This window comes from Okeania sp. SIO2C2, from assembly GCF_010692625.1.
Classification (GTDB): domain Bacteria; phylum Cyanobacteriota; class Cyanobacteriia; order Cyanobacteriales; family Microcoleaceae; genus Okeania; species Okeania hirsuta.
In genome coordinates this window covers 1-57,671 of the sequence record NZ_JAAHGM010000012.1, presented here as the reverse complement: position 1 = coordinate 57,671, position 57,671 = coordinate 1, and the positions used below count along the sequence as shown (strand labels likewise).

General features: G+C 42.1%; 41 protein-coding genes and 2 pseudogenes (1 of these 43 running past the window's edge). 21 read left to right on the top strand and 22 right to left on the bottom strand.

Features of this window, described 5'->3' with window-relative positions; genetic code table 11:
- On the bottom strand, positions 1-7 hold the start of the coding sequence (locus F6K18_RS13060; RefSeq protein ID WP_287521355.1) for an NAD(P)-binding domain-containing protein. 1,115 nt of this gene lie to the left of the window's left edge; 7 of the gene's 1,122 nt are visible here — the first part of the coding sequence; the start codon lies at positions 5-7; its stop codon lies off the left edge, out of view.
- Between the two features lie 403 nt (positions 8-410).
- Positions 411-2,387 (bottom strand): peptidase domain-containing ABC transporter, encoded by a 1,977-nt coding sequence (locus F6K18_RS13055; RefSeq protein WP_287521353.1) that lies wholly within the window; start codon positions 2,385-2,387, stop codon positions 411-413.
- Between the two features lie 46 nt (positions 2,388-2,433).
- Between F6K18_RS13055 and F6K18_RS13050 the strand changes: the two genes are divergently transcribed.
- Complete coding sequence (locus F6K18_RS13050; protein ID WP_287521352.1) at positions 2,434-3,402, top strand: hypothetical protein; 969 nt, start codon at positions 2,434-2,436, stop codon at positions 3,400-3,402.
- A 59-nt stretch (positions 3,403-3,461) separates the two neighbouring features.
- A pseudogene (locus F6K18_RS13045) lies at positions 3,462-4,656 on the top strand (RNA-guided endonuclease InsQ/TnpB family protein).
- A 554-nt stretch (positions 4,657-5,210) separates the two neighbouring features.
- On the opposite strand, the gene F6K18_RS13040 reads toward F6K18_RS13045, so the two are convergent.
- Positions 5,211-13,373, bottom strand: coding sequence for a LamG-like jellyroll fold domain-containing protein (locus tag F6K18_RS13040; RefSeq protein WP_287521350.1), 8,163 nt, complete (start codon positions 13,371-13,373; stop codon positions 5,211-5,213).
- A 698-nt stretch (positions 13,374-14,071) separates the two neighbouring features.
- Entirely contained in the window at positions 14,072-14,794 is a 723-nt protein-coding gene (locus F6K18_RS13035) for a metallophosphatase (RefSeq protein ID WP_287521348.1), read from the bottom strand.
- 43 nt (positions 14,795-14,837) lie between these two features.
- Between F6K18_RS13035 and F6K18_RS13030 the strand changes: the two genes are divergently transcribed.
- The 4 genes from F6K18_RS13030 (at position 14,838) to F6K18_RS13015 (ending at position 20,240) form a co-directional block, all read left to right on the top strand.
- Positions 14,838-15,044, top strand: coding sequence for a hypothetical protein (locus F6K18_RS13030; RefSeq protein ID WP_287521346.1), 207 nt, complete (start codon positions 14,838-14,840; stop codon positions 15,042-15,044).
- Between the two features lie 186 nt (positions 15,045-15,230).
- Positions 15,231-16,751 carry a DUF1254 domain-containing protein gene (locus tag F6K18_RS13025; protein ID WP_287521345.1) on the top strand — a complete coding sequence of 507 codons (1,521 nt, stop codon included), beginning with the start codon at positions 15,231-15,233 and terminating at the stop codon, positions 16,749-16,751.
- Between the two features lie 282 nt (positions 16,752-17,033).
- Complete coding sequence (locus F6K18_RS13020) at positions 17,034-18,578, top strand: DUF1254 domain-containing protein (protein ID WP_287521362.1); 1,545 nt, start codon at positions 17,034-17,036, stop codon at positions 18,576-18,578.
- Positions 18,579-18,608: 30 nt separating this feature from the next.
- Positions 18,609-20,240, top strand: coding sequence for a DUF1254 domain-containing protein (locus tag F6K18_RS13015; RefSeq protein ID WP_287521343.1), 1,632 nt, complete (start codon positions 18,609-18,611; stop codon positions 20,238-20,240).
- A 293-nt stretch (positions 20,241-20,533) separates the two neighbouring features.
- On the opposite strand, the gene F6K18_RS13010 is transcribed toward F6K18_RS13015, so the two are convergent.
- From F6K18_RS13010 to F6K18_RS12995, 4 genes are all read right to left on the bottom strand, one after another.
- Positions 20,534-21,349 (bottom strand): metallophosphoesterase family protein, encoded by an 816-nt coding sequence (locus tag F6K18_RS13010; protein WP_287521341.1) that lies wholly within the window; start codon positions 21,347-21,349, stop codon positions 20,534-20,536.
- Between the two features lie 489 nt (positions 21,350-21,838).
- Positions 21,839-22,600 carry a GTP-binding protein gene (locus tag F6K18_RS13005; RefSeq protein WP_287521339.1) on the bottom strand — a complete coding sequence of 254 codons (762 nt, stop codon included), beginning with the start codon at positions 22,598-22,600 and terminating at the stop codon, positions 21,839-21,841.
- A gap of 118 nt (positions 22,601-22,718) precedes the next feature.
- Complete coding sequence (locus tag F6K18_RS13000) at positions 22,719-22,871, bottom strand: hypothetical protein (RefSeq protein WP_287521337.1); 153 nt, start codon at positions 22,869-22,871, stop codon at positions 22,719-22,721.
- Between the two features lie 14 nt (positions 22,872-22,885).
- Positions 22,886-24,079: an FAD/NAD(P)-binding protein gene (locus tag F6K18_RS12995; protein ID WP_287521336.1), complete on the bottom strand. Its 1,194-nt coding sequence runs from the start codon at positions 24,077-24,079 to the stop codon at positions 22,886-22,888.
- Positions 24,080-24,928: 849 nt separating this feature from the next.
- Between F6K18_RS12995 and F6K18_RS12990 the strand changes: the two genes are divergently transcribed.
- Positions 24,929-25,321 carry a hypothetical protein gene (locus tag F6K18_RS12990; RefSeq protein ID WP_287521334.1) on the top strand — a complete coding sequence of 131 codons (393 nt, stop codon included), beginning with the start codon at positions 24,929-24,931 and terminating at the stop codon, positions 25,319-25,321.
- Positions 25,322-25,594: 273 nt separating this feature from the next.
- Here the strand turns inward: F6K18_RS12990 and F6K18_RS12985 are convergent, their stop codons facing one another.
- Together F6K18_RS12985 and F6K18_RS12980 are read right to left on the bottom strand one after the other, a co-directional pair.
- On the bottom strand, positions 25,595-25,936 hold the full coding sequence (locus tag F6K18_RS12985) for an RNA-guided endonuclease TnpB family protein (protein ID WP_287521333.1): 342 nt from the start codon (positions 25,934-25,936) through the stop codon (positions 25,595-25,597).
- Complete coding sequence (locus tag F6K18_RS12980; protein ID WP_287521331.1) at positions 25,929-26,672, bottom strand: transposase; 744 nt, start codon at positions 26,670-26,672, stop codon at positions 25,929-25,931. Before F6K18_RS12980 ends, F6K18_RS12985 begins: the two co-directional genes overlap by 8 nt.
- Positions 26,673-26,893: 221 nt before the next feature.
- Between F6K18_RS12980 and F6K18_RS12975 the strand changes: the two genes are divergently transcribed.
- A complete protein-coding gene (locus F6K18_RS12975) occupies positions 26,894-27,151 on the top strand; it encodes a hypothetical protein (protein WP_287521329.1) in 258 nt (85 codons plus the stop codon).
- Positions 27,152-27,527: 376 nt separating this feature from the next.
- Here the strand turns inward: F6K18_RS12975 and F6K18_RS12970 are convergent, their stop codons facing one another.
- Complete coding sequence (locus F6K18_RS12970) at positions 27,528-29,123, bottom strand: amidase (RefSeq protein ID WP_287521327.1); 1,596 nt, start codon at positions 29,121-29,123, stop codon at positions 27,528-27,530.
- 625 nt (positions 29,124-29,748) lie between these two features.
- Between F6K18_RS12970 and F6K18_RS12965 the strand changes: the two genes are divergently transcribed.
- Positions 29,749-29,925 (top strand): hypothetical protein, encoded by a 177-nt coding sequence (locus F6K18_RS12965; protein WP_287521325.1) that lies wholly within the window; start codon positions 29,749-29,751, stop codon positions 29,923-29,925.
- A gap of 603 nt (positions 29,926-30,528) precedes the next feature.
- Here the strand turns inward: F6K18_RS12965 and F6K18_RS12960 are convergent.
- Entirely contained in the window at positions 30,529-32,559 is a 2,031-nt protein-coding gene (locus F6K18_RS12960) for a S41 family peptidase (protein WP_287521323.1), read from the bottom strand.
- A 1,064-nt stretch (positions 32,560-33,623) separates the two neighbouring features.
- On the opposite strand from F6K18_RS12960, the gene metH reads away from it, so the two are divergent.
- The 4 genes from metH (at position 33,624) to F6K18_RS12940 (ending at position 39,534) form a co-directional block, all read left to right on the top strand.
- Positions 33,624-37,286 (top strand): methionine synthase, encoded by a 3,663-nt coding sequence (metH, locus tag F6K18_RS12955; RefSeq protein WP_287521322.1) that lies wholly within the window; start codon positions 33,624-33,626, stop codon positions 37,284-37,286.
- Between the two features lie 394 nt (positions 37,287-37,680).
- Positions 37,681-38,154 carry a hypothetical protein gene (locus F6K18_RS12950; RefSeq protein ID WP_287521321.1) on the top strand — a complete coding sequence of 158 codons (474 nt, stop codon included), beginning with the start codon at positions 37,681-37,683 and terminating at the stop codon, positions 38,152-38,154.
- Between the two features lie 316 nt (positions 38,155-38,470).
- Positions 38,471-38,938 carry a hypothetical protein gene (locus F6K18_RS12945; protein ID WP_287521319.1) on the top strand — a complete coding sequence of 156 codons (468 nt, stop codon included), beginning with the start codon at positions 38,471-38,473 and terminating at the stop codon, positions 38,936-38,938.
- A gap of 158 nt (positions 38,939-39,096) precedes the next feature.
- Positions 39,097-39,534, top strand: coding sequence for a hypothetical protein (locus tag F6K18_RS12940; RefSeq protein WP_287521318.1), 438 nt, complete (start codon positions 39,097-39,099; stop codon positions 39,532-39,534).
- A 70-nt stretch (positions 39,535-39,604) separates the two neighbouring features.
- On the opposite strand, the gene F6K18_RS12935 is transcribed toward F6K18_RS12940, so the two are convergent.
- Together F6K18_RS12935 and F6K18_RS12930 are read right to left on the bottom strand one after the other, a co-directional pair.
- Entirely contained in the window at positions 39,605-40,198 is a 594-nt protein-coding gene (locus F6K18_RS12935; RefSeq protein WP_287521316.1) for a hypothetical protein, read from the bottom strand.
- A 519-nt stretch (positions 40,199-40,717) separates the two neighbouring features.
- Entirely contained in the window at positions 40,718-41,875 is a 1,158-nt protein-coding gene (locus F6K18_RS12930; RefSeq protein WP_287521314.1) for a sigma-70 family RNA polymerase sigma factor, read from the bottom strand.
- Positions 41,876-42,454: 579 nt separating this feature from the next.
- Here F6K18_RS12930 and F6K18_RS12925 point away from each other — a divergent pair.
- From F6K18_RS12925 to hisI, 3 genes are all read left to right on the top strand, one after another.
- Entirely contained in the window at positions 42,455-43,612 is a 1,158-nt protein-coding gene (locus tag F6K18_RS12925) for an alpha-hydroxy acid oxidase (RefSeq protein WP_287521313.1), read from the top strand.
- Between the two features lie 295 nt (positions 43,613-43,907).
- Positions 43,908-44,228, top strand: coding sequence for a hypothetical protein (locus F6K18_RS12920; protein WP_287521311.1), 321 nt, complete (start codon positions 43,908-43,910; stop codon positions 44,226-44,228).
- 162 nt (positions 44,229-44,390) lie between these two features.
- Complete coding sequence (gene hisI / locus F6K18_RS12915) at positions 44,391-44,876, top strand: phosphoribosyl-AMP cyclohydrolase (protein WP_071107395.1); 486 nt, start codon at positions 44,391-44,393, stop codon at positions 44,874-44,876.
- 296 nt (positions 44,877-45,172) lie between these two features.
- Here hisI and F6K18_RS12910 read toward each other — a convergent pair whose 3' ends face one another.
- Both F6K18_RS12910 and F6K18_RS12905 read right to left on the bottom strand, forming a co-directional pair.
- The gene (locus F6K18_RS12910) at positions 45,173-45,568 is read right to left on the bottom strand and encodes a heme-binding protein (protein WP_124147642.1); all 396 of its coding nucleotides are present in this window, start codon (positions 45,566-45,568) and stop codon (positions 45,173-45,175) included.
- 166 nt (positions 45,569-45,734) lie between these two features.
- Positions 45,735-46,220: a cytochrome b gene (locus F6K18_RS12905; protein ID WP_287521308.1), complete on the bottom strand. Its 486-nt coding sequence runs from the start codon at positions 46,218-46,220 to the stop codon at positions 45,735-45,737.
- 819 nt (positions 46,221-47,039) lie between these two features.
- On the opposite strand from F6K18_RS12905, the gene F6K18_RS12900 reads away from it, so the two are divergent.
- Positions 47,040-48,368, top strand: a complete 1,329-nt coding sequence (locus tag F6K18_RS12900; RefSeq protein ID WP_287521307.1) for a hypothetical protein — start codon at positions 47,040-47,042, stop codon at positions 48,366-48,368.
- Between the two features lie 299 nt (positions 48,369-48,667).
- Here F6K18_RS12900 and F6K18_RS12895 read toward each other — a convergent pair whose 3' ends face one another.
- Positions 48,668-49,477: an endonuclease I family protein gene (locus F6K18_RS12895; RefSeq protein WP_287521306.1), complete on the bottom strand. Its 810-nt coding sequence runs from the start codon at positions 49,475-49,477 to the stop codon at positions 48,668-48,670.
- 212 nt (positions 49,478-49,689) lie between these two features.
- Here F6K18_RS12895 and F6K18_RS12890 point away from each other — a divergent pair, with 212 nt between their 5' ends.
- Positions 49,690-49,818 carry a hypothetical protein gene (locus F6K18_RS12890; protein ID WP_287521304.1) on the top strand — a complete coding sequence of 43 codons (129 nt, stop codon included), beginning with the start codon at positions 49,690-49,692 and terminating at the stop codon, positions 49,816-49,818.
- A gap of 98 nt (positions 49,819-49,916) precedes the next feature.
- On the opposite strand, the gene moaB is transcribed toward F6K18_RS12890, so the two are convergent.
- From moaB to F6K18_RS12875, 3 genes are all read right to left on the bottom strand, one after another.
- Positions 49,917-50,435, bottom strand: coding sequence for a molybdenum cofactor biosynthesis protein B (moaB, locus tag F6K18_RS12885; RefSeq protein WP_287521302.1), 519 nt, complete (start codon positions 50,433-50,435; stop codon positions 49,917-49,919).
- 324 nt (positions 50,436-50,759) lie between these two features.
- The gene (locus F6K18_RS12880; RefSeq protein WP_287521300.1) at positions 50,760-51,842 is read right to left on the bottom strand and encodes an RNA-guided endonuclease TnpB family protein; all 1,083 of its coding nucleotides are present in this window, start codon (positions 51,840-51,842) and stop codon (positions 50,760-50,762) included.
- Between the two features lie 139 nt (positions 51,843-51,981).
- Positions 51,982-52,137, bottom strand: coding sequence for a hypothetical protein (locus F6K18_RS12875; RefSeq protein WP_287521298.1), 156 nt, complete (start codon positions 52,135-52,137; stop codon positions 51,982-51,984).
- A gap of 763 nt (positions 52,138-52,900) precedes the next feature.
- Between F6K18_RS12875 and F6K18_RS36595 the strand changes: the two are divergent.
- Positions 52,901-53,194 (top strand): annotated as a pseudogene (locus tag F6K18_RS36595) (FAD-dependent oxidoreductase); the annotation flags it as partial.
- Between the two features lie 9 nt (positions 53,195-53,203).
- Entirely contained in the window at positions 53,204-54,124 is a 921-nt protein-coding gene (locus tag F6K18_RS12870) for an FAD-dependent oxidoreductase (protein ID WP_287521296.1), read from the top strand.
- A 7-nt stretch (positions 54,125-54,131) separates the two neighbouring features.
- Here the strand turns inward: F6K18_RS12870 and F6K18_RS12865 are convergent, their stop codons facing one another.
- Positions 54,132-55,622, bottom strand: coding sequence for a pentapeptide repeat-containing protein (locus tag F6K18_RS12865; protein ID WP_287521294.1), 1,491 nt, complete (start codon positions 55,620-55,622; stop codon positions 54,132-54,134).
- Positions 55,623-56,043: 421 nt separating this feature from the next.
- On the opposite strand from F6K18_RS12865, the gene hemB reads away from it, so the two are divergent.
- Positions 56,044-57,048, top strand: coding sequence for a porphobilinogen synthase (gene hemB, locus F6K18_RS12860; protein WP_287521292.1), 1,005 nt, complete (start codon positions 56,044-56,046; stop codon positions 57,046-57,048).
- A gap of 320 nt (positions 57,049-57,368) precedes the next feature.
- On the opposite strand, the gene F6K18_RS12855 is transcribed toward hemB, so the two are convergent.
- Entirely contained in the window at positions 57,369-57,566 is a 198-nt protein-coding gene (locus F6K18_RS12855) for a DUF938 domain-containing protein (RefSeq protein WP_287521290.1), read from the bottom strand.
- Positions 57,567-57,671 lie beyond the last annotated feature (105 nt).

The window sequence follows — 57,671 nt, the reverse complement described above, 5'->3', positions numbered from 1 at the left end:
TGTTCATAAGCAGACAACCTCCAATAGATACTTTATGATAATGATAATTATTCTATAAAAAAAAGCTAGCTTTCTAACAAAAAATATTGGTGAGGCAGTGGTAAACCATGATTGACCAAAAAATAAGGTCTCAAGCATCCACTTTTAAGGGGATGAAAAAGCGGTCGTTTCAGCTCAGAGCCGACATGAATGCTCCGCATTCCGTTAGGATGGAATGCTGAGGAAACCTCGCCATATCCAATCGACCAAGAGAAATATTTGGTTCAATAGACATCTCCAGAAAATAAACTTGCCCTTTATTTACCATAAAATAGAGTTGTAAAATTTCCTGATAAAATCATTTTCTGTACATTTTTACTGAAAATATCTTCCCTTTTCCCTGTTCCCTATTCCCTGTTCCCTTCTATAAACTATGGAATCAGAAAATCTAAATGCTCTCCAGACTTAGAGCGCAAATCTTCAAGAGTACCTTCCAACTTCAATTTACCGTTTTCCAAAAACACAATCCAATCCGCCCGACTAATCACTTTCGGGCGATGACTAATCAAAATCGTAGTTTTACCCCGCCGATGAGACAACAATCTGTCTAATACCTGCGCTTCACTCACCGGATCTAAATTAGCAGTAGATTCATCCAAAATCAAAATCGGTGGGTCGCTAACAATTCCTCTAGCAATAGCCAATCTTTGCTGCTGACCGCCAGAAAGATTAGCACCAAACTCTCCCAATATGGTTTGATACTTATTAGGCAACCTGGTAATAAACTCGTCTGCTTTAGCAACCTGACAAGCTTTAACAATCTCCTCAAATGTTGCCTCCGGATAAGCAAGACGGAAATTAGCTATAATCGTGCGACTCCAAAAATGAGCATTTTGGGGAACTAATACTACTTGTTGTCGCCAACAACTGAGATCAATATCATCTATATTATAAATACCTATACGAATATTACCCCCATCCACCCGATACAATCCGGCAATTAGTTTTGCGAGAGTGCTTTTACCACAACCAGATTCACCTATCAAGGCAATAACTTTTCCACCAGGAAGCGTCAGAGAAAAATTTTTGAGTAACTCAACTCTACCTGGGTGGTGAAAATTGAGATTCGTACAAACAATATCTGCATTATCAACAATTTTAGCAACCGGTAATTGATGCTCATTCTGACTTTCTGGTGTAGATTCGATAACTTCCACAAGTCGCCTTGTTGCTAGTTGAGCGCGAGTGAAAGGACTGATAAAGCTCAATAAAGTAATAATTAAACTCAAGAAATTTGCGCTCATGCCGTTGAATGCTAGCAGTTGCCCAATAGTTAATTCTTGATCGATGACGAGAGTGCTGCCAAACCACAGTAAGAGTATTCCCCCATTCCGAGAAAAGAAATATGTGAATGTATTGCTAAAAATCGTTGTCTGAGTAGCGCGGTAGCTAACACGAGCTTGTTGGCCATAGCGACCTTGGAATTCCTCCCAGAAGTAGGGGGAAGAATTAGTGCTTTTCAGGACCAAAGCTCCTTTGAATGTTTCTACTAAGACCCCTTGATTTTCTGCTGCTAAGACTAAGAAATTCCGAATTTTTTGACGGATGGTGGGTAATAATGCTAGGACTGTTATCGTCATTATGGCAGCGATCGCCACGGGAACTACAGTCAGTTTCCAACTATAGAATACCATGAATCCTAGGGAAATAACTCCCACAAAAAATTGGCTTGGTAAAATAATCCCAACTAGAGAAATGAGTTGGTTGATTTCTTGGATATCCCTCAATCGACTGGCAATTTCCCCACTACGACGCACTTCGTAATATGATAGGGGCAGTTGGAGCATGACTCGGCAAAATTCTAGGATGATATCTAACTCCAAGCGTTGGGCAAAGTGAGCAATGAGCATTGATTGAATAAATCTAAGACTAACGGCAATGGTATTCATTACCAAGACAGCGATCGCTACTCCCGTCAACATATTCCTATCCCCACGAATCAGTACGTCATCTGTCAGGATTTGTATTAAAAATGGAGAAGCTAAAGAAAGCAGACCGATAAACAGGTTTAACAGTAAAGCTTCAGCAATAGTAGCGCGATAGCTCCAGATACGCCCTAGTAAATGCCACAAACCTGTAACTTTATCCCTATCCTCTGGGTTTTGATAAAAATCTGGGCGCGGTTCCACTAACAGCATTGCCCAATTAGTCCAGCTTGAAATCAGCTCATCTCTTGTTAAAAATCGAATCCCCACAGATGGGTCTGCAACAACGAATTTTTTGCCTCGTCTTCCATACAAAACAACCCAGTGATTGCCCTTCCAGTAAATAATTCCTGGTAGAGGAATGCTATTTTTATCAACTAATTCCAGGGTAACTTGCACTCCCCTGGCGTTAAAACCAAGCACTTTGGGCGACCAGTACCTTCGCAGAGGATATGAATAATGGGGGGGGGTGATTATTGGCAGTTACAGCGACCAAGAAGGTAATATTATTGGGTTCCGTGCAGTAGAAACTGGAGCCGAAATTGAAATTTTAGATGGGGATACAAAGATTATCGATGTCACTTTTGACAGTACGAGAGTGGGGACTCCCACAAGCAAGACTTTGACTATAGCTAATACTGGCGATCGCCCTCTGATTCTGACGGACTTAAATTTGCCCGATGGTTTTAGCCTAATTGAGCCACTGCCAAATAACTTCAATCTCGCACCAGAAAACACGGTGGAATTAGCAGTGCAACTAGATGCAGAAACAGGTGGTGGTTTTAATGGCACTTTAGAATTGATTGCCTGTGACAGCGAAGAAAACCTGTTTGGCTTTACATCTACTATTTATGGAGCGGTTAATGGCAGTGGGGAAGATGACACCTTGGTGGGGAGTGCAGTTGTAGATACTCTAGTTGGAGGTGGTGGCAATGACCGGATTTTTGGTAAGGGAGGAGACGATAATCTTCAAGGCCACCCTGGTAACGACCATTTATTTGGTGGTAGTGGGGACGACATTCTGATTGGTGGTATTGGTCGCGATCGCTTAAATGGTGGCGAGGGGAACGACACCCTCACAGGTGGAGCAAGCATAGACCGCTTCATCTTTGCTACAAATCAGGAATTTGCCCTAGAGGATATTGGTGTGGATACCATAACTGATTTCGATCTAGTGCGAGATTTAATTCTTTTTGATAGGGAGACTTTTACTGCCATTGAAAGTGAGGCCAGTATTGATGAGGTGTTTGCAACCGTGACAACCAATGCTGTTGCAATAATTTCTGAGGCAGCGATCGTCTATAACTCTAACAACGGTAATTTGTTCTATAACGCCAATGGTAGTGATTCTGGTTTTGGCAGGGGCGGTCAATTTGCGATTCTCTCAAACCAGCCTGAACTGAGTGGGGAGAATTTCTTTATTAGAGCATTGACTTAATCAGAGAATAACAATATAATACCTATTTAAGCATACCATTATACTGCCAATACCCATAGATGAAATCCATCAGAACTAAGCTCAAACTGAATAACAAGCAGAAAACCATGATGGCTCAACACGCAGGTTATTCCAGGTGGTGTTACAACTGGGGTTTAAGTTTGTGGAAGGCAGCATATAAAGATGGCTATAAACCTAATGCCCGTAAATTGAGAGAAGTTTTTACCAACCACACAAAACCTCTTTCTCCTTGGATGAAAAACTTGTCCTCTAGGGTTGATCAATACGCTTTTCCTACGGAATGCTGCGCAAACATTAACTTAGGTGAAGCATTTAAAAGATTCTTTTCCTGCGGAATGCTTCCCTACGGGATGCTACGCAAACGCAAACAAGGGTTAGGTAAACACCCAAAGTTTAAGAAGAAAGGTAGGTCTGATTCCTTTCCTTCGGAATGCTACGCAAACACAATTGATAGTTGTGGAAAACCAATAGAATTAAACGGATGGAGTCACAAATTACCTTTTATTGGTATTGTCAGAACTTATGAACCGATTGAAGCAACAACTAAAAAAATAACTATTAGTAGACAAGCTGGTGATTGGTATCTTAGCTGTAGCTATGAATTTCATGCCATCACCACACCCAAAACAACTGATGTAATTGGTGTAGATTTAGGTGTAAAAACCTTAGCTACTTTAAGTGATGGAAAAGTGTTTGAAGGTGTGAAATCCTATCATAAATTTGAAGCTAAGTTATCTCGGTTGCAATACCTAAATCGTCATAAAGAGGTGGGTTCTGCTAACTGGAAGAAGGCACAACTGAAGATAGCTAAGTTGCATGGAAGGATAGCTAATATCCGTCATGACGCACTTCATAAATTGACAACATACGCAAGCCAAAAACCACGGCACGGTCTCAATTGAAGATTTGAACGTCAGCGGAATGCTAGCCAACCATAACCCACCCCCATCCCCTCCCAGGAGGGGAGCTAGAGGGGTGGGTGCCGACCAAGCTTTTTATGAATTCAGGGGACAGCTTGAATATAAATGTCAGTGGTACGGTTCTGAGTTAGTAGTAGTTGACAGGTTTTTTCCATCATCAAAAACTTGCTCAAACTGTGGTCACGTCCAAGATATGCCCTTAAATCTAAGGACTTATAATTGCTCTGATTGTGGGTTGTCAATAGATAGAGATTTAAACGCCAGTATAAATTTAAGAAATGCGGTCGGCTCGACCGTGAATGCCTGTGCATGAATGCCTGTGGATGAGTAACCGCCAACGGCCTCAGTAGAAGGCGGTCAGACCCCGCGTCGGCGTAAGACGCAAGGGAATGCTGACCAAGAGACAGGAAGTAAACATCGGGTTGTTACTTTATGTAACGCTTTGTATCAGTTTTATAGAGCAGCAGCAGCTGATATTGTTTCCAAACAAGAGACGGTTTTGCAGTTTGTGCTCCGGAAAGTAAGGCTGATAAAAGTTTTGTGAAGAAAATTATGTAGCAATATTTTGCTAGGAGTCAGGAGTCAGGAGTTAAAATTTTCAAGGTTTTCACAACCAATTCAGGATTTCTCAGGACTTACGCAGAGCCACCATATCTAGTAGGGGCGATTCCCTAACGGAATGCTCGGCAAACGCGAATCGCCCCTACAAATGGTGTATGATTTGGTATTTTGCGTAAGTCTTGTTTCTATAACTTAGTCAGGACTTACGCACAGACTACATATATAGGGTTTAAAACTAGATCGTTATAGTTTTTTTAACTCTAAACATAGTACAGTTGCGTAAGTCCCGTTCAATTTAGATGCGTACTAAGTATCTGTCACCCCATAATAGAGTGCTGCGTAGTAAGTAATCTCATCTTCGTAGGGGAGTAACTCCGGTAGGTAGGTTTCTAGGGTTTCATGCACCGCATCGGAGAAAGTAGTAAAATCATCCGTCTCATTGCGGACAAATGGATCTAATATCTGAATCAGTTCCCAGTTGCTATTGATATTCTCCTCTTTCATGGTACTTTCCAGGGATGGAGGAGCGTCTTCTGAGAAGCTTGGTAACAGACGACTGACAAAGGTAACCCGGTGGAACACTCGCCAGCAGGGAGGAGCATCATTGTCCTGTAGGGCCTGGCGCATAGCAACGGCATTGGGGTGGCTGCTTTGGTTGAGCCAAATGGGGTCGATCGCCTTGTTGAACAAATCCTCGAAGTTTTCTTTGGCTGGTTCTAGGTAGAAGCTCATAAAGCGGTAAGCATCTACTTTACCTTCTACTAAAACTGGATCGCCGTTTTCGTCGTAAACCCGATTGAGATTTTCGTCGTATTTCTGCAAGTCTCCTGGTGGAGATGCAGTAACTTCGACGCTGAAGGAATTCTCTGACTCCTGATTCTTGGTCTTGGTAAAGTTCATGCTTCCCCCCATCATGGCGTTGAAAGCGGTTTTGTAAGTAAAAAAACCATTTATCTTCAATCCCGTGTTGACTCCAGTACTGCTACTACGGGAGCTGGAGAAAGAACCACTTACACTTTCCTGCTTCATCTGTGTCATTTCTGTGGACTCGGCATAGAAGCCGCCATCCGCAGTCCAAACATAGGTATTGACGATATTGCGTTTAGCAAACTTTTCTGGGAGATCCATGCTGCTAGCAAAGGATTCACTTAAATCACTAGAGTCAACCGTCCCTAAAGGCGTTGTCATGCCGACTATGCCTCCGATTGGACCCAGCATACCTAGTAAAGTTTTACCAAACTCAGTTCCCATCTTCGAGGCATTCTGAACCGCTTCGTTATTCATGGGATTGACATCAAAGTTTTGGTAATAACTCTTGATTTCTTGCTCTTCCCGCTGAATGCGGTCTTGCAAGTTGTAGGCTTCCTGGGGTTTAAAGTAGCTGTATTCGCCGTAGCCTTGGGCAGAGGCATAGTCCGGGTCAAGTACTTTACCTTTTTCATTATACCCAATTGCTCCGTCTAAGGTTCCCTGCTTGCTATAACGGGGATTGATGGGGAAGGGGATAAGATTCACGTCTCGGGGAATGTCCGGATTGGGTCGGAAGCTGAAGGAAACCAAAGCGTTATTGTGTTCTAAACGCAGAGCAAAGATGTCGGCAGTTTCTGATAAGACTAAGGCAAAACCCATATTGGAAGGTTGATAGCGCCGACCTAAAGCTTCATTCAAAGGATTTAGGGGGTCTTCCCAGTTACCGCTCAAAGATACTGTTGTGCTTTCGGTCTTGTTGCGACCCACTCCCACACGTTGGTCGCTTGTCCAACCATTGGAAATTTCAAAATTGCTGCCTCCAGAAGCTCCGAACTTACTCTCTAGTTTGAAAGAGGTGCCAAACCCAAATGGTGCAATGTTAATATCCATGTCAAACCCTGTTTCCATCTTTGATTCTGACTCAAAGGCAGTATCTGCTCCCACTTCCATAGATGCCGAACAATTGTAGTTAACACTTTCTGCTTCCACCACTTCTACAGAGCTAACATCGCTACTACTGTAATCGTAAAGGGCAGGATCGATAGGACCGGCAGTGAGGTTTTCACTGGGCATGGGGGGTGCGCCTTCGATGTAACCAATAATCTGGGGATCGAACTGAGCTTGACCCAGCCATTCGGTAATCAGATTACCCACCTTGTAACTGGTGATTAAGCACCAGGCATTGTCTTTAATGTAAGCATGGCAGCGTTTCATCACCCCAGTCATGTTACCATCGACATCGTACTGCATGTCCCCATATTCCTGGATGCTAGGGCTGCTTGCGATCGTTTCTTGGAATTGGGTGACAACTCCTGCTAAAGCCGAGCGTACCAAGGCTGTATCCTGGTTAATGGGAGCGTTAGAAATAATAAAGTAGGGTTTAGTTTCGTCTCTACCGAAGGGAAGATTGTTGCCCCCAAAGGAGTGGTCTTTGATTTCAGTTGGGTTTTCCTCGTCAAAGGTATAATAAGCAATCAGGTCTTGTTTCTCTCCTTTGAGACGAGTGAAAAGGTTATCCTGGATTTGTTCTATAGTGCGGGCTACTTTCCAGATGCGTAACTCTTCTAGTTGTCCCCAGAAATGTTTTGTCATCTCCCCATCGGACTTGCAGGCACCCAGGGTAAACTGATTGTCACCCCAACTAAAGGAGTCAATAGCATTGGTTACCATCGGTGTGCCATTATGATAAAGCACAATGGTGGAGCTATTGGGGTCGGGATTTTTAATCCACTCTGGTCCTTTGAGAATTCCATGGTTGCTGCTCTTGTTGTCGTAGGCAGTGTTACCTTCGTTTTCCTCCAATCGCCACCAGGAAACGAGGCCGTATTCGTTCCCCGTCAGCTTTTTACCAATGTCTCCTGCTCCCAGGGCTACACTCCACAAGCGGATTTCGCCAATTTTTCCTGCCAAATAGCTCTCACCCACCCTAGCAATTTCTAGGGAGTCACTGTTATAACCGGGATTCACCGGCGGAAGGCTTTGGTTGGCTTCCAGGACACCGTCTACGTAGATTTTGACTTCATTCCATTGGGAAATTTTACTACCGGGAGTAAACTCAGGATTTGTCCATGAGTCAGGAGATTGCAGGTTTGCTAATTCTTGTCCCCGTTGCTCGGAAGCAACGTAGTCCCCTTGCATGGCTTGTTCAATATCATCGCTGTTGGTATTGATATCGTCCCAAGTGCTGATACCTGAAAAGTCAGGGGCAGTACCTGTAAAAGTGTCTTTAGCACTGCTACCGGTGCTAACACTTTCAGTATATTTTTTCCGGGTAACGGCAATTTTGTAGACCTTTTCAGTTGTCAAAACTGAGTTGGTTTCCACCTGATATGAAGCCCCATTCTCATCTTCAAAGATGAAAATTACCTTGCCATTTTCTGTGTAGAGGGCATAGGGAACGTTTTGCTTGAGATCCCCAGAGTTAAGAGTACCTTTGGCGAGAATGCCGCATTTACTCGTACGGCTCACCTGCAACAAGACTTCAACCGTCATGTCTTGAAGATTGAGAATAGTGTTGTTGCCGCAGTCTAAGTAGTCCCGTTTGCCGTCAAACTGGAGACCATAGGACTGGTTATAAACCAGGGCAACATGATGCCAGTTATTACAGTACAGTAAATCTTTGCTTTCTAGGAGCAGGTCGCCAACTGCCGCTACTACGGAACAGGAACCCAAATTTGGAGGGGAAGGAACATTCTGTGGGTCGCCATGAATAGTGCCATTGTAGCCGTTGCCAGTGAGGTTTTTAACCTGGTTACCCTCTCGTTGGTCAAAGTGCCAGTAGCCGACTAAACCCGATTCATTACCACCAAGACGGCGGTTCATGTCTGCTTGGATTTCCGTTTGAGTGCGAGCGCGGTTCCAGATGCGTAATTCGTCAATTTGACCATCATAATATAGATTACTCCCTGTTCCTAGCTGTACTTTTACAGATGCTGGCAAAGACTTTGTTTTTCCACCATCACTGTGCCACAATTCTCCGTTGAGATAGATCTTCATATCTCCAGTGGTAGCATTTTTGGTAAAAGCCCAGTGAGACCATGTGCCTTTGTATTCTGACTCTTGAGCTTGTTCAGAGATTCGATCATACATACTTCCATCGTTACCACAGTCAAAGTAGATATATCCATCCTGATAAGGCAAGTGGACACCCAGTACCCGATTCTGATCGGTTGGCTCCCCATTATGGCTTTGTGCATATATTATGAAACTGCTCTTAGGCAGAGACTCTCCACCATAAGCCCAAAAACTAATGGTAATTTCGTTACCGGATGGGATACTTGCTGCTGGCAGTTCCACATAATCATCCCTGCCATCAAGCTTAAATGCCGAGTTGAGTTCTTGCCCTTTTAGCTCCAGACTATACTTAGAGCTATCTGAAGCATGATGAATGATTTGCTTAACCCCGTCAAAAGTTTTAGGTAGCACCCAAGTTTCTAAAGTCAGATCCCCCTTGGCATCAAACTGGGATAGCTTACTCGTATCTCCCAAGGCAACATAATCATTTTTACCGTCAAAGGACAAGGTGTCTCCTGGTGCTTCTGCGACCCAACAACTGGATATACCTTTACTAGAGCGAGTTCCCGTACCGTTTTTCACCTGATCATCTCGGATACTGGAAGGAATAACAGCAAATAGTAGAGAACCATTTTCCAGGTTATCTCCCACCCGGTTGGTAGTGGCGAGGGTTTGGTAATCGTAGGGAATGACATAAACTGCTGTATTGACTTCTGCTGATAGGGTAATGCTGTTAATGGGAACCTCTGTTGCTTTGCGTTCCACATCAGAAGCTACCGTTACCTTCGTCCTGTTCACCAGTAGTACATCCCCAGATTTGAGTGCATATTTTGCTCCTTCTGTCAAAGTCAAGCTCGTGACAGTACCAGATACTGCTGTGGCTAAATTATCTAAAAAGACCTGCTGATTCGCCACTCCATTGAATACCGCTGCAAATTGCTTCACCTTTCGCGGTACCCGCTGCCAGGTTTCGGTAATTCCCGTACTGTCGTTAGCGATCGCAACCTGACAGAAATCAGCACTGTCACCATCTGCCACAGTAATGGTGGTGTTATTGGTTTCTTCCCCAGCAAAGCGACTCACGAAGGTGAGTTGGTCTGCATTGGTCGTCGCGAGTTCCGTTGCTATCTTGTATTCTGTCTTGGCAGTGTTGGTATTGTAATAAGCCGCGAAGAATTGGTTTTGGTCACCCCGGAAATAGAGGGTGAGGTTGCCCGTGGTGCTGTCTAAGAATTGAGGTGCGTCTTGGCTAGGAGCGAAGCCCAGCAATGCTCCTGAAACCGTGAGGCCGAAGGGGTCAGTATGGAGAAAGTGCATGGGTAGGGCTACTCCATTGCCCACTTTTTGCTTGAGTTCGTCAATTTCATCCAATAGCTCCTGGGGAATACCTTGGAGGTAATAATAGGCAGAGTTACTTCCATATGACCCGATGAGAAATTGAGCATCGTCAATAGCTACTGAACAACCAAAACATGCATATTGCTGGATATCATCCCCAGCTGTTAAGGTTGTCTCTAGTTCCCATTTACTGCTACTATTGAGGCGGTAAACATCGACTCTACCAGCACCTTTCAGGTCCTTACATTTAGCTTTACAACATCCTATTAGCAAATATTCGTCACTGATAGCTACTGAGATATGCCCTAGTAAAAATTCCTCCAACCAAGAGGAGAGGCTATATGTATTAGTGAGCTGTTGTTCTAGGTTCCATTCGCTACTTTGACACTGATAAACAAAGACTTGATAATAATTATAATCATTCAAAGTATTGGGCGCTACTGCTACTGCTTGCTCACCTTTAATGGCTACAGAGCAGCCGAACCAAGCATCAGCCCTAGCATCATCCCCAGCAGTCAGGGTTTTTTTCAGATTCCAGTTATTGCCATCCCAATGGCAAATATAGGCTTTGCCTGCTCCCTCTTTACCGTTAACAGTTGCTCTCACTGCTCCCACAATTGCCCATTCACCATCAATGGCTACAGAGCAGCCGAACCAAGCATCAGCCCTAGCATCATCCCCAGCAGTCAGGGTTTTTTTCAGATTCCAGTTATTGCCATCCCAATGGCAAATATAGGCTTTGCCTGCTCCCTCTTGACTGTTAACAGTTGCTCCCAATGCTCCCACAATTGCCCACTCACCATCAATGGCTACAGAGGAGCCGAAACCGCCGTCTTTCTCAGCATCATCCCCAGGGGTGAGGGTTTGTGCCAGATTCCAGTTGCTGCCATCCCCATGGAAAATATAGGCTTTGCCTGCTCCCTCTTTACCGTTAACAGTTGCTCTCACTGCTCCCACAATTGCCCACTCACCATCAATGGCTACAGAAAAGCCGAAACCGCCGTCTTTCTCAGCATCATCCCCAGGGGTGAGGGTTTGTGCCAGATTCCAGTTGCTGCCATCCCCATGGAAAATATAGGCTTTGCCTGCTCCCTCTTGACTGTTAACAGTTGCCTCCCATGCTCCCACAATTGCCCACTCACCATCAATGGCTACAGAATAGCCCAAGCTCTCTAATTCATTAGTAGTATAAACTAAACTAATCCCTGGCCGACGCAGTTCTTCGACTTCCTGCTGTAGTTCTTGAAGTCGAGCCAAGTCCTCCTCAGTACCACTTTCCAAGGCTTCTCCCAACTGAATATTATCGGGAATCTGAGCTAACTTACCCTCTCGGGAGAGGGCAAAATCCAAGGCAGCAACGTATTTTTCCTCTGTGTCTTCCCCATCAAGTCCCGGTCCCCCAGTACCAACTCCTAAGATGACGCGGGCATTGCTCTTAATGGGTTTTGCCTCATCATCGTAACCCGCTTCAGCTTGTTCCTGCTGGTAATACAGCATAGCTGACGGACTTGAGGTAATGGTTCGTCCGTCAAAACCAAAACTGGTGCGACGAATGCCTGGGGAATCACCGATGGGAGCTTGGGACTGTACCCAAGTTGCTCCGTTAATTGTACCGTGGTTCCCATTATCAGTCTGATCTTGGAGAATATTCCCTGTACCTTCGTCAAACCGCCAATAACCTACTAATCCTGGTTCGTTCCCTACCAGGCGATAGTTCATATCTTCTTGGATTTCATCTTGAGAAAGACTCCGATTCCAGATGCGAATTTCGTCGATTTGACCCGCAAAATAAGAACTTGTACCGTGAGAAGCGAAATAAATGGCTAGATTATTCTTCGTACTGGTACTGGTTGTATCTTCTGTACTGCCGTCTTCTTCACCATCAATATATAAGTAAAGAGTTGAACCGTTTTTGACGAAGGCAATATGATGATATTCCCCATCATTAATCACTTGACTCGAAGTGATTCCGGGGTTATTAGTACCATCATATCGATGCGCTGATAGAGTTCCATTCCCTGCACTATATCTGATGGCATAAGGGTATGGTCCAGAACCTCCTTCCCATTTCGTAATAACGTCACTGTCTACCGCTTCCCCAGAAACTGCTATCCAAGCTTCAATGGCAAAGTCTTCGTCCTGGTCAAAATCTATACTCTCTGAGTGAGGAACTGTGACATTATCATCAGTGCCATCAAACTCCAATGCCCATTCCCCATAACCAGACTTGCTGGGAGGAATGGGAATTAGGGGTTTTCCGGTAAAGGGACAGGTTCCTGGGGAACGCTCATATACCGCATCTTGATATTCTGGGTCAGGACTGGTATAATACCGGGTTCCTTTAGTATTAAAGAGTCCATCAGAATCCCGTTCCACATTAAACGAGTCAATTTCCGCAGTCTTGCTATTGTAGAGAAAGAATTGCCAGCGCTGAATCCCAGAAATTTGAGTAGGTAAAAGCAGGGCATCGAACCAACCTTCGTACAATTGACCCACAAAATCCAGTTCTTGAGTCGGTTCATAGAAATACTGCCCTTCCATATCCTGGGAACCCAGACTATCCTTGTTGCTCTGGGGGATACTTTTGTGGCGACTGCGCTTGAACCGCACTTCCATCTTGCTTTTTAATTCTGCCCCCGTCAGTACAAAACGGTCTACCATCAGGTTTTTGTCCACAACGGGAATGAGTTCATCGTCGGACAAAGTCTGAGAAAAAGAACTTACCGCCTCAGGAGTTTCCTTCCTGCTTAGAGCAAAGGGCCGCCTGAAATCCCTTAACCTGCTTTTTTTGAAAGCCGCCTTGGGTTCCATGTACTTTCGCCCCATGGCCATCTGGGTTTGCTCACTCGCCGTATGTTCCCCAGTGTCCACAAAAACCATATCCGGATCGTCCCCAGCAATTGACTGGCGGAAGAGATAGATATACTGGTTGTCGGAAATGACCCGGAAAGGAGCATCAGCAGTCAAACGGGCGGTAGTAGAAAGAAAAGGGTCGATTTCATCATCTGTAAGAGTACCCGCTTCCACCTCTTCTCCGCTTTCCTTAGCGACTGTGGGCATTTGGGTTGGTGGGATAATGGCAAAACCCACCCGAGAAATTTCGTTCGTAAAGTTTAGTTTTGAGGGGTTGCCGGGCCAATAATTCACATCTAAAGGCCCTTTTGTGTCGTCTTGTTCGTTGAGATTTAGCACCGCGTAGTAGATGCGTCGATTCTCGTCCATCGCAAAGGAGATAACGACTCCCTTGTGGGTGACAGTGGTGACGTGATTATAAGCTTTGTCGCTGTAAGTTTTGGTAAATTTATCAGTTATGCTCATTCAGTTAAAAGGCCCTATTCATCTCTGAAAACTAAGGTTTAATGACACTGTTAATCTTAAGAAAACCAGAGAGCAGCTTTAGTAGAGCTACTCTCCAAATAGTAAAAAAATACTTATGAATTATAGCAGAAACGGCAGCCAATACGGAGTTCTATGGCTCCTACTTAAGAAAACTTTATAAAGAAGTCAATTTTTCACCCTCGCTTATATCTTTTAAATCCTTATTCAACAATAGTTTCGCAGTCAGCTTGGATAATATTTACTTTTTATCCTTAAATCAGTAGAGGATACTACGAACAATTAATAGGTATTAATTAGAAATTAATGAAAAAATTCTAATGAAAAAGTTTTCAATTCCTATTATGATATAATGATGAGGTGTAGAAAATGGCTGCATTTGTCAATAGACTTCTCCAAAAATAAAAAATAGAATCAATTATTATCCATAAATCATCAATTACTCCACCCTTTTTCCTGTTCCCTCTTTCCTAATATTCATCTTCTTCCACTAAATAAGGGAACCATTTTCAATAGTTTACAGTTCTAAAAGAAACTTCATTAGTACCAGGATTATAAAGAGTATAGGTTGCATTTCCGGGCAAACTTCCCACATTACCTACCCCTATAACCTGAAGGGGTGTCCTCAAAGTTTGAGTAGATGATGTTGTCTCAATAGCACCCACTTCAGCTCCCAACGTTGTCACTCCACTACTCACCGAACCATTTTCTAACTGATATTGAAAAGCTAAACCAGAGCGACCACAAAATAAATTATTAACGCCAAAACGCATTAATCTATCTAACATTTGTATGGGTGGAGTATCGGGAGTCAATTTATCGCTTACCCCCAGAGTGCTGCCGTGAATTAATAAACAGTCAAGTTCAGAAAAACCAAAGGGCAAATTTCTCAACCATTCTACTGTTTCTCTATCCACATTATCCCATAATATTTTCACAGTATCTATGCCATATTCTGCTATTAATTCTGTCGGTTCAGCTGTGGTAGTTAATCCATGTAAAATCAAAGATTGTTCTTCCCACCATCCCGTACAGACTTGGGGTTTAAGTTCGTTTTGTTTGGGATAACGTACTCGCTCTACTAATTTTTTGCAATCTATATTTAGCCCGACTAAATCTCCTAAAATATATAAAGCTTCCACAGGATATTTCTGTTTTTTTATGTCAGCTATTACAGCCTCATAAGCTGCGAGATTTCCTTCGATTCCAGTTAAAATTGCCCAATAATTCATATATTTTTTTGCTTTTTTTTAGGTTAGCTCAAGTGAGATTAAATTGATAATTGTCTCTGATGCAAATTTATGGCGCGATCTTGATAGTTATATAAATGCTACCACCATGTATGGAATGGCAGAAATCAAGAAAGATAGACCGATCATAGCTGAAATTCCCCCAGACGTTTTAGGTGCGGTTGACAATGCCTACTTCCGGTATGTGAGTGACGTTGGAAATACTGGTCCAGAGGAAGCTTCGGTTCGGTAGGAATCTCCGGGTCTTTTAGGCCGGAGAGGATGTCAACTGTGCGATCAAATCTGTTTCTCTAACTTAGATAACTGAAGAATAGTGCTAGAATTAGGCTGATTAATATTTAAATTTATGAACTTGACTACACCAGAATGCTTATTGGTGGTAAATGTATCAAGATAGCAACTGAGAGAATGAGACTATATGAAAAAAATCAAGCACGATGACCAGGCAACTCCTGGATATAACAACTATATTCCGGAGAAAATCATGACTCCGGATATCGTCAACACTCGGATTGGGACGCTGACCTTTTTCGATGGTATGCCGGACGACACAACGGTATCCATGGTGTTCGACAACCTTGATTTCCTGCGAGGAGTAGAAACCTTCCTTAATGGTATTCCCGCTACATCCCTCGAAGGAATCCGCCTTGGGATGGCGGAAATGGGTGCGGAGAAATTCAATCAGTGTCTGATCTTTGACGAATTAATGGATTCTAACCCACTCTTCCTGACAGGCAACACTGATACGGTTTATGCCTCCGTGATCTTAGACCTGAAAGAAGGGCCAACGATCGTAGAGATTCCGCCAGAATGTGGCCCTGGCACAGTCAACGATGCCTTCTTTCGTTTTGTTGTCGATATGGGAGCTCCTGGGCCAGATAAGGGGAATGGGGGGATGTATATGATTTTACCCCCTGACTATGAAGGTGAGCTTAAACCGACAGAAGGAGATGAGCCAGTAGAGGTCGAAATTGGCGGAAAAATGCAGGCGGTTTATATCTCCCAATCTACCAGTTACATTAACTGGCTTATCCTGCGTGGTTTCCTTGTTGATGGAAAACCGGATACTTCATCCAACATGTTTAGAAACGGCCTCAAGATTTATCCCCAGTCACAAGCGGAAAATCCACCGGCGATGGAGTTTATCGAAGGATCTAAGGAAGTATTCAATACCATTCATGCCAATGACTTCGAGTTTTACGAAGAATTGAACATTGTCATCCAGCGCGAACCGATATCGATGCTGGATCCCGAACTGCGAGGGCTCTTTGCTGCGATTGGCATTCAGAAAGATAAGGCATTTGAGCCAAGTCCGCGCCTGAAAGGAATACTGACGGACGCTGTTGCTGTTGGCAACGCGACAGCGAGGGCTAACTGGCTCCGCCCCCGGATTGAAGGAGCCCGTCTCTATGGAGAAGAAAGTGGCTGGTGTACAGCTTTTGTGGGTGGCGATTATCAATGGCTGAAAGATGGAGGTCTTGGAGGTCGCTTCTTGGATGCCCGCACTCTATTCTTCTACATGGCTACCGTGAATACTCCTGCCATGGCAGCAAAGAATGTTGGCGTAGGTTCCCAGTATGCTATGAACTACACGGATAGTAATGGGGACTATCTGTACGGTGACAAGTCCTACAAACTAACGATTCCTGCCAACCCCCCAGCCCAAGATTTCTGGTCGGTGGTTGTGTACGATCCACAGACCCGTTCTGAACTACAAACCAGCCAGGAATTTCCCAGTAAGAATAGCGAGAAGGCCGGGTTCGATGAAAGTAAACCAGTCACCCTCTTCTTCGGACCTGATTGTCCAGAGGGGGCAGAGAATAACTGGATCCAAACTGCCCCAGGCAAGGGATGGTTTGTCACACTCCGACTTTATGGACCAGGGGAGGAGTGGTTCGATCAGACCTGGCGGCCTGGAGAGATTGAACCAGTGGTTTGACCAAACTTGGATACTGGGGGATTTGGAGCTGGCAAACTGAACCCAGTTTTTGACAAGGCTCAAAGGTAATCTCTGAGAAGTTTTTAGGGATTTTGATTGTAAACAGAGGTAGTAAGGTGGACAAGCAGTAGGGTGGGTAAATATTGAGGTGCGATCGTTTGATTTTGAGACCACTAATTTTGCCCACCTTATAATTTTGGGGTTTGGCCCGTGGGTTATACCTTCGCACTGCCAATAGCTGAAATTTATTGAATTTGACCGGAGGAAAATATCACTGTGCAGATGATGCAATTGAAAAGACAGCAAATTATACAAATATTCGTGGTTGCTTGCGCGATCCTGCTCCTTATTGTGAAAGCACCTTTCGCGATCGCAGAAGTCCCCCCGGACGTCCGCGACTCGATCTCAACGCCGGACGAAGTAGACACGTCCATTGGCACCCTGCATTTTTTCGATGGCGTGCCCACACCCGAAACCACTGAAACGGTCTACGACGACCTCGACAGAATGCGCGGTACAGACGCCTTCCTCAAGGGCATCCCCCTTGCCTCGGTCTACGGATTGATGGAGGGACAATATTCCCTGGGGGCCACCGCCGCCCATCAAGTGATCATTTTCGATCAGTTGATGGACTCCGAATCCCTCTATCTCACTGCGAACACATCAACCCTGTACACTTGGGGTGTTCTTGACCTCAAACGCGACGGGGCAACCGTGATCGACGTGCCACCTGGCATGCTGGGCATGATCAATGACGCCGCCTTCGACTGGATCGTGGACATCGGCCCTGCTGGGCCAGACGAGGGCAATGGGGGCAAATTCCTCGTTCTCCCCCCTGATTTCGAGGGGGCTATTCCCGAAGGATACTTTGTCGTGCCGACGAAAGCGTATCGCCACTCATTATTTTTGCGAACGTCCATTGCGGATGGGATCGATCAGGCAGCGAACCTGATCAAGAATAACCTCAAGGTCTACCCGTTCTCGCAAAAGGACAACCCCCCCGCCATGGAGTTTGTCAGCGCATCTGGCAAAGCGTTTAACACCGTCCACGCGAACAACTTCAAGTTCTACGAGGAGCTTGACGCCGTGATTCAATACGAGCCCTATGGCCTGATCGATCGGGAACGGCGTGGACTCTTCGCGTCCATCGGCATTGAGAAGGGCAAGGCATTTGCCCCCGATGCCCGCATGGAGGCCATTCTCACCGATGCGGTTGCTATCGGCAACGCTGCGGCGCGCAGCATTGTTTGGTATCCACGGGTTGACGGCACCCTCCAGGGGGTTCAGCACTATCCAGATACTGACAGCAGTTGGCTCATGGGCTATACCGGTCGGAATGTCTTTTTCACAGGAGAGGACGGCGAAACCATGAATTCCGACGCGCGGGTGATGTTCCACTACCCCTACACTTATGTCAGCCCCGCCATGGCAACTCCGCAGGAGGGCACGGGATCTGATTATGGAGTCGCTTATCTTGATTCGAATAAGCAGTTCTTTGACGGTTCCAAAACCTATCAGCTGCACATCCCCGCCGACCCACCTGCCAAGGACTTCTGGGCGGTAACGATTTACGACAGTCAGACCCGGTCTATGTTGCAGACCGGCCAACCTTTCCCAACCGTGGGGAGTCAGACCGAGGGAATCCAGCAGAACGCGGACGGTTCGACCGATGTCTACTTTTGCCCGCAGCCGCCGACAGGCTACGAGAACAACTGGCTTGAGACCGTTCCCGGCAAGAGTTGGTTCGTGATCTTTCGCATGTATGGCCCCCTCCAACCCTGGCTCGATCAGAGCTGGCGTCCTGGGGAAGTTGAGCTGCTAGACTAGCGGCCATTTGTAGCGGTAGGTGGGCAAATCTTGATCCATCAATGCTTTGACCTTAAGAGCGTTGATTTTGCCCAGCTTACGATTTCTATCTATTCAGGAGTTTCTGGATTCATGCAACGAATAACGAACAGCTTAAAACGACCCATTACGCTGCTCAGCGTGCTGCTTTTGCTCGTGCCTTGCCTCTGGAGCTTGCCCATAGCAGGCTTTGCCCCAGCCCAAGCCGCAATCTATGAAGCAGATCCCCCTGAGTCAGTCTTGACAGACGATATTGTGGAAACTGAACTGCTGGGTACGCTTGACTTCTTTGATGGCATGCCTAGCGAAGCGACCGTCCAAAAAACTTACGACTTCATTGATGTGAGTCGTGGGGTAGATGCGTTCCTCAATGGCATCCCTGCTGCATCTATCTACGCTATGCTGGAAGGCTTAATAGATGAAGATATTCAACCAGGAGATGTGGGGATTTTTGAGGGATTGATGAATGCGCGCTCCCTATTTCTGACTGCCAACTCTACCACCATGTATGTAGTAGGAGAAGCGAACGTCAAAGATGGACCGATCGTCCTGGAAATTCCGCCAGGGATTTTGGGAACGATTGACGATGCCTACTTCCGGTATGTGACTGATGTAGGGAATGTAGGGCCAGACCAAGGCCAAGGCGGGAAATATCTGTTAGTGAATCCTGATTATGATGGAGAAATCCCTGAAGAAGTTGACTATGTTGTCACAACACCGAGCTATCGTAACTGGTTGTTCTTTCGAGGTTTTATCGAAGACGGGGATTTGGCCGGAACTGCCGATGCGATTAAATCTGTTTTTCGCACGTATCCGCTAGCTGAGGCCAGCAATCCACCAGAGCAGCGCTTTGTCAATCTGACCGATCGGCAGATGAACACAATTCACGCCAATGATTATCAGTTTTTTGAGGAATTGAATGCAGTCATTCAGTACGAACCGGCGGATGCATTCGATCCCGAATTGCTGGGTCAGTTTGCTGCGATTGGGATCAAAAAGGGGCAACCGTTTGCACCAGATGAGCGAATGAAGAACCTTTTAACCGAAGCAGTAAAAATTGGCAATGCTGCCGCCCGATCGATTTCCTTTTCCCCCCGTAAGGAAAGCGTATATATCTATCCCGATGAGCGACAATGGATTTCTTTCTATCCAGGGGATAGCCACGAATTCTTCGACAATGGCGAACGAGTACTCGATGACCGTATTTTGTTTCACTACATGATTACAGGAGTTAGCCCATCTCTGGTTAGCCCACCAGTTGGCTCTGGTTCGGTCTATGGAATGACAGCACGGGATAGTGCAGGCGATTATCTTGAGGGTGACAACACTTATTCAGTTACCTTGCCTAACCCAATCCCTGTCAACAACTTCTGGGCTTTAACAGTTTATTCTGGTCAGCACCGCTCAATGTTAGAAACAGACCAAAAAACAGCAGGACTTGACAGTAATAATCCCTCTGTTAAAGCTAACCCAGATGGTTCCTACACCATGTGGTTTGGACCGGAAGCACCTATTGGTCATGAGGGGAACTGGATACAGACTATGCCAGGAAAGAGCTATATCGCCATGCTTCGCCTCTATGGTCCCCTAGAACCTTGGTTTGATCAAACTTGGATACCAGGGGATCTTGAACTTGTCCAATAATGATGTCAAGCTTTCCTCAATAGTGAAAAATAAGCTATGAGTTATACATATCGAGTTAAATAGTTATAATTCAGAAGCTCGTAGTAGGGCTTTAGCAATAAGTTATAGATGCTTCATTTGCTTAAGCTCTACTACAAACAAAAACTTTTTTACTCGACAGTACAAAATTCTCAATAGAAAAAAACATTCCCCGCTAAAAGTCAGGGAATTGTGCATACTGGTTAATGATTCTAAATTTTTACCACCTAATTAATTATTAATCATTGAAAAGTCTACAACCCACTCCTAATTAATTATCTCTCACAAATATGAGTAGGGTCATCAGCTTTTTCAGCATATTCTAAACCCCTAGCCAAACGCCAAGCAAAAATTTCTGGCAACCCTTTATTAACTATAGCTTCACAAGTAAGTTGATAATCATAGGGAATCTCTCGAATATTTACTTCTCCTGTTTCATTGTCATAAATAACATAAGTAGCATTCGGTCTGCCATGACGAGGTTCTCCTACAGAACCAACATTAACAATTTTTTTCAGAGGAGCAATACAACTCTTTGATTCTAAATTTTCGCTCCCAAAACTATTAACTTTAACTAATAATTGACCAGCATCAAGAGTACGAACATAAGGCACATGAGTATGACCGCAAAACAATACATCAGCACCACTACTAATTACCCTTTCAACTGCTAAAAATCCATCTAAATCTGGCAATAAATATTCATGGTTACTATGAGGACTACCATGAACAAAACACATATTTTCCTCTTTCAAAGTATGAGGTAAAGAACTTAAATATTCTCGCGTTTCTGGATGAATTTCTCGATCAGTCCATTCGTGGGCTAACTTGCCACGTTTCTCTGCTAATAAAGAAGGATAACTACATTCACAAGCATTTAATCCCTCCACAATATCCTCATCCCAACAACCTAAAACTGTGGGAATATCTAAACTGCGAATTTGCTCGACAACCGCATTAGGATGAGGACCATAACCGACCAAATCTCCGAGACAGAAAATTTTCTCTGCTTTCTGTTTTTCTATATCTATTAATACAGAATTTAAAGCTTCGTAATTGCCATGAATGCAAGACATAACTGCGATTTTCATACTAATTTTTCCTCTTTTATTAATTGATAATTACCTCTGGTTAAAACCGTTACGGAATTTAATATAAGCAGGACTTACGCAAAGGTAATATATATATGGCTTTGGTGCGTTACGCTAGCGCTTTTTCCTGACGGAATGCTCCGCAAACATGTCGGCTCTTAGCCGAAACACACCCTACTGGCGTGTCAAGACTAAAATGGTGAGTGGCTTTGGTGCGTTACGCTAGCGCTAACACACCCTACTGGACTGACACACCTTAAATGGTGCAATAGGTAGGGGCGGGTTTCTCAGGAAATTTTCATGCTTACTCTAGGATTTACATAAACCCGCCCCTGAGAGGCGGCTCATATCATAGGGGGCGGGTTTATCTGAGAAACGCATGAAAACTCGTTAACTCACTTGTAAAACCCGCCCCTACGGTGTCTTCTCTAATGCACAGTTTTAGCTGAAACATTCCACTACCAATAATTATTCATTATTCATTATTCATTATTCAGTAATTCCTAATGTTTCTTTTACTTGTTGTTGATAAGCTAAAATTGCCGCATCGGGTAAACAACAACCTTGTAAAGTTTCTACCAAAGCTTTTTGATTTAAGTTATGACCAAAAACTTCAATTCCACTAAAGCGTTCTGGTCTACCTTTTAACCATCTTGGTAAATTTAATTCTTGATATTCAGTCTCTTTTCCTAGGACAAAATCAAAGTAAAAAGCACGTCCATCAGCAATATCAAAAATTGCTTTAGCACGCACAATTTGACCATAAGCTCCAGCAGTTAATTCGTCATACCAAAAAACATCTAAACTTGCTGGATCGATAATTTGACCCCTAGTAGGCGATCGCCAAAATTGACAATTATTAATATTGCTCTCAATAGCAAATCCTTCTACAGTTTGGTTCGCCCACTGATGCCATTCGCTATTTTCTGTTCCTGGTGGAATAATAGCAATACGACTGCTAGGAATGTTATCAAGCAGTGATGACATTGCATCTAACTCTAAATAAAATCCTAATTCGATGAAAGCAACTGTACCATTAGCCAGATATTCTATGAGTTGTGACTGTTGAGCATCAGTAATAATTTTTAGATTGGGAAAATCTGTAGCAAGGCAAGTGTGGTCAATGGGAACATTGCCAGTACCGGGACTGAAATAAACAGCAGGACTATCTTTCGGGATTTGTTCCCGAATAAAATTTGTTTTGCCGACTCCCGGTGGGCCCGCTACTACAGTGATTATAGGTTTTGACATTTGGCGTTGGTAATTTGAGGTATGATATCATTTCCCCGTTCTAGGGGAGCTGCGCTAACGGATAAGAGCGTTATAGAACTCCATGACCTTTACGCGACCAAAAAACTTTCTCCTTCTACTATCCTTTCTTCTTCTTTCTTCCCCTCCTGGGAGGGGCGAGGGGTGGGTTGACTCCTGACTCCTGACTTCCCCTCCTGGGAGGGGTTAGGGGTGGGTTGACTCCTAAGTAATTAAGACTAATATCATACACTAATTTACCAACTCCTGACATTTTTCTTCCATAACTCAACTTTTCAGCGCTGATACGATACGGGAACTTGCCATCCTTGCACCCGATAGGTTTCTGGCGACAGGTCCTACTTGCAAAGCAGCTAACCCACCCATAATAAATAGTTCACAACCGGACCAACGCAAATATTCGTCTAATACTGGCAACCCGTTCACTATTTTCACTGGGTGAGTATTCAAGAATTCTTTTAAGATAGGTTGTTGTGTCACATCAAGTTTTGTACCTGTTGCTAACCAGATACGATCGCCCTCCCACATCATGCCATCATCACATTTTAGTTGCCAGCGATCGCCCACAAACTCAGCACCCACTACCTGACATTCCTCAAAAATAGATAACTCCTCTTGGTGTTGGTAACGGCGCAACTGAGTCATCACTGCTGGTGTCATGGAACCACCATCTCGTGCTTGTTGAATTAACTGCCATCTTTTTTGCCAGTCTGTTTCAGCGCTAAAAGCTTTTAAATATTTTGGGCCTAACCAACCGGGTTCCGCATCAAATAATTTCTCTTTGAGCTGACGTCTTACCATCAAGGTTACGTTTGCACCTCGTTTTAAGGCTCCCACTGCTAAGTGACCGCTAGTTAATCCCCCACCGATAATTAGCACTTTTTCTCCTCTGAGTCGCAAACCTTGCAAGTCTACTTGGTGGGAGTGACAAAGGCGTTGGTTTGGATAGGGTGTGGGAATTTTTTTCGCCCATTCTGGAAATTGCGGTTTTCCCCCACCATTGGCCATGATTACTTGACGAGCTATGGTTGAGTTACCATCGTCTAGTTCGACTCGAAACTGAGGGTTCCCTCGGTGAGTGATGGGAGCAATATTTGTCACTGATGCTTTATATACTTTGTCTTCTAATTGCCAGCGACTAACTACGTCTTGGGAAAATTCTTGAAATAGTTTTGCTCCAGGTAGGTCGTAGGGGGGGAATAGTTCGTTTGGGCGATTTTCCGCAAACCGACGCAGGGAATAGGGGTCTGGGTCTGGGTGATGAACGGCAGGCGATCGCAAGTGGGGTATTTCTTGGGCTGCAAACTGCTGTTGCCACTGACTCATCCAAGTGGCACTGGGGTCAAATACTATTATTTTATGGCGATACTTTTTCCGTTTTTGCAACAGATGAGTTACCAAAGTTAGGGCGTGGGGTCCCGCACCCACAATGGCAATGTTGGTTTGTATTGGTAAGGACATGGAATTAAAGAACCATAATTATAAGAATGATAATCATTATTATTTTAATTATATATATAGCTGTAACGGCTCGCAAACAAGATTTTTCCTAGGTCATGCTGCGCAAACAGCTCACATTAACTACAAATAAGCTGTAAGCTTATTGATGTCTGAATTACAAGCTTATAAATACATATTGTCTCAATTTTATAGACAAATGTTACAGCCAATGCTCAGTCTACAAGAGTACAGTAATACCAAGACTCTGCCCATAACCTACATTTTGTAGTACTTGAAGAAGGAGACAGGAGACAGCTATACTGGAGACAGGAGGAAAATTACATGGGGATAGTCAACGAAGGGCCGCTCCGCGTCTACGCTCCCCCAAGTAATTTTGAACACCCCCGTTGACGGTGGGGTATTAAACCCACAAAGAAAATGATAATGTAGGAGTCAGGAGTCAGAATTTAGGAGAAAGTCGTAGTAGTCAACAATTAAGTAAATATTAAGCATAAATATTTTCCTGAGAATTTGACGAATGAGAAAGTTAATATAGAAATATTTATAGAGTATAAATACTTACCAAACCACTGCTTTTCATAATATAGAACCCCTAAGCGTATCTTCATAAATATCAAGTTTTTTTAGCTAGGAGACAGGAGACAGGAGACAGGAGACAGGAGGGAAGATGTGGGGAGAGATCATACAAAAAATTCAACACTCCTTCATACCCTTGTTTTGACAATGGTATTTGTCTTGAGGCGTTAGCGGAGCTTTGCGTCAGCAATCGCTACATTTTTTCAAAGCGACCGCTCTATTGGCCATACGCTATATATAGTGTCTTTGCGTAAGTCCTGTATTAATCAATTTTTGTTCAATGCAATTCCCATCTTTTTAGTTATTACTGTTATTGCTTCTGTGTTGAATTGGTTAGGAGCGATCGCAGCTTTAGCCAATATTATTAACCCTTTGATGGGATGGTTTAATTTACCGCCGGAAGCTGCATTGCCTATTATTTTAGCTTCTATTCGCAAAGATGGACTTCTATTATTTGCCGAACCAGAAACCTTGGCTATGTTAACTCCATTGCAGGTTTTGACTGGGGTGTATCTAGCAGGAGTATTGCTACCTTGTTTAGTTGCTTTGTTAACTATTACGCGAGAACAGTCTCTTCGATTTGCCTTATTGCTGTTGAGTAGACAGGCGATCGCTGGGATCTTTTTTTCTCTATTACTTGCTTGGGGTGTATTATTAATTAGCTAAAAGTACAAAAAAACATTTGGTCCATATGATGCAAAAAACTCTCCTAACTATCCTCACAACTGTCATATTTCTGGGTAGCTGTTCCCCAGACGCATCAGATAAATTAGCCCTTTGATGGGATGGTTTAATTTACCGTTCTGCTAAACTTACCCAAACTTACCCATGAATGATTGCATGAGCTTTGGAGCTAGCTTCCTGTCTCACAGAAGACCACTGACCGCAGTCTGTAACTTATCTTCTCCACAGGCTTAAAATCGGTGGGAACTCCACCTACTAACGTGCATAGTTTTCTAAGTTCATAGCAGCATTAAAATCTCTGTCTGCCTTGAACCCGCAGTTCTCACACTCGTATAGTCTAACATTCAACGGCATTTTCTGTTGATGTCCGCAGTCAGAACATATCTGAGAACTTGGATAAAATCTATCTGCTATTATTAGCTCACTGCCATACCATTCACACTTGTATGTAAGCTGACGCTTGAACTCATAAAAACCGCAGTCTGCTATCGCACTTGCTAATTTATGATCTCTTGGTGCGCGTTCCCTTGCGACTGACGTCGTCGCGGGGTCGCACCGCTTTTTGAGCATTCCACTTACATTCAAATCTTCACCCACCCCTCTTGCTCCCCTCCCAGGAGGGGATGGGGGTGGGTTGGTTTTTAGCTAACCATGTTGTCAGTTTATGTAGTGCATCTGCTCTGATATCAGCTACTTTTTTGTGAATCTTGGCTAGTTTTTTTACTGCTTTGGCTTTCTTTTTGCTACCAGGCTCTTTTTTCTGGACACGCCGTTGATAACGAGTTAGTCGTTTTTTGGCTTGTCTGTAAGCTTTGACGTTAGGGTAGATTGTTCCATCGCTACAAGTTGCTAGGGCATTTATACCTACATCTACACCGATAATAGCCTGTTTTTTAGTCAGAGGTTTGGGCTTTTGTTCATCATACTTAAAACTAATGTACCATTCACCTGCCCGCTTGGATATTCTCACATTTTTGACTGGTACAGATGGTAAGATTTCATAAGTTTTTACTATTCCTATTCTGGGTAGTTTGATGTAGTTTCCTCTCAGTATATGAATACTTCCTTCTAAATAGAAACTGTCTTTTTTCCCTTTTTTCTTAAATTTAGGAAACCCACATTTAGGAATAGTTAAAAAGTTTTTAAATGCCCTTTCTAAGTCTCTTAAAGCTTGTTGAGGGGCACATTTTGATACTTCATAATACCAAGAATTTTCACTTTTAACTTCAGCTACCAAACGCTTATGTAAAGTGACAGAACTAGACCGTTTCTTAGTTTCTTCGTACTCAGCAATACAAGTCGCTAATCCCCAGTTATAAGCATGACGAGCCACACCTGCGTGTTTGGCAAGTATCGTATGAGTGTTTATTGTTAACTTTTAATTTGGTTTTGATTGATTGCATTTGAACTGGTAAGCTATAAAAAAAAGTCTTTGATAGTTATAAGATGAATGAGTGTATGATAGCAAATAATCAGGAGATTTTTAATATTTATTAATATTTGTTTAACTTTGTCCAATGATTCGGCTTCAGTAGTTATCCCCCTGAAGCTGCATTGCCTATTATTTTAGCTTCTATTCGCAAAGATGGACTGCTATTATTTGCCGAACCAGAAACCTTGGCTATGTTAACTCCATTGCAGGTTTTGACTGGGGTGTATCTAGCAGGAGTATTGCTACCTTGTTTAGTTACTCTGTTAACTATTACGCGAGAACAGTCTCTTCGATTTGCCTTATTGCTGTTAAGTAGACAGGCGATCGCGGCGATCGTTTTTTCTTTATTTCTTGCTTGGGGCGGATTATTAATTAGCTAAAGGTACAAAAAAACATTCTCTTTCGGAGTTACTGGAAAAAATGTAAGTCGCCATCACTCACAAATCTCTTTTCTAATTGTTATTTACTCTAGAGAAATGTCCAAATTTCAAGCGATCGCCTACTCCAAATGACTCATAGGCCCAAGGTTCATCTTCCTTGGGTTTTATGTTGTTCGTGGATCTTAAGGGTTGTAAATCTATACCGTATTTGCTAGGTGAGATTTGTCGGCTCAACGGTAAGACTCACCGGCTGCAGATAACTTATCGCCTCAAGTAGATATTTCAAGTAGCAGTCCGGTGCAGTCTAGGGTTAGACGTATATTGGGTGCTCAACCTTATAAATCATGAGCTTAGTCCTTGCTGTTGCCGTAAGAATTTACACAGGAATGTACTTGACAGAATATGGTGCCCAATGCTCTTTCCAAGGTCTTGCCTCTTCTAGTTCATAGGCCAGTTCATACAGCATCTTGTCATTGCCAATGGCCGCTTGAAACATAGTACCAATCGGCAAACCTGACTCATCATTCCAATTTAAAGGTACTGACATAGCTGGATTACCAGCCACGTTAGTGGGAGCCGTATAGGCCAGACGATTTTGTAGGAACTCTAGAGTTGAGTCATTGACTCTGTCGTTTGGTGTTAGTGCGTCTCCCTCGACAAATAGAACAGGCATGACTGGCGACATCAAAATATCGATCGATTCAAAAGTATCAATATAAAAGCCTGGAACTTTAGCGAGATAGGCTTGCCCTTGGGCTTCTTGCTCATCTGTAATGGAAGCACCGTATTCAATTAGGGAAGCGGTAAATGGATCTAGGAGACCTGACTCTGCGGCTGCTCTACCACTGAGGATTTCTGTAGATTCAGCCACAGTCCCGAATTGTCGTAAAAATGCACCATTATAGTTTGTAAAAAACTCCACCTCATTCACGGGGAAAGTGACCTCAACGACCTCATGCCCCAAATCTTGCAGCAGCCGTACAACATTTTCTTGGGCTTTACGAACAGGTTCTTCAACGACCAGCCCCCCACGAATTGAGGCAGCATAACCAATCTTCAATCGTCGGGTTGAGGGACCAGTCACCAGCCCCACAGGTTCAAATACTCGGCTAGACTTGTCTTCAGTGTCATTGAAAAGGGCGGCACTATCACGCACTGTTCGACTCAAAGCCTGGTTTGTTTTGAACGGATTATGCCCACCATCGGATTCACCAGAGAGCATACGTTCTCGGCTAGGTTTCATGCCAAAAACGCCATTGGCACAGGCGGGCAATCGGTTGGAGCCACCGCCATCAGTTCCGTGAACTAAAGGCAAAATTCCTGCTGCCACAGCAGCCCCTGCTCCTCCACTAGACCCCAGTGTGGACTTAGATAAATCCCAGGGGTTGCGACTCAAGCCAAAGGCACTATTATTCGTGACAATACCCAACTGGGCAAACTCTGGAACATTGGTCATGCCTACAATATTCATGCCTGCGGCTTCGACCCCGTCAATGTATCTCACATTTCTGACTGGGACATTTGTCAGTTGCAGTCGTGAGCCATCGGTACGACGGACTCCCCCGACATCAATCATATCTTTGATTAAAATTGGCACACCAGCAAACGTGCTGTTGAGAGGAATTTGATCAGCTTTTTCCAAAGCCCTTTCGAAGGTAGGAGTAGTCAAGACATTGATAATTGGCTCCATCGCTTCAATACGACGAATAACTACTTCAACTAACTCTCTAGCCGTAATCTCTCGTGCTTTGATCAGTTGGGCTAAACCAAGTGCATCGTAATCTATCAATTCGTCGGATTCCCTCATGCGAGCAAGTGCTTCAGGCGGAATAGGGAATAGTTGGTTGGCGAGAGTATTATTTGTTCCTGGTCGAGTTGTTTTGGCTTGACCCAACTTACCTAAAGCGAGGGTGCTAGTTAGTCCTACAGCCATACTACTCGTCAGAAATGCACGTCGATTTAATTGAACCATTAAATTTCTCTCCACGATTCCGATGCTTCACTGAAGTTGAAGCAATAAATAGCTTAAGTATCTCCTCTAGAAATAGTCAAGCCCAATAAAAGTTCCATGATCAACTGGAGCATATCTTAGCTTGGAGATGCCCAAAATATGGCTAACTATTGCTTATTATGCTTGCTCCTATCTAAGTCAGTCTAACCATCCCAATTAGGGGTATTAGGCTGACTTGATCGCGATAACAGCCCTGTGAATGATGTTAGGCTGAATAAAGTTCTTGATAACACCTCAAAATAGAGTGTTATGCAGATCATAGTCAGTCTGTCTTTCTAATTTGGCATATTACACAGACTCAGATCTTGATAATGCCCCAAATTAGGGTTTTATCACGATCTTGCTGTGCATATTAGCACTGTCAGCGGATGTTATGCGGCTTTCTTCATCAAATCTTCATTATCGCCATAGTCCTTCAAATCTGGACTGAATCGATGTTTTGAATGGTCTGAGTCGGTTGATTAATCCAGCAATGGGGCTGTTTCGCCTACCACCTGAAGCTGCATCGCCTGTCATTCTGGCATCAGTTCGCAAAGACGGCCTACTGCTATTTGCTCAACCCAATACGGTCAGCCTGTTGTCCCCGGTGGAAATCCTCACAGGCGTTTATCTAGCCGGGGTAATGTTCCCCTATCTGGTGACAGCACTGACGATCGCTCGCGAACAGTCTTTCAAATTTGCCCTGATGTTGATGGGGAGGCAGGCGATCGCTACAATCTTTTTTTCTCTATTACTTCCTTGGGAAGGATTATTAATTAGCTAAAGGCAAAAAAAACATTTGGTCCATATGATGCAAAAAACTCTCCTGACTATCCTCACAACTTTCGGAGTTACTGGAAAAAATGCAAGTCGCCATCACTCATAAATTTCTTTTCTAACTGTTATTTGCTCTAGGGAAATGTCCCAGTTTCGGGCGATCGCCTACTCCAAATGACTCATAGGCCCAAAGCTCATCTCCCTTGGGTTTTATGTTTTTCGTGGATTTTAAGGGTTGTAAATCTATGCCGTATTTGCTGAATGAGATTTGTCGGCTCAACGATAAGAGTCACCAGCGGTAGAGATTGCTGAAACGAAGTCAGAGGTTGTCTGCCCGCCTGGTTCACGAAAAGGTTAGTTGGTGATCGTTTAAGCAGTAGAAGTAGTTGGCAATAAGTTGTTATGCTTTCTTCGTCAACCTTACCTGCAAAATCGCAGCAATTCTCAGTATGAGATTTTGCACTAAAACTCGACCCTAAAGCTCAGTTTTTTGAACGGAAAAAATGATGCTTTCAGCCACTTGCTGCCCTCAAAAATATGGGTTTCGTAGGCCAATATTGTCATACTGAGAATTGCTGGCAAAATTGGCCATCACTTTTGGTCACGGTTGCTAAAAACTCACCAGTCTAGATGCGACGTACTCATTAGCCTTAAAACCAGCAAACTCTAGCAACCTTGCTAAGGGTGGAATATCGATATCAAACGACTGACTTCCATCTGTAACCTCAATACTGTCAACCGGACGACCATCAATATAAATATCGAGACGGCTCAGTCCCAAGGTTTCTGCTTGGATCGTCATGGTTGTTCCTGAGCCAGTTGTAGTGGTCACATCCAATTGACGAACTGGCATTCCAGAAAGAATTCCTCCAGCCTTATTAATGAGATCTACATTACCTTCTAGTAAATCATCCTTGCTCATATAATGGCGTGAATCAGGAGTGATTCCTAAATCTTCAACGGGGGTACCAGACTGTTTTCCTACTCTGATCGAACGACGGATTGCAACACGCATATTGGAACCATTTGGCAACAGTTCATAAGGCGTCTCAGAATCTGAGGGTTGAGGCAAATTTAATAAAGCTCGCAATAAGCTATGCTCCCAAACATTTGCGCCACCAGCTCCCGTATTTTCGTCTACACCGAGAATATGGCCAATTTCATGATCTTGGAATCCAGCTGCAAATATATCTGTTGCACTGTAACAACGTGCATCAGTGATCAACACTACAGGTCCATGGTACTTTTGCCCTATTTGATTTGCAAACTCTACGGGAGTAATCGGAAAACCACCTGAATATATAGCGCCAGTTTCTAGTGATCGACGAATTGAGGGCACCCAAGGACCAAGATCAATCATTCCAGTAGGGTTATCCTCGTGGCGTTGACAGATCCGTAAGTTCAAAGGCGTATTGATGAACTGAGTTGGTTCTGGTGATATATCAACAGGAGTCAGTACCTGTAAAAGGCCCTCACTAGCCCAAATATGTCCTCCACCATTGCCTCGGACATCCAAGATTAAACCGTTCTGTGGGAGTAATTCGACCAAACGAATAAACTCGTTAATGAATGCCTCAGGATCATTAACATTAAAAGTAAAAATTCGGATATGTCCAAACTCTCCAGAGGGCGTGTTGACACTCTTTGCGTGCAAAACTCCTGGCATCGTAGTTGTGATAGTCTGCCCAGAAGCTACTGCTTGCTTAGAAATCTTTGTTTTCTCGCCTTCTGCCGCTACTACTTCTGGGGCAAAAAGTATTTTCTTAGCTTTCTGGGTAAGCTGAGCCTCCAGGTCGACTCCCTGAGAGACAGAACTCAGCCTTACTTCATCAGCATCTACCGCATCAAAATCCAGCTCAAATGATTCTACAACAGCCCAATTTTGCTGTAATTCGCGGTCATTACCATTGAGATCAGTGTAACCGATAACAACCCACATAGCATCGGGCGGTAATGCAACAATTAGAGGACGAATTGTTAAGCCGTCAAGACCACGAACATGACGCGCTGCTAAATTACTCCCTGCATGCAAATCTGCAGATAGTGCAACAGCACGGCGAATTGGAACCCCATTCCACATTTTAATCTCGACACCGGGTTTAAAGTGCGGGTGCGAGAAGCCCTGAACAAAATGAGTCACAATATAGTGCGGTTCACCTTGGTCAAAATACTCCTCGATTTGAAATGGCAAGAAGGCTGTTTTACCTGCAAATGGGAAAGGCAAAAGGTAATTTGTATGGAGATCTCGAACGGAATTGAATATCTCCAACATTTCTTGGTGAAATGATAAGGCACTATCCAACTCGGAATCTGTTGACTGATCAAGACGATGCCGTATCAACCGAAGCTTTTGAATCGGATTCACACCATGCATCGATTCCTTTAACGGTAAATGAACAAAGTTATCGTCAAAAAGAATTAGTGCTTGTTCAACAATCCGTTTGCGGGAATCAAGATTTAAGTTGCCAACTGATTCGAGGAAGGTTGGCAAATCAGTTGCAGTAGACAATTGTGATTTCACAGCAGGGTGAGCACCACTCAAAAAATCCAGGCTATTTTCTCCCTGTTCTGAGCTATTAAGCCTAGCATTTCTCTGTGTTGATGTGATTCGTTTTGCCCGTTTTTTATGGGAATAGTTCATAAGCTTTATCCCTCAATTTTATTAATTTGTGCAACGAAAAATAATTCAGGTAACTCTTAGCAAGTCTTAGCCGTGGCAGGATCATCCTATAGAGTTAATTGGTTCTTGTTCAGGCTAACTATTGTTTATTATGCTTTCTCTTATCTAAGTCAGTCTAACTAACCCAATTAGGGGTATTAGGCTGATATTGATCGCGATAACACCCCTGTGAATGACGTTAGACTGAATAAAGTCTTGATAACACCCCAAAATAGAGTGTTATGCAGATCGTAGTCAGTCTATCTCCCCGATGTGGCATATTATATCATGTCCGGATAATTAGTGATAAAAAAAACTCTCTCCTTCTTCTCCTGTTCTTCTTCTTCCTTCTTCCTTCTTCCTTCTTCCTTCTTCTTTCTTCCCTCCTGACTCCTGAGGACTGACTCCTGAGGACTCCGTAGTTATTTATTTATCACTGTTCAACCGGACATGATATTATACAGACTCAGACCTTGATAATGTCCAAAATTAAGGTTTGATCACGATCTTGCTGTGCATATTAGCCCTGTCAGCGGATGTTATGCGACTTTCTTAATAAAATCTTCATAATCGACATAATTCTTCAAATCTGGACTGGCTGGACGTTTTGAATGGCCTGAGTCGGTTGATTAATCCAGCAAGGGGACTGTTTCGCCTAGCACCTGAAGTTGCATCGCCTGTATCAAGCGTGTTGTGCTGCAAAGTAGATTGTTTTCAAGAATGCTATCCCTCCAACAAATTTCTCATAGCTTGCACCTTATTGCTGTTGAGTAGACAGGCGATCGCTACAATCTTTTTTTCTCTATTACTTGCTTGGGGTGGACTGTTAATTAGCTAAAGGTCCAAAAAAGCATTTAGCCCAAAAGCTGTTTATAGTGATGGCCTTAATCCAACACAATTGTAAATAAATAAAAAGTATTTTTATGTTATCTTAACTATGAGAATGATTATCATTCTCATATAAAATTATCCTCCTCAACCTTCCAAGCTGAATAGCTTTGGGCTTCAAAAGGTTGCAGGATAAATCCAACTATAACCATTAATCTATGCTAAGTATTGAAACTCCCAAACCTCAGTTAAAGAATTCATTTCTCGAACGGCTCCAGAACCCAGAGCGTCCAGTGGTAATCTTTGATGGCGCAATGGGAACTAACATCCAATCCCAAAACTTGACCGCCGAGGACTTTGGTGGAGCGGAATATGAAGGTTGTAATGAATATTTAGTCATCACCAAGCCAGAAGCAGTGGCCAAGGTCCATCGTGATTTTCTTGCAGCGGGGGCAGATGTTGTCGAGACTGATAGCTTTGGCTCAAGTCCCTTAGTCCTCGCAGAGTACGATCTAGGCGATCGCGCCTACGAACTCAGTAGAAAGGCGGCAGAATTGGCTCGCCGTTGTGCGGATGAGTTTACCACTCCCGAAAAACCAAGATTTGTCGCAGGTTCCATCGGTCCAGGCACCAAGCTACCCACCCTCGGTCATATTACTTATGATGAATTGAGAGCGAGCTTCATGGTGCAAGCAGAAGGTCTCTTTGACGGGGGAGCCGATCTTTTCATCGTGGAAACCTGTCAAGATGTTCTGCAAATTAAGGCGGCACTGAGTGCGTTTGAGGCGGTGTTTGCCAAAAAAGGTTCGCGACTCCCCTTAATGGTGTCCGTGACTATGGAAATCCAGGGAACCATGTTGGTGGGGACGGATATCTCTGGGGTGCTGGCAATTCTGGAACCCTTCCCCATTGATATTTTGGGGCTAAATTGTGCGACAGGTCCCAATTTGATGACTTCTCATATTAAGTATCTGTCAGAAAATTCGCCGTTCCCCATTTCCTGTATTCCCAATGCGGGACTACCAGAAAATGTTGGCGGTCAGGCGGTTTATAAAATGACCCCCCAAGAATATACAACTGCCATGACAGGGTTCATTGCGGAACATGGAGTTCAAATTGTCGGTGGTTGCTGCGGTACGCGCCCAGCACATATTCAAGCTTTAGCCGATGCTGTGGAACACACCCCACTAAAAGAGCGTTCGGTGCGAAAAAATGCCGTCGGTGAGATTCGATCGCCCCTCTCCTATACGCCAGCAGCAGCTTCCATTTATTCAGCCCAAACCTATGAGCAGGATAATTCTTTTTTAATCGTTGGTGAGCGATTAAATGCCAGTGGTTCTAAAAAAGTCCGCAAGCTTTTGAATGAAGATGATTGGGATGGGTTATTGGCGATCGCTAAATCCCAGGTCAAAGAAGGGGCGCATATGCTGGATGTAAACGTGGATTACGTCGGGCGTGATGGAGAACGGGATATGCGAGAACTGGTATCGCGACTGGTGACTAATACGACTCTCCCACTGATGCTCGACTCCACCGAGTGGACAAAAATGGAAGCGGGTCTCAAGGTCGCCGGGGGCAAATGTTTGCTCAACTCCACCAACTATGAAGATGGAGAAGAGCGATTTTTTAAAGTTCTGCAATTGGCAAAAGAATATGGCGCAGGAGTTGTCATCGGCTGTATCGATGAAGAGGGAATGGCTCGAACCGCCAAGAAAAAATTCGAGATTGCCCAACGCGCTTATCAGGATGCGCTCAAGTTTGGGATTCCACCCCATGAAATTTTCTATGACACCTTAGCTTTACCGATTTCAACTGGGATTGAGGAGGATCGGGAAAATGCTAAAGCAACGATCGAATCAATTCGACTGATTCGGGAAAATCTGCCCGGCGTTCACTTTATGCTGGGGGTCTCTAATATTTCTTTTGGCTTAAGTCCAGCCACTCGCATCACCTTAAATTCGGTCTTCCTGAATGAAGCGATGAAAGCAGGGATGGATGGGTCGATTGTCTCCGCTGCCAAGATTTTGCCGTTATCGAAGATTGACGAAGAACATCAACAGATATGTCGCGATTTGATTTATGACAATCGCAAATTTGAAGGCGATATTTGCACCTACGATCCGTTGACGAAGCTGACGGAAATTTTTGCGGGGGTGAGTGCGAAGGATGCTAGAACTGGTCCTTCCTTAGCAGATTTGCCCATCGACGAACGCTTGAAGCAACATATTATTGATGGCGAGCGCATTGGATTGGATGATGCGTTAAAGGCGGGTTTAGATTCAGGTCATAAAGCACTGGAGATTATCAATACTTTCTTGTTAGATGGGATGAAGGTTGTGGGCGAACTGTTTGGCTCTGGTCAAATGCAATTGCCCTTCGTATTGCAGTCAGCCGAAACCATGAAATCAGCAGTGGCTTTCCTCGAACCCTACATGGAAAAAATCGAAGGAGAGGACGAAGATCGCGGTAAAGGGAAATTCCTGATTGCCACCGTTAAAGGCGACGTCCATGATATCGGGAAGAATCTGGTGGATATCATCTTGACCAATAATGGCTACAAGGTCGTCAATCTGGGCATTAAACAAGCCATTGAGGCAATTGTCGAAGCCTATGAGCAGCATCAGCCTGATTGTATTGCCATGAGTGGCTTGCTGGTGAAGTCTACAGCATTTATGAAAGAAAATCTGGCAGCATTTAATGCTAAAGGGATTACAGTTCCAGTGATTTTAGGCGGTGCAGCACTAACTCCAAAATTTGTGTATGGCGATTGTCAAGATACTTACAACGGGCAGGTGATTTACGGTAAAGATGCTTTTGCCGATTTGACCTTTATGGATCGACTGATGCCCGCCAAAGAACAGCAATCCTGGGTGGATACCGAAGGCTTTACAGGGGAATTTGCTCAGTTTAACCAAAAGGGACGCAAGGCGATTGAAGATTCAGATCGAGAACTCAATGGTGATGGGCAGAAATCCGATGGCGATGGGAAGAAATCAGATGAACCAACTGTCATTGATACCAAACGCTCGGAAGATGTGGCGATTGATATCGAACGTCCTACGCCGCCTTTCTGGGGGACTAAAATTCTTCAGAGTGGCGATCTAGATTTAGAAGAGCTGTTCTGGTACATGGATTTGCAAGCACTGTTTGCTGGGCAATGGCAATTCCGTAAACCGAAAGGTCAATCTCGCGAGGAATATGATTGGTTCCTGGCATCAAAGGTTCATCCAATTTTGGAAGAATGGAAGGAAAAAATTCGCACAGAAAAATGGTTGGAACCCACTCTAGTTTATGGTTATTTCCCCTGTGCAGCGATCGGCAATTCTGTTCATGTTTACGATCCTAGTGTCATTGAGCAGGGTTTAACACCGACAACAGCAACCCCTTTTGTCACTTGGACATTCCCTCGTCAGAAATCCGGGCGTCGGCTGTGCATTGCTGATTTCATCCGTCCCCTCGAACAGAATCAATTTGATGTCTTGCCTATGCAGGCAGTCACTATGGGAGAAATTGCCACCGAGAAAGCACAGGAACTCTATAAAGACAACAAGTACACCGATTATCTGTACTTCCACGGGATGGCGGTGCAGATGGCGGAAGCCTTGGCAGAATGGAGTCATGCCAGGATTCGGCGGGAATTAGGCTATGGAGATTTAGAGCCTGATAACATTCGCGATGTATTAGCCCAAAGGTATCAGGGTTCTCGGTATAGTTTTGGCTATCCAGCTTGTCCGACGGTGATGGATCAAGTGCCACAGTTGCAATTATTGGGATGCGAGCGCATTGGGTTATTGATCGATGAGAGCGAACAGCTTTATCCAGAGCAATCGACCACTGCTTTTGTCACCTATCATCCTGTCGCTAGATATTTTAGCGCTTAGATAGATAGGGAATGGGGTCGCGCTTACAGCCGTTTCAGAGTTAGTGAGGTACAAAATTTTATTATTTCAGGACTTACGCAAGACCACCATACCTAGTAGGGGCGAACGGCCGTTCGCCCCTACAAATGGTGTGAAATTTGCCATTTTGCGTAAGTCCTATATTTGTTAAAAGTTGAAAGTCTGTTAGTAATTTTGGTAACACAAGCATCCTGCTTGTTACAGCTTTCCAGGTTGTAACTGCAAAGACAGAGATTAATTTTTAAGTGTACCTCACCATCCTCAAAAGTGCTGTAAATCCAGGCGACCTCTAATTTTTATTTCTAATTGCTAGGCATCAGCATAGCTCCTTTAGCCTAAATTCCAACTGGATTTGCTTTCAAAATAGAGGTTCTACATGAGTCAAACAAACGATGGATCGAATTGGCATCAAGATTTTATTGCCACTAATTTGCTGGTCATTGGCTATAATGCTTGGGCTGGTCATCTCAGTCAGAAGCGCGGTGCGATAGTTTGTAGCACAAATTCTCCAACATTGGGGGTTAGCGGAGAATCATTCAAAACCCATTTTGTCGGACGTTCTCGCCTGGCGCCGTTCCTGAATGCCTGGTTAGCGGCTCCTGACACTGCAATTTTGCGCCATGACTTTATGATTGCTCACATCTTGGAAGTTGTCGATAATTATGATCCAACCACAGAGGTTGTATTGTTGCTGGAGTCTTTCGAGCAGGCGATGTTCTTTTACTTGAAAAACCTACCCATCACACCACCTCAATGCTACGAGCAAGTATGTAAGACTTGGGATGAATTCCAGCCAGGAGTTGGCGTTAATCTAGGTTCGTGCGACGAGGTGCAGCCTAGTACGATGTGACAAAAGTCAACCCCTATTCAAGCAAGCTGCCAGCTTTTGGGCGAGAACTCGGACGTGGGGCGATCACATCATCCTATCAGTGGGTATGCAAAATTATTTGTGTCATTGCGTTCGCGAAGCGTGTCCGATAGGACATACGACAGCGAAGCAATCCCAAAGTATAGCGATTGCTTCGTTTCACTCCGTTCAACTCGCAATGACAAATGTACAATTAATTTTGCCTAAGTACTTAATGGTGGCCGGGAGTGACATAAGTTTCCAACTTTTCTGTAATTTTAGAACATTGGGGGTGACAAAGCCCACGAATTTTACATCTATGTCCACTCTTCTCGAAAAAATAGCCTCCGACGAGGCGATCGATACTGCTTATCAATGGTTGTGTAAAAAACGCCAACATTATCATCCTAATGCGGATGTCAGGCAGCTCAGACGATGGTGGCACGAGAAAAAGCCCATTCTACAGGCGCAACTTCTTTCGGGAAATTTTCAATTTCGGGAGTTGCGCTTGATTCGTGGTGAGGAGAAATCTATAGAATGGTGGTCGTCTTTGGATGCTTTGGTGAACAAGGCGATGACTATTGTTTTGACGGAACATTTGAAACCTGTCCTTTCCACTCGGTGTTTTCATTTAGCCGGGAATGGTGGGTTGAAGGGGGCGGTGCGAGAGGTTGCTACTAATGTTGAGGAGCATCCTTTTGTGTTTCGCACTGATGTTAAGGGGTATTATGCCAGCATCAATCATAAAATTTTGATGGATATTGTGGGGTTGCACATTAAAGAATGATAATAGATTTTCAACTGTACATATATTGAGGAAATAGTTGTCCAAAAATATCTACTTTCGGGTTTCATCATTCCTAATTGTGCAACACCAATATTTTTGTCTACTTACTTACAACTGATAACTGATAACTGATAACTGATAACTGATATGTCCGGTATATGGATGATTGGGTGATTCTGGCTCCGACGCGGTGGAAGTTACGCAAAGCCATCAAGGCAGTGAATGAGGTGATGGCTGATTTGCAAGTAGAAAAGCACCCAAACAAAACTTTTATCGGGCGCGTGTCCAGGGGTTTTGAGTTTCTGGGCTATTGGTTTACCCCATCAGGTTTACGTGTAGCCCAGAAAACGGTGGATAAAATGAAGGCGAAGGTAGCCCTGCTTTATGAGCAAGGTGCGTCAGATTGGCGGATTGGTGACTATCTTCGGCGGTGGGTGAGTTGGGTTAGGGGTGGTTTATTGGGAGTGGAGTTGGGGTTTGGTGGGGTTGAATGGTATGGGATGCAAGATTGGGTTGTTTGGCTCTTTTATATGGCCTCTTTTCTGATCAACTTATGGAGTTGTTGTATTTGGACCATGGAATATAACTCGTTGTGACTTCCTGCCCTTATAGTCCAAGGCTCTTCCCTTTTCCGCTTTAAAACGACCTTCCAGTCCCTTTCCATTCCTACCAGCTTGAGGATTCGGATGAGGAATCATCGCTTTCGGTCTCATCCTCATCATCAATAAATGAACCATTCAAATTATAGCCGTCGATTTGACATTTTTCGGTCATTGCACACTGACTGTCACACCAAGTATAGAACACGCCGTCTGCTTCGACTCGACTCCCATAGTTGTGTACTTCACTTAACCACTCCTGTGGGATTGGTTTTGACTTATACTCGGCTGAGTTCTGGAAGTAGTTCCATTCTTTTACCCATGCTCTGTCTGCCCCTTCGATTTCGTCTTTTTGATACTTTGTAAAAACTATTAGGTGCGCGTTTTCTTTGTAGCTTTCCGCTGCATTTAGCACTTCTTCGATTTCGTTTCGTTTGAAAAATTTTTTTATTCCTCCACTCATGTCTCCATGGAAGCCTGTTACCACGATTAGTTTTTTTGGTATCCTAAGAAATTTGTCAGCCGCCTTTACCTTTTCCAAGAACTCTTGGACCGCTACCTGTCCTGTTGCTGTTATTATGAAATTATAGCCAACCATTTTAGGTAACCTGTTGTAAAAAACTATTGCATTACTACAAACTTTACCACTGACGAATGTCATATTCCTTTCTCTCCATTTGAATTTATTACTTACATTTCATAACCTACCATGAAAAAGCTGAAATAATCCATATTTTACTTCATCGTTTTTAAATGCCTAATTTTTGCACTGTTGCAATATTTTGGATGGGCACGCATGGGCTTATCGATGGATGAGAGCGAACATAATGCTCCAGAGCAATCGACCTCCGCTTATGTATTCTTTCGTCCTGACGATTGATATCATACTCTTCGTGTGTTAATTCACTTGTACTCATTGAATTTTCTCCTTTGCTAATTTGTTAATAGAAAATTTTAGGTTTTCCCTTACATCTATAAGACGGTTACTAAAGTCAATCCCTGAATTTTTAGTAGAGTTAGAGACTTTAATTTAACTGACTTAATAAAATTGAGTTGTACATCTTAAGGACGATTTCAGTTATCAGTTTCTGAGTTTATATTTAAAACAGGAATTTCCAGCGGTAAATTCTGGATAGTGAAGCTCTTGATAGAAGTCAAATAAACCTCTAACGTAACTATTTCAATATTGAGTTATCGCCCCTTCTCCTCCTTTCCATCCTACACCTTGGATAAAACTCTGCCAAAAAACAGAAAGTCTGGATAATAAAGGTGGGTCTCTACTAACATTAACCACACCAGTTCTATTTAACCAAACCATCGCCATTAATCTCATCGACCGTTGAATGTTTATAAATATGGGAGCGGGTAAAGGAGAAAGTAGAGAGATTTCCCCTGTGTAACGAAGATAAGTTTCTTCATCACTAATTATCCGGACTCGCTCTAACACGCCTAAACTATCAACAATCTCTGACTTTTCTACCTCTGGTTGCGATGGAGAAATAGAGCGATCGCCCGATTGAGTAATGGAATGGCGACTTAATTTAGCATTATTATTGGGAAATGGTTGAACTTTTGCTATCTCACTTTCAACCGATACAGTCTCCGCCTCCAAAACACTCTTATCATCTTGCGACCTTATCTGCTGCTGCTGTTCCCCATTTTCTTCTGGGGTAGGAGACTGACTCTCCACTGACATCTGTAGAGACGAATAGCTGTTTGCGCCTATTTCCGACTCTGAATCTCGAAAATAGGCACTCAACTTCTGTTTAAGCCGTTTCCGTGCCAAAGATATGCGCTTGCAGACATTATCATAAGATATCCCTTGCTGTTCGGCAATTTCTGTATGGGAAAGCTCCCGATAAAAATGCAAAATAAACGTCTCCCGCAACTTTTCCGGTAACTCAGCGATCGCCCCTCGTATCCGTTCGGACCTCTCCTCTCTCTCCAGAACAGACTCTGGACATTCAACCGTTCCTGTGGTAATAACTTCCTCAGTATTACCCACCCATTCAATACTTTCAACACCCACAGCACCACGAGAACCTTTGCGGATAAGATCGATGCAAAAATTACGAGTCACCCGATACAACCAAGCCTTTAAATTAGTAATTTTTTCCCCGAACTTTTGCACCTTTTCCCAAGCTTTTACCATTGCCTGACTCAGAGCATCCTCGGCATCCATTCGGTTAAAATTCATCATCTTGAGACAGCAGCGATAAAGCTGGCCTCGACTTTCTTGCCATTGCGGCCAAAACTGAGAGATTAGATGGGAGCGTACGCTCTCTGTCCCAGGATTATCTATTAAGTTTCGTCTTGTATTTGCAGTGCTGGAGGTCATAAAAAACGAAATTGGTTTTGTCCTTCTGATTGGAGTAAGGACAAAATGTTAATTTCGATCCTCTCTCCTTACATTCTTAAGACGATTTCCATACCCAATTTCTGACTTTTTCGAGTTAGAGCTGATTTGTAAACTTCGCTAAAAGTCTTATATAAGCTCGCTTTTAGCAATTATAAATTAACTTGAATATCACTCTTAAAACCCTCTTAAAACCTAAGAATAGCAAGTGATTCTGGGCTTTAATATTTACTTTATAAATCAGCTCTTAGCACTAATTTTTTTAATCTCGACTCAACCAACTTCAATCATCAACCCACATTTCGTACTTCAAAGTGTATTACTAATGAAGCATTCCTTTCAATTATCGGCGTGTGAGTAGCATTTGATACTGCCGACGAACTTCTCAGGGGGTGATAAGCACCCCGAAACCTATACCAAAACTGGCTTAACCTGATCCAACCTGAAGAGAACAATTGAAGGGAATAATTATTATAATACTTAATAGCAGATAATATAGTAGCAATCTTAATTTTACTTTATGGACTGCCTCGTAAACATAAATCTGACTGAATGTATTTTATGAAATTGAGTGATTGTCACAATTTTCAGGATTTCCGAAAATTAGCGAAACGCCGACTACCAGGACCAATTTTTAATTACATTGATGGAGCGGCCGATGATGAACAGACCTATCGGCGTAACACTGAAGCCTATGGAGACTGCGATCTTATTCCGAACGTGCTTGTCGGTGTGGAAAATGTGGATATGTCAGTTGAGGTGATGGGGCAAAAACTAGACATACCTATCTACTGCGCCCCCACAGCATTGCAACGCCTTTTTCATCACGAAGGAGAGCGTGCGGTTGCGATGGCTGCTGCAGAATATGGCACGATGTTTGGGGTGTCTTCACTGGCGACAGTAACCGTTGAAGAAATCTCAAAAATCGCAAACACGCCGAAGATGTTTCAGTTCTACTTCCATAAAGACCGCGGCTTGAATGATGCGTTGCTTGAACGCGCACGAGCAGCGGACTTTAATGTGTTGGCATTAACCGTCGATACCATTACTGGTGGTAATCGCGAACGCGATAAGCGTACAGGATTTACTTCGCCACCAAAATTAACCCTTGACTCCTTAATAAGTTTTGCGACGCACCCAGCATGGGCTTGGAACTTTTTGACAAAAGAAAAGTTCGATATGCCACATTTGTCTGGCTATGTCTCGCAGGGAACGAATTTAGCAGTCTCTGTTGGCGATTACTTCTCAACGATGCTAGATCAATCCATGAATTGGAATGATGCTGAAAAACTCTGCTCGCAGTGGAATGGGCAGTTTGCACTGAAAGGGATAATGAGTGTGGAAGATGCCAAGCGTGCTGTTGATATTGGTTGTACGGGCATTATGGTTTCTAACCACGGTGGCCGTCAGCTCGATGGTTGCCGTAGCCCCTTTGATCAACTCGCAGAAATTTGTGATGCTGTTGGGGATAAAATTGATGTCATTTGCGAAGGTGGTATTCAGCGCGGTACCCATGTGCTTAAGGCGCTATCTGTTGGAGCTAAAGCATGTTCAGGTGGGCGATTCTATCTTTTTGCATTGGCTGCTGCTGGGCAAGCAGGAGTTGAGCGTGTTTTAGGTAATATGTGCACTGAGATTGAGCGTGATATGAAATTGATGGGAGTGACCAAGCTCGATCAATTGAGTAGAGATAATCTACGCTTTCATCACTCACGATGAAGCTGCGTAGGGTGGGCAAGGTCTAATGAAAGAATTGAGAATTTTCCTCCTTATGCTTGCCCGACCTACAAATCTACCGAGAAAGAACTGTATTCCCAAAAAATTTCTCATAGCTTGCACTTAAGTACAGGACAAAAACGGAGGAAGTCGAGAAAAGCGGGAAACTGGTGGTCAAGATTGGTGAAAATGGGGCGCAGATAGTCAAATCCCAAGCGAAATAGACTTTTGGCTCGCCTTTTGAGCGATCGCAGAGAAAGTTATCGTGCCTATATAAATATTTGAAGATTACACCTGTATGCTAGAATTAACTACTCTTAAACAAACAGCCCTCGATTATCTCTTGTCCAATCTGGAAGTATTTCCAGAACATCGTCACTTGTTTGAGGTTGTAGGTGCAACCTGTTTTGATAATAATGAGTGGATGATTAACATTAGTATTGTCGGTTTGATTGGTAAATATTGGAATGTTTTTGTCGATGGCAACACGGGAAAAATTTCACCAGACTGCGAGTTTAATACAGATTGTGAATACTTGAATGAACCTCATCAATATTCCCATCTACCCGACTATTTGAATCAACTACTCGATCGCCTTACGGTCAAAATTCTTAGATAGATTAACTACTGTTTTTATATATAGGACTTACGCAAAGAAACCCGGTTTCTAGGATAAATCCTTGTGTTGAGCAATAGACGTTTAGGAGAAACCGGGTTTGTGAGTTCTTCTGCGTAAGTCCTGATATAATAATGATTGTCAAAATCACAAAATTTAGCTAATATGAATTCCCTATTTACCGCCCGCACTTCCGTAGAACAGGTTGAAGAAGGTTTGTTACTTGCGCCCAAATTTGATGCCAATGGTTTGATTCCAGTTGTAACCACAGATGTCAACACGGGTGAAGTGCTGATGCACGCCTATATGAACGAAGAGGCGTTAGTTAAAACTATTGAAACTGGTGAAGCTCATTATTACAGTCGCAGTCGTCAGCAGCTATGGCATAAAGGTCAATCTAGTGGACTGGTGCAAAAAGTACAGCAGTTAGCTATTGATGACGACCAAGATTGTCTGTGGATGCAGGTTAAAGTAGCTGGTTCGGGTGCTAGTTGTCATGTGGGTTATCGTTCTTGTTTTTATCGCTGTATTCCTACGGGAAAAAGTGCTATTGATTCCCAGGAACCAATTCAGTTAATATTTACCGAAACGGAGAAAACCTTTGACCCGAAAACGGTGTATGGTGATGCTCCCAACCCAACACAATTGTAAATTTATAGCGCTACTCATTAAGGTTAGGACATTTCTAAATCCTGTTTTGCTGCGCAACATAAAAAGCGGAGCTTTTCCCTATACGAAAAACCCTTTGACAGTTTACTATTCCCTATTCCTGATTCAAGTAGCGCTATACTTCACAGCTTTAAAATAATTCAGCTTTATTAGCCTCCCCTTTCAAGGGGAAAAAAAATAAATTTTTTCCTTGAGCGTCAATCCTCTCCCTTTGAGGGAGAGGTAATTATCAATTATCAATTAATCAACTTATCCATCTCATAAATGGTTTTCAAGAATTAAAATAGGGCGGCTCCAGCTTCGGCTACGGCATGGTCTTGCTCTCCCGAACCTCCACTAACTCCAATTGCCCCCACTACTTGTCCCTCACTGTAAAGGGGTATTCCCCCAGCAAAAATCATTATTTTGCCATTGTTAGAGGCATGAATCCCAAAAAATTGTCCTCCTGATTGACTCTGTTCGGCTAAATCCTTAGTGGCCAGATTGAACGCCCGCGAAGTATACGCTTTTTTAATGGAGATATCGATACTTCCGATCCAAGCTCCATCCATTCGTACATGGGCTACCAAATTTCCTCCCCCATCCACTACTGCTATATTCATTGGTTGACCAATTTCGAGTGCTTTTTTTTCGGCGGCACTAATTACTCTTCTCGCATCTTCTAATGTAACCATGAATCCCTCCATTGGACTTGACCTTAGATCTCTGTTAATTTAGCTGATTGAGTTAACATATATTCAGACTTTAAGTACACTAGCAAATTACAGACTATTAGACAATACCATTTTATTATCTTTAAGTTTCAGTAAATCTCGCTATCAATTGAGCCAAATTTCTGTCTTAGCTAGATTTAATTTTTCTTTTACTAATGCGTCGCCAAAATCCTTTGACTACCTTGAATTGATCAATCGTGTGTAAGATAATAAATGCTAAAAAAGTATAAGCTAACCAAAAATGTATGTTTCGACCTAAGTCTACTAAGTCACTATTCTGGGGAAATAAATCAGGTAAGGTTAAACCAAAAAAGCGGACATTATTGCTTTTAAAGGAGTTAGAAAAAAAGAAACCACTAATAGGAACAGCCCACATAAAGATATAAAGAGAAGTATGCAGGGCTACTTTTTGCATCCATTTAAAACTATACTTGGGCAATCGCTTAGTATATTTCTTCCACCACACTTGTAATAGAGTTAAAATTCGCCAAGTTAATAAAGCCATTGCCAATACTCCTAGAGATTTATGGAAATCATAAAGTAAGTTTCGTCCAAATGCTTCTCTGGCAAACGCGACATAAAAGAACCAACTAAAAATATAATAATGTAACAATTAAACATCCACCAATGGATCGACATTAAATTTTGGTAAGCAGAATTTTTTCTCGGTTTGTTTGTTTTTGAAGCTTGAGCCATGATTTTCCCGCAAGTTATTTTACAGTGATACTATTTATTAAATTTTAACATTTAATATCAATTAGAGTTGTCGCTAAATAGATAGAAAAAATCGCTCAAATTAAGACACAGTAGTAATTCCATACGTTTTGCACTGGAAATTGCTAAAATCCTTACATGATAAGGGTTTAGCAGTTTTTTATAGTTATAAAGCGACAAGTCTATTGTAAATTTTTTATAAGAACTTTGTGGTCATTATTACTTGAGAAGTTTTTATAGCAGCGATAAGTTTAGACGAAAATCAATTATGATAGTAAAATTATTGTATTTTAAAATTTTTCCAGCGATCGCTCTCTGCTAGCCAATTAGTAGTAACAGAGCGATCGCCCGATCGTTTCTAAGTTTCAGTCAATCTCGGTATCAATTGAGCCAAATTTCTATCTTATACCAATTCCCAAAAGTAATGCTATACTTGATTAACACTTCAGTTATTAAGTAATTACATTGGTAGAATCACCTTTTTGCTGATTTGAGGCAAGTTAATGTTAATTATTCTTATCTTTACTTCTCCCCCACTCCCCTTTTCCCCTCCTGGGAGGGGGAGGGGCGAGGGGTGGGTCCCCTACTCCCCTACTCAATCAAATGTAGAAAAGTTTTTGAGAAATGGTATTAGCTAGGTTTAATTTTTCTTTGCACTCTGAAAATATCAGATATGGTAATGTTTATTTAGTTTATGTTAGAAAAATAAATGCCCAGTATGCACACAACAGCAATTGATTTTATACAGCGTTTTACAGGAAAGGATTTAAGCAATCGAAATATACTCGAAGAGTTTTCAGATCAAGTCATATTCTCTAGTTGGTTAAAAAAACAATATCCTAATACGTCACAAGAAATGTACAATGCCATGCTGTTGGTGGCACGACCCTATTTTGAGTATAAAGATACGCCCGTATACGTTGTATCATTCGTCGATACACTTTTTATTACGGGGCATAGTGACTCTAGCATAAGCTTTATCCGACCTAGTACTTTAGGCACTCAAAAACAAATGATACTTGATGTACCACATGCCGGAACCTTACCACCTTCTTGTGTTGATGGACTATTATCTGATGAGGTAATTGCTGATGAATCCGTATGCTCTAGCAATCCTTACACAATTTGGAATCAAGCAGATGTTGGGGTTTTGGAGGTATCTGGAAGTATTTGGCAAAAGAATCAAAATTTTGTCTGTGGTTCGGCAGTATTGACAAATTTAATTATCAGCAATGGCAATCGCGCCCCAGCAAAAGAAGGTAGAACTAATCAGGTCTACAATACACACACTTATCGTGGGACTCGTCTATACAAAGATATTTCTCAGCCTACTGAAGAAACAAAACTAGGGTTAAAAAAGAATCATGATTTGAGTATTGCTGTAGCTGGAGCATGTCGTGCTGCTGCGTATATGACAAATCCGAATTATCCTATTATCTGTTTAGAACCACATAGTTATTCAGCATTTTCCCATGAAATACTCGATGCGTTATTTTCACCAAAACTAGATGGCATGAACTTAAGTAAATTTGCACCGCACAATGGTGGTACAGATACCAAAGCACTACTAGATTATCTGCGCAATACCCATGACTTGAAATCGTATCAAGAGTTAGTTAGACCATTGGTGTCAGTCCTAGATGTCTCAAGTCCTGACGAGCCAGATAAATACAGTACGGTTAATCGATCTCAAATGGAAGCTTTTGTCGATCCCTTTATAAGCATGATACGGGAGTCTTCTAACAGACTACCCATTAATATTGATAATTGGGAAAAATCGCGTCCTGATGTTTATGGTGCTACCAATACCATTCTGAAAAGGTTAGAAGAAGTGATCAAAAAAGCCAATTATTATCTTGACATTAATGATGACAACCTAATATCAAAAACCATAAATACGGTGACAATTGAATATAATAGGGGACTTGTAACATCCAACGAAACCTCTAACATCCACACCAGTGAACAAGATTTTTACGAGCGTTGTCAATTGCTCGGTGCGGCATTTGTAGCCGGCATCAAGAATATGCAAAATCTGTGGTATTGACATCCTCCCGACGCTGCTCTACGAGACAGCGCGGGATTCCCTAGCCTCACTGTTAGAGACTTTCTGTTTCTTAGCACCAGCCCTCTGAGATTTACTCTCAGAGGGTCTTACAGTCGCTCCACAGACTGACACTGCGAGTCCCGCAGCCTTAAAACCTTTTATAATGCGTGACTCCTTTGATTGATTTGTTTCGTTATTGTTAGTATGGAGTAGTAATATGAAAGGTTTATGACTAAATTCTGAAGATTAAATAAGAGTTGCTCGAATTATCTGAGAAGTAGATGAGAAACAACTATTAACTAATCACAAAAAGTTCTCCGAGCTAAGGTATCATCAAGGATGAAGGGGTTATAATTCCCTTGTACTTCCTCTCCCTTTAAGTTCATCTCTGCTGTACCTTCTGCGATCGCCTGATTTCGTTCTAGTTCTCGTTCATCAACAGGATCTAATTGATTCCATTGACATAAAATGTCTTGCTGGTAGTTAAAAAAGCTTTGATCCGCATCATCAGGATAAATAGCCAAAAAGTAGAAGATGGCTCTTGCTACATCGCCTTTACGGTTTTCTCTTGGTTCAAATCTGTCTGAGGTAGATTCACTATATTCATCAATCACATCAGGTGATGGAATGTTTGATTGCTTTTCGTCGTCCAAATACCAACGCATTGTTTGCTCATCAGGTATTTCTGCAAAAGGTTTATTCCCACGAGAGTTATTAACTTTGGCATAGGAAGGGAATAAATTATGCTGGTCATCTTTGGCAATACCACCGGCACCTTGACTTTGCGGCCAGATATGTTCAGCATTAATGCCATTACCACCGTCATAAATAGTAATGCTAGGATCTGAAGGGGATAAAGGGTCAAAAGGAAAGGTAAAGTTAGTGTAAATGCCTGAAACTTCTCCGTCTTGGTTATCTATGTACCGATAAAGAATATCTCGACTGTCGCCATAACCAAGATGTTTTTGGGGTTGATAATTTTGATTGATTTGTTCTAGTAAGTCGGCTCCGGTTTGACCAGGAAAAAGAACATCGGCTAAACTGGGGGCAGTCCCAACAAATAAGCTTAAAAATAGGAACAAACAAACTAAAAAGCGTCTTGGTTTCATCAGCTTTCTTCTCATATTGTGTCAAGTTATTATCTTAAGCCCACTGACAATTCTATTCAGTTAAGTTTTGGTTAACAAAAGATTAATTATAATCTAGATAAAGTGATACGCATACTTACCATCAAGTCGATGAGGGTCACTGTTATTTGCATTCAAAATTCATCCTCACCTAAAATGTGGATGTTTTTGATAGTATTTTTAGGTGGGGACTTATGCGTGACATTTTTGTTAATGTTAATCAAAAAGAATATGAAAAAATTCAAGCTTATTCTGAGAAGGAAAACGTATCAATGGCAGAGGTTTTAAGGGATTATATCAAGAATTTAGATACACGGGGTTAAAACCCCCGTTTGCAAGGGGCTCACTGCCATCTGTTAAAACGGGATGGCTTTCTCTAGCTCACAGTTTTTTTAGTAACAAAGCGATCGCCTAATCATTTCTAAGTTTCGGTCAATCTGGGAATCAATTGAGCCAAATTACAAGGACGATTACGAGAATCTAGTTGCTCTTTGATAATACTCCATCCTGTTTGACAAGCACCACTAGAACCAGGTAAACAAAAGATATAAGTACCGTTAGCTACGCCTGCCAAAGTTCGAGACTGAATGGTAGAGGTTTTTATTTCTTGATAGGAAATCATCCGAAATATCTCACCAAACCCTTCAATTTCTTTGTCTAAGAGTGGTTTAATAGCTTCTGGTGTACCATCTCGTCCTGTAACTCCCGTACCACCAGTAGTCAAAATAACTTGGACAGATTCATCTCCAATCCATCTAGATACTACAGCACGAATTTGGTAAATGTTATCGGGAACAATAGTTTTTTCTGCTAATAAATGACCTGTTGTAGTTAAATTATCCACTAATATTTTACCCGATTTATCGTCAGTTTCGGTTCTTGTGTCAGAAACTGTTAGGACAGCGATTTTTAAGGGTAGTAAAGATTCGTTTTGGTTCATTTTTGTTATTTTTTAATTAAGCTAAATAGGGAAATAATTTTCTACTTCTAAAACACTTTTACCAAAACAACTATTGACAATTGTTGTCATGCGATCGCTGTTTAAGTTAGGCAGAGAATTGCTTATTGTTAATTCTAAATATCCTGAATCACGATAAACAAAGAATTTAACTTTATTGTTTTCCCATAGCCAAACTTCAGGAATCTTTAAGTATTGATATTTAGTTAAATCGTCGATACTGCTCTATAAAACCGATACAAAGCGTCACATAAAGTGACAATTTGATGTTTACTTCCTGCTTCTACTGAGGCCGTCGGCGGTTACTCATCCACAAGCATTGACGGTCAAGCCGACCGCATTTCTTAAATTTATACTGGCGTTTAAATCTCTGTCTATTGACAAGCCACATTCTGGGCAATCATAAGTTCTCAGATGTAAGGGCATATCTTGAACATGACCACAGTAGGAGCAAGTTTTTGATGATGGGAAAAATCTATCAACTACTACTAGCTCCGAACCGTACCATTGACACTTATATTCTAGCTGCCTGCGAAACTCATAAAATCCTTGGTCTGCTATTGACTTAGCTAATTTATGGTTAGCTAACATTCCGCGAACATTCAAATCTTCTATGACAACTTGGCCGTGGTTTTTGGCTAAGTATGTTGTCAATTTGTGAAGTGTATCACGACGGATGTTAGCTACTTTTCTGTGTAATCTCCCTATCTTCTGTTGCGCCTTTTTCCTGTTGGCAGAGCCTACCTCTTTATGACGATTTAGATATTGCAGCCTAGACAACTTGGCTTCAAACTTCTGATATGACCTTACGCTTTCAAATATTTTTCCATCACTTAATGTCGCTAAGGTTTTTACACCCAAATCTACACCGATAACATCAGTTTTTTTGGGCGTGGTTGTGGGATTAAATTCATAGCTACAACTGAGATACCAATCACCCGTTTGTCTACTAATGGTTATTTTTTTAGTTGTTGCTTCAATCGGTTCATAAGTTTTGACAATACCAATAAAAGGTAATTTGTGAGACCAACCATTAAGTTCTATTGGTTTTCCGCAATTATCAATTGTAAAAGAATCAGACTTACCTTTTTTCTTAAATCTTGGATATCTACCTAACCCTTGAAAAAACCTTTTAAATGCTTCACCTAAGTGCATGAAAGCGTATTGATAAACTCTAGACGACAACTTTTTCATCCAGGGTATTAGTGGTTTTGTGTGATTAGTAAAAACCTTTCTGAGTCTACGAATATTAGGTTTATAACCATCTCTGTAGGCCGCATTCCACAAACTTAAACCCCAATTGTAAACCCATCTACTGTAGCCTGCGTGTTGGGCTAAGAGGGTTTTCTGTTTGTTGTTTAATTTAAGTTTCGTTTTAATGGATTTCATGTATGTTTTCACACATTCTGTCTAATAGGGCTGGTTTTTCACTTTATTATATCTTATATCGTTATTCTTTGATTAAGTCAATACTTTTTTTTTAGTTGACAATTTTGATTTTCGAGAGGCTAGAAATAAAAGTATTATACTATACTGCTTTATAACATAAATTGAGTCTTATGCTCAAAACTCCATTGCGAAATGAGACTCGTTTACTGGGCAAATCTAAACTAATATATTCAGCCCAAGTTGTATTAGTCATTGTGCTAATTTGATCGCTTTTTTGTGTTCCAATAGTTAACATTTTTACTTAGGGGATATAGTTATTTCGTTACTAATCTAGAATATCAGACTTAAAAATCTAAATATAAGCCTAAAGAGCTATCTTATCATCTAAACTGATGCTCAAGAGTCCTATTTGGTTAAATGCCGCCCTTTTATTGCATACCATAGTAAGTAAAATAAGGGAGGCCAATATAGCAAAATGTCATGTGCAACCTCAACTGGAAAAAGAAACACAAAAGGTAGCGGAACTAACAAGCGCATCCAGAAATTCAAAAAAAACTTCACTAACCCATTTATGGGCAAACCTCGACACTCAATATGATCCACTATAAAATCATCATTCGTCCGATAGCAGCCTTTTTGTAGATCGACGACTTCTCCAAAATCAAAATAAGGAAATGGGATTGAAAATGCCAAAATTAAGCTCAACAAAAATAGACCCACATATATAAGGGAAATATTCTTTAAAAGAATAATCAATTTTTTCTTCATAGGATTTATGTAAAAATAAGTTGTACAAATTTTATTGGATAGTACAAAGTTCTCAGTAGAAAAAAACATTCCCCCTTGATTTTTCCGCCCTCCTCTGCTGAATATGCTGACTTTTTGTAGCTCTCTAATCAGCAGTTTGACATATTGAGAATTTTGTGGAATCTAAATAAGGAAAATTATAGTAGATAAGCGATCGCTCTACCCTTCCCCAAACACTTTTTTGAGTATACTTAATGTTTATCAAATTTAGGCTAAAGTAACTAATGATCCTTTGATAAATCTAGCTAAAAATGAATCGACGATTATTACTACATGGAGTTACAAGTAGCTTACTTTTGAATTTCTTGCCCTGGCAGGGTTTTCAGGCAAAAAAACAAAAGCTTCTGGGCTACATCCGAACCAATTGGAGTCGCGATCCCTACACATACGGCTCATATTCACACATCCCAAAGGGAGCTTCGCGGAGTGACATTGCTGCCCTGGAGCAGCCCATTGACAAGAAGATATTTTTTGCTGGTGAAGCTACTTTTCCAAAGCACAACAGTACAGTTCATGCTGCCTACGAATCCGGGCTTCGGGCAGCTAACTCAATTTTGGAAGGTAGTGCCGATAGAATTGCAATTATTGGTGCGGGAATGAGCGGCCTTGCCTCAGCACATAAACTTTCCACAAATAGTCGAGAAGTGACTTTGTTTGAAGCACGCGATCGCATTGGGGGACGGATATGGACAGATGATCGCCTGGGAGTGCCATTGGAACTGGGAGCGAGTTGGATTCATGGGATAAACGGAAACCCCCTTGTGGATTTGGCCGAGGGGCTAAGTCAGCGACTTATCCAAACGGAAAAAGAGGATTACATTATTCGAGGACGTGGTGGGCGTAAAATTAGGGACAGTGATGCCCCAGGATGGTTGGAAAATGTCGTTAGTATCCAGCACACGGCTGGAACAAATGAAGATCGAATCAATCAGTGGGCTTATCTCTTGGTGAATGACTACGACGGCCCCGATGTCATATTCCCAGATGGATACGCAGGTATTTTAGCAGCCTTCAAGGGTGACTACAAAATTAAATTGAATACACTGGTTAAGGAAATTTCCAGAACTCAAAAAGGGGTGAAACTGGGTTTTGAGAAAATTAATAATCAATCTTTTGATGCGGTTTTGGTAACAGTCCCCCTTGGTGTACTCAAAAGAGGAGATATCAAGTTCAATCCTGTATTGCCCAAAAATAAGCAGCAAGCTATCGATCGACTCGGAATGGGGACTTTAGACAAAGTTTATTTGTTATTCGATGAGCCATTCTGGGATTTATCAACTACCTGGATATTAACTCCAGAAAACGATCTTCCTCCGGGGCAGTTTAACCAATGGTTTAATCTTTATCCATACATTAAAGAACCTATCATTATGGTTTTAAATGGGGGACCACCAGCTTTAGCCTTATCGGCACTTTCAGATGAAGATGTTGTGCAAAGAGCCTTACAAACTATTTACACCGCCTATTTAGTTTAGAAAGGTTTTAATGAAGAATGCTAATCTTATTTTTATTTTGTGTTTGTGAAGTTTTGTATATGTCTGATTCTATTTCAAATGCTTGTATAAATTTTTCATAATCATCATCAGAAATCTCAAATTCTTTTAAACAATTTTTAAATGATTGTTTAAATGCGTTCCAATCAATAACACCCGATTTAAAAGTTAATATAATCTCTGATGATTGTTGTAATAATTTAATAGCTGCTTCAGAACCAAATACTCCATTAATAGGATAACGTTGTTCTAAAGTTGATTCAGAATGAAAGTATTCACAAATTAATCCATCTACTTTTGCTGTAGGTGGAATACTTTTGATTCCAATAATAGCACCTGTTATATCTACTTTTCCACTTAAATCAACGTTATCTAGTAGTGTATTACTAAGATTAGATTCTTTTAATTCAGCAGCATTTAATGTACTGCCTCTAAAATCCGATCCAGAAAAATCAACTCCATTTAGTTTTGCATTAGAAATATTTAATCCCCGTAAATTCATATCTTTCCAGTTATTATACTTTCCAATACGTTTTTGAGTAAGTAAATGTCTAATTTGTGGATTATCTAAATAATGTACTTTAAATCTTGAACAATCAATGTTTTTAATATTTTCCCAATTTGTTCGTATTGCTGTACATTCAACAAAAGTACTACCTGTAATATTAGTAGTAACAAAACTAGCATCATCTAAAGTTGAACGATAAAATTTAGTACCATGTATGGAAAGAATATGAACAAATAATTCAAAAATCCAAGCATAATTTCTATCTTTTTTTTTGATTGATCGATGAGTTATTATAGTTCCTATAATCAAACCACTTAATGCACCAAAAGCACGTCGGATAGTCTCATCAAAAGGGTGTGCTTGAGTTGATAAAAATAGATTTATAGCAATAAGCAACATGGAAAACAATATAATAGTAAAAAATATTTGTTTATTACTACTTTCATATTCATCCATAACTTTTATAAATGGAACAAATACTCCAACAATAAAAATAATACAAATTGCAATATATATGAAAAAACTTATTAAAACACCTTCGTCAATTTTAGAATAAGTATGAATTAATTGTTTTAGAACAGTATGGAGAGCAGTAATCCAAGCAGTAGATATAACAATAATTGAAATGTTTTTACCAATACCACGAATAGTAGGTAAATAGAAATAAAAAAGACAACTAATAAGAATACTTGCACTGAATCCGGACAAGGAAATTAGAACTAGAGATATTATCAAAATCAAAAGATTCCATGATGTTTTCACTCCAAATACGGCTTGATCAAATATTGCACCAGTTAAGTTCGCGCCAGTAAAATCAGCCCCTTTGATTTTTGCTATAGTGAATATTGCACCAGTCAAATCAGCATCAGTAAAATCAACATCACAAATAACTGCATTAGAAAAGTTGGTATCTTGATTATCTAAATCTTGAAATACACCACGCAGTGTTCTTCCTCTATTAGTTCCATGCATAACTTTAAAAGTAAATTTAATACCGATTAATACTTAAATACGCTAAAATTATGAAGTATTCCGCAAAATAATCAAAAAAAAACGTCAGATAATAGAGACATAGAGTATGTTTTTCCAATAATTGATTAAGAGTTAAACTTGAGCCAAAGGGTAAAAGAGGATTGACTCAAAAGAACATTTTTATTTATTATCCCCTTAAAAGGGGAGGCTTTAAACCACAATTTTTCGGTAAAAATAAGTTATACAAATTTTATTGGATAGTACAATTTTCTCAGTAGAAAAAAACATTCCCCTGGATATTCTCCCCCCCTCCGCTGCTCAAATTCCTGACTTTATTGTAGCTCTCTAATTTCCATTGACTAGATGTACACTTTTGATTATGATTAATGACTATCAAAATTATTAGGTAATTAATCTACCCATGACAGAAGCAAATTTGTCCAGAGAATTTCCCGGCGCACAACGCCCCCGTCGTCTCCGTCGCACTCCTGCTTTACGACGTATGGTTGAGGAAACCCAGTTAACGGTCAACGATCTAATTTATCCACTGTTTGTGATGGAAGGAGAAGGACAAAAAGTCGAGGTTGTTTCCATGCCAGGAAGTTATCGCTATACTCTAGATTTACTGCTCAAAGAAATAGAGGATGCTTATAATTTAGGAATTAATGCGATCGCTTTATTCCCCCTAGTTGCGGAAGATAAAAAAGACAACGTTGGCACTGAAAGCTACAACCCAGATGGGTTAATCCAAAGAACTGTAAAGGCGATTAAACAAGCAATACCAGATATTGTCGTCATTACTGATGTAGCTCTCGACCCCTATTCCAGCGAAGGTCATGACGGTATTGTGGGGGAAAATGGAGCGATTCTCAATGACCCCACTGTAGAAGTTTTGGTCAAACAAGCACTATCCCAGGCTGAAGCAGGTGCCGATATTGTCGCTCCCTCAGATATGATGGATGGGCGTATTGGAGCAATTCGCAAAGCTCTGGATGCTGCTGAATACTTTGATGTGGGAATACTTGCCTATTCTGCCAAATATGCCTCAGCTTATTATGGCCCGTTCCGGGATGCTTTGGATTCTGCGCCAAAATTTGGGGACAAAAAGACTTATCAAATGAACCCTGCTAATGCTAGGGAGGCCATCAAAGAGGTGGCTTTGGATATTGCCGAAGGTGCAGATATGGTGATGGTTAAGCCGGCGCTCGCTTATTTAGATATTATTTGTGAGGTAAAAAAGACAACAAATCTACCTGTAGCTGCTTATAACGTTAGTGGGGAATATGCCATGATTAAAGCTGCTGGTGAGAAGGGTTGGATAGATGAAAAAAAGGTGATGTTGGAAACTTTAACCAGTATGAAACGAGCTGGTGCGGATTTAATTTTGACTTATTTTGCCAAGGAAGTTGCGTTAATTTTGAAATAGGCAATGATGATAATAGTGGGGAATTGGAACAAGAATAGGAACCCACATTCCGCACTTCAAAATGTGATATCATGTCTGGTTGAATACTTATGAATAAACGACGTAGGAGTCAGGAGGGAAGAAAGAAGAAGGAAAAAGCAAGAAAAGGATAACGTTTTTTGATCGCTAATTATCCAGACATGATATAACCTCAAAAAAAGTCGCAGTGCAACACAAAAAAAAGACCGATAGAAATAGATATGTGTTGGGTTTATCCTAACGGATAAGCTGGCGCTAACGTTCCTCAACGCAATCTACGCAAACCCATTTTCTCAATGATATTAGTTTTTATGAAAAATCACAGACAAATTATTTGCAGGCATTTCTACCACCTCCACAAACCTTAACCCCTCCTTCTCCGCTACTGCGATAACATCTTCTAAATTTCTCACTCCCCACTCAGGATCTTGAGAACGCAAAGACTCATCAAAACTCTGGTTACTTGGTGTAGTATGTTCCGTTCTACTAAACTTACCCAAACTTACCCATGAATGATTGCATGAGCTTTGGAGCTAGCTTCCTGTCTCACAGAAGACCACTGACCGCAGTCTGCAACTTATCTTCTCCACAGGCTTCAAATCGGT

What these genes read in the sequence shown, in the direction of transcription:
- F6K18_RS12995 (WP_287521336.1), bottom strand. Translation starts at nt 24,079, where the DNA reads ATGTCCTTACCAATACAAACCAACATTGCCATTGTGGGTGCGGGACCC.
- F6K18_RS12940 (WP_287521318.1), top strand. Translation starts at nt 39,097, where the DNA reads ATGGATGATTGGGTGATTCTGGCTCCGACGCGGTGGAAGTTACGCAAA.
- F6K18_RS12880 (WP_287521300.1), bottom strand. Translation starts at nt 51,842, where the DNA reads ATGAAATCCATTAAAACGAAACTTAAATTAAACAACAAACAGAAAACC.
- moaB (WP_287521302.1), bottom strand. Translation starts at nt 50,435, where the DNA reads ATGAACCAAAACGAATCTTTACTACCCTTAAAAATCGCTGTCCTAACA.
- F6K18_RS12900 (WP_287521307.1), top strand. Translation starts at nt 47,040, where the DNA reads ATGCACACAACAGCAATTGATTTTATACAGCGTTTTACAGGAAAGGAT.
- F6K18_RS12930 (WP_287521314.1), bottom strand. Translation starts at nt 41,875, where the DNA reads ATGACCTCCAGCACTGCAAATACAAGACGAAACTTAATAGATAATCCT.
- F6K18_RS13000 (WP_287521337.1), bottom strand. Translation starts at nt 22,871, where the DNA reads ATGTCAGGAGTTGGTAAATTAGTGTATGATATTAGTCTTAATTACTTA.
- F6K18_RS13025 (WP_287521345.1), top strand. Translation starts at nt 15,231, where the DNA reads ATGAAAAAAATCAAGCACGATGACCAGGCAACTCCTGGATATAACAAC.
- hemB (WP_287521292.1), top strand. Translation starts at nt 56,044, where the DNA reads ATGACAGAAGCAAATTTGTCCAGAGAATTTCCCGGCGCACAACGCCCC.
- F6K18_RS13020 (WP_287521362.1), top strand. Translation starts at nt 17,034, where the DNA reads ATGATGCAATTGAAAAGACAGCAAATTATACAAATATTCGTGGTTGCT.
- F6K18_RS12910 (WP_124147642.1), bottom strand. Translation starts at nt 45,568, where the DNA reads ATGGTTACATTAGAAGATGCGAGAAGAGTAATTAGTGCCGCCGAAAAA.
- F6K18_RS13035 (WP_287521348.1), bottom strand. Translation starts at nt 14,794, where the DNA reads ATGAATTATTGGGCAATTTTAACTGGAATCGAAGGAAATCTCGCAGCT.
- F6K18_RS12945 (WP_287521319.1), top strand. Translation starts at nt 38,471, where the DNA reads ATGTCCACTCTTCTCGAAAAAATAGCCTCCGACGAGGCGATCGATACT.
- F6K18_RS12970 (WP_287521327.1), bottom strand. Translation starts at nt 29,123, where the DNA reads ATGGTTCAATTAAATCGACGTGCATTTCTGACGAGTAGTATGGCTGTA.
- metH (WP_287521322.1), top strand. Translation starts at nt 33,624, where the DNA reads ATGCTAAGTATTGAAACTCCCAAACCTCAGTTAAAGAATTCATTTCTC.
- F6K18_RS12920 (WP_287521311.1), top strand. Translation starts at nt 43,908, where the DNA reads ATGCTAGAATTAACTACTCTTAAACAAACAGCCCTCGATTATCTCTTG.
- F6K18_RS12935 (WP_287521316.1), bottom strand. Translation starts at nt 40,198, where the DNA reads ATGACATTCGTCAGTGGTAAAGTTTGTAGTAATGCAATAGTTTTTTAC.
- F6K18_RS12960 (WP_287521323.1), bottom strand. Translation starts at nt 32,559, where the DNA reads ATGAACTATTCCCATAAAAAACGGGCAAAACGAATCACATCAACACAG.
- hisI (WP_071107395.1), top strand. Translation starts at nt 44,391, where the DNA reads ATGAATTCCCTATTTACCGCCCGCACTTCCGTAGAACAGGTTGAAGAA.
- F6K18_RS12925 (WP_287521313.1), top strand. Translation starts at nt 42,455, where the DNA reads ATGAAATTGAGTGATTGTCACAATTTTCAGGATTTCCGAAAATTAGCG.
- F6K18_RS12890 (WP_287521304.1), top strand. Translation starts at nt 49,690, where the DNA reads ATGCGTGACATTTTTGTTAATGTTAATCAAAAAGAATATGAAAAAATT.
- F6K18_RS12865 (WP_287521294.1), bottom strand. Translation starts at nt 55,622, where the DNA reads ATGCATGGAACTAATAGAGGAAGAACACTGCGTGGTGTATTTCAAGAT.
- F6K18_RS12875 (WP_287521298.1), bottom strand. Translation starts at nt 52,137, where the DNA reads ATGTTAACTATTGGAACACAAAAAAGCGATCAAATTAGCACAATGACT.
- F6K18_RS12950 (WP_287521321.1), top strand. Translation starts at nt 37,681, where the DNA reads ATGAGTCAAACAAACGATGGATCGAATTGGCATCAAGATTTTATTGCC.
- F6K18_RS12895 (WP_287521306.1), bottom strand. Translation starts at nt 49,477, where the DNA reads ATGAAACCAAGACGCTTTTTAGTTTGTTTGTTCCTATTTTTAAGCTTA.
- F6K18_RS13010 (WP_287521341.1), bottom strand. Translation starts at nt 21,349, where the DNA reads ATGAAAATCGCAGTTATGTCTTGCATTCATGGCAATTACGAAGCTTTA.
- F6K18_RS13005 (WP_287521339.1), bottom strand. Translation starts at nt 22,600, where the DNA reads ATGTCAAAACCTATAATCACTGTAGTAGCGGGCCCACCGGGAGTCGGC.